At 45.8% G+C, this 57,671-nt stretch carries 49 protein-coding genes, 1 pseudogene and 2 riboswitches (2 of these 52 only partly in view); of the genes and pseudogenes, 38 read left to right on the top strand and 12 right to left on the bottom strand.

The window, feature by feature from the left end; genetic code table 11:
* Positions 1-1,651: the 3' portion of a DUF4129 domain-containing transglutaminase family protein gene (locus tag G4O42_RS03320; RefSeq protein ID WP_032872556.1), read on the top strand. The gene continues 557 nt to the left of window position 1, outside the view; the window shows 1,651 of its 2,208 coding nt (coding positions 558-2,208); the start codon falls outside the window, past its left edge; its stop codon occupies positions 1,649-1,651.
* A gap of 163 nt (positions 1,652-1,814) precedes the next feature.
* On the top strand, positions 1,815-3,356 hold the full coding sequence (guaA, locus tag G4O42_RS03325) for a glutamine-hydrolyzing GMP synthase (protein WP_007408887.1): 1,542 nt from the start codon (positions 1,815-1,817) through the stop codon (positions 3,354-3,356).
* A gap of 73 nt (positions 3,357-3,429) precedes the next feature.
* Here the strand turns inward: guaA and G4O42_RS03330 are convergent, their stop codons facing one another.
* A complete protein-coding gene (locus G4O42_RS03330) occupies positions 3,430-5,337 on the bottom strand; it encodes a hypothetical protein (RefSeq protein ID WP_223204432.1) in 1,908 nt (635 codons plus the stop codon).
* Between the two features lie 489 nt (positions 5,338-5,826).
* Here G4O42_RS03330 and G4O42_RS03335 point away from each other — a divergent pair, with 489 nt between their 5' ends.
* The 19 genes from G4O42_RS03335 (at position 5,827) to purD (ending at position 24,732) form a co-directional block, all read left to right on the top strand.
* A complete protein-coding gene (locus G4O42_RS03335; protein WP_032872554.1) occupies positions 5,827-6,360 on the top strand; it encodes a sigma-70 family RNA polymerase sigma factor in 534 nt (177 codons plus the stop codon).
* On the top strand, positions 6,342-7,781 hold the full coding sequence (locus G4O42_RS03340; protein WP_032872552.1) for a DUF4179 domain-containing protein: 1,440 nt from the start codon (positions 6,342-6,344) through the stop codon (positions 7,779-7,781). Before G4O42_RS03335 ends, G4O42_RS03340 begins: the two co-directional genes overlap by 19 nt.
* Before the next feature lie 123 nt (positions 7,782-7,904).
* A riboswitch (purine riboswitch) is annotated at positions 7,905-8,006 on the top strand.
* 131 nt (positions 8,007-8,137) lie between these two features.
* Positions 8,138-9,460 (top strand): NCS2 family permease, encoded by a 1,323-nt coding sequence (locus tag G4O42_RS03345; RefSeq protein WP_007408891.1) that lies wholly within the window; start codon positions 8,138-8,140, stop codon positions 9,458-9,460.
* 197 nt (positions 9,461-9,657) lie between these two features.
* The gene (locus G4O42_RS03350) at positions 9,658-10,440 is read left to right on the top strand and encodes a hypothetical protein (RefSeq protein ID WP_032872549.1); all 783 of its coding nucleotides are present in this window, start codon (positions 9,658-9,660) and stop codon (positions 10,438-10,440) included.
* A gap of 138 nt (positions 10,441-10,578) precedes the next feature.
* Positions 10,579-10,752, top strand: coding sequence for a Fur-regulated basic protein FbpA (locus G4O42_RS03355; protein WP_003155777.1), 174 nt, complete (start codon positions 10,579-10,581; stop codon positions 10,750-10,752).
* Positions 10,753-10,873: 121 nt separating this feature from the next.
* Positions 10,874-11,428, top strand: a complete 555-nt coding sequence (locus G4O42_RS03360) for a DUF2179 domain-containing protein (protein WP_007609840.1) — start codon at positions 10,874-10,876, stop codon at positions 11,426-11,428.
* Complete coding sequence (locus tag G4O42_RS03365) at positions 11,425-11,622, top strand: NETI motif-containing protein (RefSeq protein WP_007609843.1); 198 nt, start codon at positions 11,425-11,427, stop codon at positions 11,620-11,622. The genes G4O42_RS03360 and G4O42_RS03365 overlap by 4 nt, the downstream gene beginning before the upstream one ends.
* 78 nt (positions 11,623-11,700) lie before the next feature.
* Positions 11,701-11,802: riboswitch (purine riboswitch) on the top strand.
* A gap of 132 nt (positions 11,803-11,934) precedes the next feature.
* The gene (purE, locus tag G4O42_RS03370) at positions 11,935-12,423 is read left to right on the top strand and encodes a 5-(carboxyamino)imidazole ribonucleotide mutase (RefSeq protein WP_003155768.1); all 489 of its coding nucleotides are present in this window, start codon (positions 11,935-11,937) and stop codon (positions 12,421-12,423) included.
* Positions 12,377-13,558 (top strand): 5-(carboxyamino)imidazole ribonucleotide synthase, encoded by a 1,182-nt coding sequence (gene purK / locus G4O42_RS03375; RefSeq protein ID WP_042634928.1) that lies wholly within the window; start codon positions 12,377-12,379, stop codon positions 13,556-13,558. The genes purE and purK overlap by 47 nt, the downstream gene beginning before the upstream one ends.
* Positions 13,558-14,850: an adenylosuccinate lyase gene (purB, locus tag G4O42_RS03380; protein WP_032872546.1), complete on the top strand. Its 1,293-nt coding sequence runs from the start codon at positions 13,558-13,560 to the stop codon at positions 14,848-14,850. Before purK ends, purB begins: the two co-directional genes overlap by 1 nt.
* A gap of 75 nt (positions 14,851-14,925) precedes the next feature.
* Positions 14,926-15,645 carry a phosphoribosylaminoimidazolesuccinocarboxamide synthase gene (gene purC, locus G4O42_RS03385; protein ID WP_032872544.1) on the top strand — a complete coding sequence of 240 codons (720 nt, stop codon included), beginning with the start codon at positions 14,926-14,928 and terminating at the stop codon, positions 15,643-15,645.
* Complete coding sequence (gene purS, locus G4O42_RS03390; protein ID WP_003155758.1) at positions 15,645-15,899, top strand: phosphoribosylformylglycinamidine synthase subunit PurS; 255 nt, start codon at positions 15,645-15,647, stop codon at positions 15,897-15,899. The genes purC and purS overlap by 1 nt, the downstream gene beginning before the upstream one ends.
* Positions 15,896-16,579 (top strand): phosphoribosylformylglycinamidine synthase subunit PurQ, encoded by a 684-nt coding sequence (purQ, locus tag G4O42_RS03395; RefSeq protein ID WP_015388591.1) that lies wholly within the window; start codon positions 15,896-15,898, stop codon positions 16,577-16,579. The genes purS and purQ overlap by 4 nt, the downstream gene beginning before the upstream one ends.
* Positions 16,563-18,791: a phosphoribosylformylglycinamidine synthase subunit PurL gene (gene purL, locus G4O42_RS03400; protein ID WP_032872542.1), complete on the top strand. Its 2,229-nt coding sequence runs from the start codon at positions 16,563-16,565 to the stop codon at positions 18,789-18,791. The genes purQ and purL overlap by 17 nt, the downstream gene beginning before the upstream one ends.
* Positions 18,767-20,197, top strand: a complete 1,431-nt coding sequence (gene purF / locus G4O42_RS03405; RefSeq protein ID WP_032872540.1) for an amidophosphoribosyltransferase — start codon at positions 18,767-18,769, stop codon at positions 20,195-20,197. Before purL ends, purF begins: the two co-directional genes overlap by 25 nt.
* Before the next feature lie 91 nt (positions 20,198-20,288).
* The gene (gene purM, locus G4O42_RS03410; RefSeq protein ID WP_003155753.1) at positions 20,289-21,329 is read left to right on the top strand and encodes a phosphoribosylformylglycinamidine cyclo-ligase; all 1,041 of its coding nucleotides are present in this window, start codon (positions 20,289-20,291) and stop codon (positions 21,327-21,329) included.
* Positions 21,326-21,913 carry a phosphoribosylglycinamide formyltransferase gene (purN, locus tag G4O42_RS03415; RefSeq protein WP_003155752.1) on the top strand — a complete coding sequence of 196 codons (588 nt, stop codon included), beginning with the start codon at positions 21,326-21,328 and terminating at the stop codon, positions 21,911-21,913. Before purM ends, purN begins: the two co-directional genes overlap by 4 nt.
* Positions 21,910-23,448, top strand: a complete 1,539-nt coding sequence (purH, locus tag G4O42_RS03420; protein ID WP_032872538.1) for a bifunctional phosphoribosylaminoimidazolecarboxamide formyltransferase/IMP cyclohydrolase — start codon at positions 21,910-21,912, stop codon at positions 23,446-23,448. The genes purN and purH overlap by 4 nt, the downstream gene beginning before the upstream one ends.
* A gap of 15 nt (positions 23,449-23,463) precedes the next feature.
* Positions 23,464-24,732 (top strand): phosphoribosylamine--glycine ligase, encoded by a 1,269-nt coding sequence (purD, locus tag G4O42_RS03425; protein ID WP_032871756.1) that lies wholly within the window; start codon positions 23,464-23,466, stop codon positions 24,730-24,732.
* Positions 24,733-24,901: 169 nt separating this feature from the next.
* Here purD and G4O42_RS03430 read toward each other — a convergent pair whose 3' ends face one another.
* On the bottom strand, positions 24,902-25,132 hold the full coding sequence (locus G4O42_RS03430; RefSeq protein ID WP_032872536.1) for a YgaP family membrane protein: 231 nt from the start codon (positions 25,130-25,132) through the stop codon (positions 24,902-24,904).
* 121 nt (positions 25,133-25,253) lie between these two features.
* Here G4O42_RS03430 and G4O42_RS03435 point away from each other — a divergent pair, with 121 nt between their 5' ends.
* Genes G4O42_RS03435 through G4O42_RS03445 form a run of 3 tightly spaced genes read left to right on the top strand, consistent with a single transcriptional unit; the run spans position 25,254 to position 28,330 of the window.
* A complete protein-coding gene (locus tag G4O42_RS03435) occupies positions 25,254-26,996 on the top strand; it encodes an adenine deaminase (protein ID WP_032872533.1) in 1,743 nt (580 codons plus the stop codon).
* 24 nt (positions 26,997-27,020) lie between these two features.
* The gene (locus G4O42_RS03440; protein ID WP_032872531.1) at positions 27,021-28,016 is read left to right on the top strand and encodes a DUF3048 domain-containing protein; all 996 of its coding nucleotides are present in this window, start codon (positions 27,021-27,023) and stop codon (positions 28,014-28,016) included.
* A gap of 2 nt (positions 28,017-28,018) precedes the next feature.
* The gene (locus G4O42_RS03445; protein WP_003155745.1) at positions 28,019-28,330 is read left to right on the top strand and encodes a YerC/YecD family TrpR-related protein; all 312 of its coding nucleotides are present in this window, start codon (positions 28,019-28,021) and stop codon (positions 28,328-28,330) included.
* A gap of 35 nt (positions 28,331-28,365) precedes the next feature.
* Here the strand turns inward: G4O42_RS03445 and G4O42_RS03450 are convergent, their stop codons facing one another.
* Positions 28,366-29,940, bottom strand: a complete 1,575-nt coding sequence (locus G4O42_RS03450) for an FMN-binding glutamate synthase family protein (protein ID WP_032872529.1) — start codon at positions 29,938-29,940, stop codon at positions 28,366-28,368.
* Positions 29,941-30,135: 195 nt separating this feature from the next.
* Here G4O42_RS03450 and pcrB point away from each other — a divergent pair, with 195 nt between their 5' ends.
* The 5 genes from pcrB to G4O42_RS03475 all read left to right on the top strand — a co-directional run bounded on the left by pcrB (position 30,136) and on the right by G4O42_RS03475 (position 37,578).
* Entirely contained in the window at positions 30,136-30,825 is a 690-nt protein-coding gene (gene pcrB / locus G4O42_RS03455) for a heptaprenylglyceryl phosphate synthase (protein ID WP_003155740.1), read from the top strand.
* Between the two features lie 57 nt (positions 30,826-30,882).
* Positions 30,883-33,102, top strand: a complete 2,220-nt coding sequence (gene pcrA / locus G4O42_RS03460) for a DNA helicase PcrA (RefSeq protein ID WP_032872525.1) — start codon at positions 30,883-30,885, stop codon at positions 33,100-33,102.
* Positions 33,103-33,126: 24 nt separating this feature from the next.
* The gene (gene ligA / locus G4O42_RS03465; protein ID WP_032872523.1) at positions 33,127-35,133 is read left to right on the top strand and encodes an NAD-dependent DNA ligase LigA; all 2,007 of its coding nucleotides are present in this window, start codon (positions 33,127-33,129) and stop codon (positions 35,131-35,133) included.
* A 15-nt stretch (positions 35,134-35,148) separates the two neighbouring features.
* Positions 35,149-36,345, top strand: coding sequence for a CamS family sex pheromone protein (locus G4O42_RS03470; protein ID WP_007609871.1), 1,197 nt, complete (start codon positions 35,149-35,151; stop codon positions 36,343-36,345).
* Between the two features lie 237 nt (positions 36,346-36,582).
* Positions 36,583-37,578, top strand: coding sequence for a phosphotransferase enzyme family protein (locus G4O42_RS03475; protein WP_032872521.1), 996 nt, complete (start codon positions 36,583-36,585; stop codon positions 37,576-37,578).
* Positions 37,579-37,615: 37 nt separating this feature from the next.
* Here the strand turns inward: G4O42_RS03475 and G4O42_RS03480 are convergent, their stop codons facing one another.
* Positions 37,616-38,308: an MgtC/SapB family protein gene (locus G4O42_RS03480; protein WP_007609875.1), complete on the bottom strand. Its 693-nt coding sequence runs from the start codon at positions 38,306-38,308 to the stop codon at positions 37,616-37,618.
* Between the two features lie 120 nt (positions 38,309-38,428).
* Positions 38,429-39,907, bottom strand: a complete 1,479-nt coding sequence (gene putP, locus G4O42_RS03485) for a sodium/proline symporter PutP (RefSeq protein ID WP_032872519.1) — start codon at positions 39,905-39,907, stop codon at positions 38,429-38,431.
* A gap of 421 nt (positions 39,908-40,328) precedes the next feature.
* On the opposite strand from putP, the gene gatC reads away from it, so the two are divergent.
* Genes gatC through gatB form a run of 3 tightly spaced genes read left to right on the top strand, consistent with a single transcriptional unit; the run spans position 40,329 to position 43,535 of the window.
* The gene (gatC, locus tag G4O42_RS03490) at positions 40,329-40,619 is read left to right on the top strand and encodes an Asp-tRNA(Asn)/Glu-tRNA(Gln) amidotransferase subunit GatC (RefSeq protein WP_003155732.1); all 291 of its coding nucleotides are present in this window, start codon (positions 40,329-40,331) and stop codon (positions 40,617-40,619) included.
* Between the two features lie 14 nt (positions 40,620-40,633).
* Positions 40,634-42,091, top strand: a complete 1,458-nt coding sequence (gene gatA, locus G4O42_RS03495; RefSeq protein ID WP_007609878.1) for an Asp-tRNA(Asn)/Glu-tRNA(Gln) amidotransferase subunit GatA — start codon at positions 40,634-40,636, stop codon at positions 42,089-42,091.
* 13 nt (positions 42,092-42,104) lie between these two features.
* Positions 42,105-43,535, top strand: coding sequence for an Asp-tRNA(Asn)/Glu-tRNA(Gln) amidotransferase subunit GatB (gene gatB / locus G4O42_RS03500; RefSeq protein ID WP_003155730.1), 1,431 nt, complete (start codon positions 42,105-42,107; stop codon positions 43,533-43,535).
* A 64-nt stretch (positions 43,536-43,599) separates the two neighbouring features.
* Here gatB and G4O42_RS03505 read toward each other — a convergent pair whose 3' ends face one another.
* Positions 43,600-44,448, bottom strand: a complete 849-nt coding sequence (locus G4O42_RS03505) for a TetR/AcrR family transcriptional regulator (RefSeq protein WP_032872517.1) — start codon at positions 44,446-44,448, stop codon at positions 43,600-43,602.
* Positions 44,449-44,576: 128 nt separating this feature from the next.
* Here G4O42_RS03505 and G4O42_RS03510 point away from each other — a divergent pair, with 128 nt between their 5' ends.
* The 6 genes from G4O42_RS03510 to G4O42_RS03535 all read left to right on the top strand — a co-directional run bounded on the left by G4O42_RS03510 (position 44,577) and on the right by G4O42_RS03535 (position 54,703).
* Positions 44,577-47,720, top strand: a complete 3,144-nt coding sequence (locus G4O42_RS03510; protein ID WP_032872515.1) for an efflux RND transporter permease subunit — start codon at positions 44,577-44,579, stop codon at positions 47,718-47,720.
* 152 nt (positions 47,721-47,872) lie between these two features.
* A complete protein-coding gene (locus tag G4O42_RS03515) occupies positions 47,873-48,784 on the top strand; it encodes a diacylglycerol kinase (protein ID WP_032872513.1) in 912 nt (303 codons plus the stop codon).
* 147 nt (positions 48,785-48,931) lie between these two features.
* The gene (gene rlmD, locus G4O42_RS03520; protein ID WP_032872511.1) at positions 48,932-50,308 is read left to right on the top strand and encodes a 23S rRNA (uracil(1939)-C(5))-methyltransferase RlmD; all 1,377 of its coding nucleotides are present in this window, start codon (positions 48,932-48,934) and stop codon (positions 50,306-50,308) included.
* Positions 50,309-50,501: 193 nt separating this feature from the next.
* Complete coding sequence (locus G4O42_RS03525; protein ID WP_032872508.1) at positions 50,502-52,454, top strand: DUF2075 domain-containing protein; 1,953 nt, start codon at positions 50,502-50,504, stop codon at positions 52,452-52,454.
* A gap of 419 nt (positions 52,455-52,873) precedes the next feature.
* Positions 52,874-53,827 carry an ABC transporter ATP-binding protein gene (locus tag G4O42_RS03530; protein WP_003155721.1) on the top strand — a complete coding sequence of 318 codons (954 nt, stop codon included), beginning with the start codon at positions 52,874-52,876 and terminating at the stop codon, positions 53,825-53,827.
* Positions 53,828-54,703: an ABC transporter permease gene (locus G4O42_RS03535; protein ID WP_007609910.1), complete on the top strand. Its 876-nt coding sequence runs from the start codon at positions 53,828-53,830 to the stop codon at positions 54,701-54,703.
* Between the two features lie 67 nt (positions 54,704-54,770).
* Here the strand turns inward: G4O42_RS03535 and G4O42_RS03540 are convergent.
* The 6 genes and pseudogenes from G4O42_RS03540 to G4O42_RS03565 all read right to left on the bottom strand — a co-directional run.
* Positions 54,771-55,030, bottom strand: a pseudogene (locus G4O42_RS03540) (TIGR01741 family protein); the annotation flags it as partial.
* Positions 55,031-55,121: 91 nt separating this feature from the next.
* On the bottom strand, positions 55,122-55,592 hold the full coding sequence (locus tag G4O42_RS03545) for an antitoxin YezG family protein (protein ID WP_032872506.1): 471 nt from the start codon (positions 55,590-55,592) through the stop codon (positions 55,122-55,124).
* Positions 55,593-55,636: 44 nt separating this feature from the next.
* On the bottom strand, positions 55,637-56,107 hold the full coding sequence (locus G4O42_RS03550) for a TIGR01741 family protein (RefSeq protein ID WP_032872504.1): 471 nt from the start codon (positions 56,105-56,107) through the stop codon (positions 55,637-55,639).
* 33 nt (positions 56,108-56,140) lie between these two features.
* Entirely contained in the window at positions 56,141-56,602 is a 462-nt protein-coding gene (locus tag G4O42_RS03555; RefSeq protein ID WP_032872502.1) for an antitoxin YezG family protein, read from the bottom strand.
* A 26-nt stretch (positions 56,603-56,628) separates the two neighbouring features.
* Positions 56,629-57,117: an immunity protein YezG family protein gene (locus G4O42_RS03560; RefSeq protein ID WP_032872500.1), complete on the bottom strand. Its 489-nt coding sequence runs from the start codon at positions 57,115-57,117 to the stop codon at positions 56,629-56,631.
* A gap of 83 nt (positions 57,118-57,200) precedes the next feature.
* Positions 57,201-57,671, bottom strand: the 3' portion of a protein-coding gene (locus G4O42_RS03565) for an antitoxin YezG family protein (protein ID WP_032872498.1). Its footprint extends 6 nt past the window's final position; only the last 471 of its 477 coding nucleotides appear in the window; the start codon falls outside the window, past its right edge; it ends in the stop codon at positions 57,201-57,203.

Raw genomic sequence — 57,671 nt, forward strand, 5'->3', positions numbered from 1 at the left:
CATCCGGCTTACGGAACATATAGCGTTTAAAAAAAGATTGATACTCAAATGGTTTCTGCCGCTGATGCTGTTTATCTGCGCTTCCGTCGTGTTCGGTCTGGCTGCTCCGAAATCAGACCCGAACTGGCCGGACCCCGTGCCGTTTCTTAAAAAAATAACAAACCACAAAGAAGTGCCCGCCGCCGAAAGCAAAATCGGCTACGGCAATCATGATGAAACATTGGGCGGTCCTTTTCAGCAGGATGATACGCCGGTTTTTACATGGAAAGGAAAAGAACGGGCGTACTTCCGGGTGGAAACGAAGGATACATACACGGGGAAAGGCTGGGTGGAGACCGATCAGGGCATGTCTTATAAACTGAACGGCGGCAACGTGGAAGATATATGGTTTGACCGGAGTGTGCAGACGAGACGGTATACGGCACAGGTGTCCATTGATGAGAATTATCTCTATAATCACGTCATGTATCCGATCGGCGTCTCCAATATTAAACCGAAGCACTCGATTCAGCTTGAAATGAACGGAAACACCGAGCAAATTACGCCGGTCAGTGAACAAGTGGGCAACATCCGCAATATGGGAAGGTACACGGTGACCTTTCAGGCGCCCGTCTTTAAGCTGAATGATCTCAGAAAAGTGAAAGTGAAACGATACCGTGAGCAGAATCAATTCAATGACCGGTATTTACAGGTCCCCGACAGCCTTCCGAAAAGAGTGAGACAGCTTGCGGACAGACTGACGCGGGATCATCATAATATGTTCGATAAAGCGAAGGCGATCGAGGATTATCTCGGATCTTCCGCATTTTCGTATAATACACAGGATGTCGCGGTTCCGGAGCACAATCAGGATTATGTCGATCAATTTCTGTTTGAAACGAAAAGAGGATATTGTGATAACTTTTCATCGGCAATGGCGGTGCTGCTCCGCTCCGCGGGAATTCCCGCCCGTTGGGTGAAGGGCTATACATCCGGCGAATATAAAGGGGCAGGCGACCATAACGGCCACATTTATGAAGTCACAAACAACAACGCCCATTCGTGGGTAGAAGTGTATTTTCCCGATCAGGGCTGGGTGACGTTTGAGCCGACAAAAGGCTTCACCAATCCGACGGAGTTTACGTCAGAGCAAAATCATACCGCGGCAAAAGACAGCGGAGGCTCAGCGGGGAATTCGGATGCACCGTCTGACAAGCAGCGTCAGGAAACAAAGCCGGAAAAAGAAGAAACACCGAAAAAGCGGGATCACAGCGCGGTACCGCATCCTGTGATCCGCAACAAAACCGCGGCACACCTGTGGCCGTATGCAGCCATCGCCATCGTGATTTCAGCCGCGGCGGCACTCGTCTGGCTGTTCCGGGCGCGCTGGATTCCGCACGTTACAGCAGCCAGATTGAAGCGGCGCACGGATGAAGACGTCTTTTTCGACGCATATGCCGCGCTGCTCCGCCAGCTGAAACGAAAAGGTTTCAGCAGGGGAGACGGAGAAACACTGCGCGATTTTGCTGCGAGGATTGACGAGGCGCACCATACAAACGACATGTCCGAGCTGACGTTGCGCTATGAGCGGGCCTTATACCGCAGGGATAATGCCGCAAAGCTTTGGAATGAATCAGGACAGTTGTGGGAAAATATAATTAAAACAAGATAGTCTTGACCGCATATCGTCCTGTTGTTAGAATAAATGAATGTTAAATGGGAGCCCGGGAGCGTTAAAAAGCCGGGCTTCCGTACAAGTCTTGCGCGACAGAGGGCTGAACGTTTGTCCTCCGTTTTTTCTGTGTCAAAAACTTAGAGGAGATTAGGTGACAACCATGACGAAGTTAGTGAATGAAATGATTCTTGTTCTTGATTTCGGCAGTCAGTATAACCAGCTGATTACCCGCCGGATCCGTGAATTTGGCGTATATAGCGAGCTGCACCCCCATACGTTGACAGCTGAGGAAATCAAAGAAATGAATCCAAAAGGAATTATCCTTTCAGGCGGACCGAACAGTGTATATGATGAAGGATCTTTCCGCTGTGATGAAAAAATCTTTGAACTCGATATTCCTGTATTGGGCATCTGCTACGGCATGCAGCTGATGACTCATTACCTCGGAGGGAAAGTCGAGGCGGCAAGCCAGCGCGAATACGGAAAAGCGAACATTCAGATTCAAGGAACTCCTGACTTGTTCAAGGATCTTCCGGAAGAACAGGTTGTGTGGATGAGCCACGGCGATTTGGTTGTAGAAGTTCCTGAAGGCTTCACTGTTGACGCAACAAGCCATCACTGCCCGAATTCAGCGATGAGCAAAGCGGACAAGAATTGGTATGGCGTTCAGTTCCACCCGGAAGTGCGCCACTCTGAATACGGCAATGATCTTCTGAAAAACTTTGTATTCGGCGTTTGCGATTGTGAAGGCAAATGGTCAATGGAAAACTTTATCGAAATCGAAATGCAAAAAATCCGTGAAACAGTCGGAGACAAACAGGTTCTTTGCGCGCTAAGCGGCGGTGTTGATTCCTCTGTTGTGGCTGCTTTAATTCATAAAGCGATCGGCGACCAGCTGACTTGTATTTTCGTCGATCACGGCCTGCTCCGTAAAGGCGAAGCGGAAGGCGTCATGAAAACGTTCAGCGAAGGCTTTAATATGAATGTCATTAAAGTTGATGCGAAAGACAGATTCTTAAACAAGCTGAAAGGTGTTTCTGATCCTGAGCAAAAACGCAAAATCATCGGCAACGAATTCATTTACGTGTTTGATGATGAAGCGGACAAGCTGAAAGGCATCGATTACCTTGCGCAAGGAACGCTTTACACGGATATTATCGAGAGCGGTACTGCAACGGCGCAAACGATCAAATCGCATCACAATGTCGGCGGACTTCCTGAAGATATGCAGTTTGAACTGATAGAGCCGCTGAACACCCTTTTCAAAGACGAAGTGCGCGCGCTTGGCACGGAGCTCGGCCTTCCGGATGATATCGTATGGCGTCAGCCGTTCCCTGGCCCTGGCCTTGGCATCCGCGTACTCGGTGAAGTAACGGAAGAAAAACTTGAGATCGTTCGTGAATCAGACGCGATTCTGCGTGAAGAAGTGGCGAACCACGGCCTAGAGCGCGACATCTGGCAGTACTTCACGGTTCTTCCTGACATCCGCAGCGTCGGTGTCATGGGAGATGCGAGAACGTATGATTACACAATCGGTATCCGTGCCGTAACATCAATCGACGGCATGACATCTGACTGGGCGCGTATCCCTTGGGATGTGCTTGAAGTGATTTCGACACGGATCGTCAACGAAGTGAAACACATCAACCGCGTCGTGTATGACATTACGAGCAAGCCGCCTGCAACGATTGAGTGGGAATAGTCAAAAGAAGCTTAGAATCCTTGGTTTATAAGGGTTCTAAGCTCTTGTTTTTTCAAAAAATAAATTTATTCTTCTAAACCAATTTTATAAAAGTCTCACTTGAAAGCTTCTTTTCCAATAAAACACCTTCATATTGTTCTTTGATAAAATAGTTCTGAAGATCAAATTCATCTTCAAGATATACGTCTATAATTCTCTGGAATAATGACTCTGCATAACTCTCTGCAAAATTTACTAAGTAAGGTATAAGGTTTTTTGCTACATAACCATTATGAACAATTTGATTTCTAGACTTATATATATAATCAATTGTTAACTTAACTTCATCTTTTTTGTTTCGGAGCATCTGTAAAGCCTTTTTATTATTTTGATAAAAATCAAGAGTATCTTCAATACTATCTAAAAAGCTTTCTTTTGTGGTATAAGACAATAAATCCTTCATCCGTTTGTGAAATTTAACCAGTGAAACTACTGAGTCCTCAGACCGCGCTTGGTAAATGCCAACATCATGGGCAAATTCCTCCGGTATATTGATGGAATCATCATTTCTAAATGAGTGTTCAGTATACTTTACAGTTAATAAAAAGAGATTATGAATTGGTCTAAATTGTTCCCAAAGAAAATACATATTTGATATTGCTTCTTTAATAAAAGTAAATTTAGATTCATTATATGCCTTTGAAATGTTTGCTAAACTTTCAATGCAAATCCAATAATTCAACAGCTTATTGTTCTCGGTTTCCCAAATAGAATTAGACATCAATTCAATTACATTAATAATAGAATTTAATTCAATGAACATATTCCTTTTTTCAAGGGCATCAATTACCTTAGAATAATCTTTCATTTGTTTAAACTTTTCATTACTAAAATAAACTGGATTATCTTTGCTGAGTTTTCTTCTAAAAACTCTGTCATCTCTACCTAAGCTAAATGCAGTACCAAAACTAGATTCGCTATCAAGATTTTTTCCTATATACTGTCCATCCCAAAAAAACTCTTTAAACTTGCTAGCAAACTTCAAATTTGCTAACCTTAAAAAAATTAAATACTTTTCTTCTGCAATTTTTTTCGCCACATTATTAGAAATAGCCTGTACTTTAACTAGTACATTACATCTACTATCAAATTTATATGTATCTTCAACAACTTCTTCTTGTTTTTTTGTGTTAAACGTTTCGTCAAACAATTCGGCATCTGGAGTTTTTTTTTCTCGGACTGGATCATATACATAAAAACCAAATATTGTATCGTTTTCATCTTTAAGAGGAGGTGCAATCATTCCCCATACAGGAAATATAAAAAGATAGTCACTTTTCTTTGCTATTAAATTTTTTCTAAATATCTCTAATCTATCTTTTACACTTAAATTATCAATATATACTTTGGCTTGTTCAGGAGACAAGCCAGCAGGAGTATATTTGAAAAGAATAAAGATATCTTCTCCATTTACATTATATGTTTGGAATACGTCACTGAGTAAGTTTTCGATATCCTTCACACTTTTCCCTGAAGTTACTAAGTCTATAATGATATCCTTAGTTAAATTTTTAATTTTAGTTCTATCTTTTTTTAAGAATAATTTCTTTTCGATAATTTCTAATAATTCGTCAAATAATATTTGTGCAAAATTTGCTTTAGAAATTTTTTTAGAAAGTTCCTTAGCAATAACATAAACTGCCTGACTATCTTTCCTTTCCAATTTCCCTTTTAAAATGAGTAATTCATCTCTATATAATTTCATATGTCTTTCACTAATAAGATTTTCGATTAATTTTATATAAACTTTACGATTGTTGTCACTCTCAAATTTATTTAGTTCATATTCATTAATCACATCCAATAACACAAGACGAATATTAACTATATCAATTCCTATTGTCCCATTTTTCACTTGTGATATTAAAGATTTCCATTCTTCATACCAATACTCCAATGCTTTACTATATAGCGAATCTCTATTAAATTGATCTAATTGCAAAAAAACACCCCACTTTGTCTATAATTTAAAGGTAGATTTCTCTACTTTTAAATTATATCATCAAATTTTTTAAATTTCTTTTAACATTTATGATTAGAAATCAAGTTTCTATGAGACTTAGCATGATCTACGGGAAATCATTTTTAATCGGTCAGAGTCAATTTCAAATGGTTGAATGGAATGATGAGTATCTAAATTATCTTTAGCCTAAAAAAGTAGTCGTTAAGGTTTTTTTCGTTTTGATTACATATTTAAGATTTCCTACAAAGTCCACAAATAAAAAGTATCATTGTAAAAGAGTGCAAACAATTTACAAATAACAGAAATCAAGATATGCTTTAATCAAAGAACTCTTATACTGTTTAGAGAACATTGAGTGGGAATAAATGAAGATAAAAAACGTCTCTTTTTAAAAAAGAGGCGTTTTTTTTCATCTTTTTGAAACCGTTTTGCCCTGATTCATATCTAACAGCATAGGAGGTGGATAAGGTGAAGGAAGAACGATTGATCAAAAAGGCGAAAAAAGGTGATGCCGCAGCCTTTGAAAAACTGATCACAGCACACCAGGATACTTTATATAAAACAGCTTATCTCTATTTGCATCACAAGGAAGATACACTGGACGCTGTTCAGGAAACGGCTTACAAGGCTTTTCTTTATATCGCACAGCTGAAGGAGCCGAAATATTTTAAAACGTGGCTGATCCGGATTTTGCTTCATACGATTTTTGCGATGAGGAAAAAGCACGGAGACGTCATTCCGTTTGAGCCGCAACATGATACGCGCGCGGAGAATAAGAACATTGAAGAATACATAGATCTTCGGAATGCCCTGGAAACCCTTGACGAACATATACAGCTGACCATTCAGCTTTATTATTTTCAAGATTTCTCGATTGCTATGATCGCTGAACAGACCGGTATGGCGGAAGGCACTGTAAAAACGCATCTTCACAGGGCGAGAAAAGCATTGAAGCAGGAGCTGGAAAAGGAGGATAAACATATATGGAAAAGCATCAAATGAAGCAATTGTATCAGGACATTGACGTGCCGAAAGCTGAATTGAAAAACGTGATACATAGCGCCGCTGTCCGTGCCGGAAAAGAAGGCGCCGTCAGACGGAGATGGGGACGAAAAGTGATAAACGGACTCGCGGTTGCTGCCGCTTTGTTTATTCTGTATTTGTCCTCAGGCTTATTCATACCCTCCGTTAATACGGCTATGGGAAACATCCCTGTTGCCGGGCAGATTTACAGGGTATTTCAGGATAAGGCAGGTTCTGCGCTGTTTAAAAGCAATTTGGTGACAAAACTGAATGAGAAAGCAGAATCACGCGGAATCACGGTGACAGTGAAAAGTGTGTATTACGACAGCGGACAGCTCGTTTACAATTTTACCGTTGACAATTTGAAATCTGATGAGGAGGATATTCCTTTTGAAGTAGATTATAAAGACATCCGGAATATATTATCTTTGGATTATGACAGTCAGGGCATGAAAAAAATGAAAGACGGGCAGTACGGGGGGCAGCTTCGCTTTTTTGCGGACGGCCCAAAGATGAAAGACGGTGATAAGCTTCCGCTTGTCATTACACAGATCAAGGATATTCCCGGAAACTGGCGCTTTACACTCCCGATTAAAAAACAAAAGTCCGTTTCTCTTGAAGGGACGAAAGCTGTGAATGTAAACGGGTTATACCGCTTTTTCGATATCCGGGCGGAAAACGGAACGATGGGATCGGCTCTCCTGTATTCAGTCGACTTTCAAGATGCAGCTAAAAATGATGCCATCTCGATTGACGAAGCAACGGATGATGCTGGAAACCATTATGAAATGACGATGTCGAATATTGAACTTGGCAGCAGAAAGAACCTTCCCGGCGGCGGGAAAAGAATACGCGGCCAAACTCAATTCAGCAAACCGATAGACCCGAAAGCGAAAACACTTTTCATAACGGGTAATTTAAAATCAGAATCAGAGCCGGGAGAAATCGTCCCTCTGAAAACAAAACTGCCCGCCAGCTATAAAACGAAACATCATCATGTCGGCATTACCATCAAAAAGATCAAACAGCAAGGCAGACGGGTGATCGTCGATTATCAATTCACAGGAATTAATGACAGCAAAACGGATAAAGATCAGCTGATCAATGTCGGTGAGTCTATCGGTCTCGGCAATACGAAAAAAATGAAAACCTGGCCATCGCTTAATGAGTATGAAAAAGGCTATTATCTGAAAGGGAATAAGGCGAAAGTCACGAACCTTAAAACGGGTGAAATGGAATCCGTTTTTGAATTGGATGATTCAACCAATAAAGACTATTCATTGCGCGATTTTTCATTCGATTCATATGCTTTGTACGTCAATCAAACGGTTATGAACTTGCTGGCCGATGACAGCGGAATCACATTCTCGGTGCCGGTCTGGCCTGCAGACGGAAAATGATGTCAGGAAGGCGGCTTTTGCCGTCTTCCATTTTTGGTCAATTAACGAATAAACCAAATTTTTTTAACGGGATTGTTCGTTTTTTTTATTGAGTTTTCAAAATTGAATTGATACAATAGACTCAGAAATCAAATATGCAGATATCGTATAATGGCGGGGATATGGCCCGCAAGTTTCTACCAAGCTACCGTAAATGGCTTGACTACGGATCAATCTCAATCGTTTGATATAAATAATCCATTCTTATTTATTCAGACTGAACGTATGTAGTCAAGCGTCCCAAATGTATTTGGGGCGTTTTTTATTTGGCGGATATCGGGCAGAATAAATGGGAGAGAATGAAGGAGGCAATTGGCTTGAAGCAATTTTTTCAGTTTGATGAGCTGGGGACAAGCTATCGTAATGAAATCATCGGCGGTTTAACGACCTTTTTGTCAATGGCGTACATTCTGTTCGTCAATCCGCTGACATTGTCTTTAAACGGTGTGAAGGGATTTCCCGAAGCATTAAAAATTGATCAGGGCGCGGTGTTCACCGCTACAGCCTTGGCGTCTGCGGCCGGCTGTATTTTAATGGGGCTCATTGCAAAGTATCCGATCGCGATTGCGCCGGGTATGGGATTAAATGCGTTTTTTGCTTTCTCTGTCGTCCTCGGCATGGGGATTTCATGGCAGGCCGCGCTTTCCGGCGTCTTGATTTCCGGAATTATCTTCGTGGCGCTTTCGCTGACGGGATTGCGGGAAAAAATCATTAATGCGATTCCGCCTGAGCTGAAATTGGCGGTCGGCGCGGGTATCGGTTTGTTCATCACATTTGTCGGTTTGCAGGGTTCGGGCATTATTGAAGCGAACTCATCGACTTTGGTGTCTATCGGCAATATTCACAGCGGCCCTGTGCTGCTGACGGTTTTCGGTGTTATTGTGACGGTCATTCTGATGGTGCTTCGCGTAAACGGCGGCGTATTTATCGGAATGCTTCTGACGGCGGTTGCCGGCATGGTCTGCGGACTGATTCCGGTTCCGACGCACATTGTCGGCAGCGTGCCGAGTCTTGCGCCGACTTTCGGACAGGCGTGGATGCATCTTCCGGATATCTTCTCCGTCCAAATGCTGATTGTCATTTTAACGTTCCTGTTCGTCGGGTTTTTCGATACGGCCGGAACGCTGGTGGCTGTAGCGACACAGGCCGGGCTGATGAAGGAAAATAAACTTCCGCGTGCGGGAAGAGCGCTTCTGGCGGATTCGACATCAATCGTTATCGGAGCCGTACTCGGTACGTCTACAACGACTTCTTATGTTGAATCAAGCTCAGGCGTTGCGGCGGGGGCGCGCTCCGGCTTCGCGGCTGTTGTGACGGGCATTCTCTTTTTGCTGGCGATGTTTTTCTCGCCGCTTCTGTCAGTTGTCACCACGAATGTGACGGCTCCGGCTTTAATTATTGTCGGCGCGCTGATGGTGGCGCCGCTCGGTAAGATCGCCTGGGATAAATTCGAGGTGGCTGTGCCGGCATTCTTAACGATGATTATGATGCCGCTGACGTACAGCATTGCGACGGGGATTGCGATCGGTTTTATATTCTACCCGATTACAATGATCTGCAAAGGAAAAGGAAAAAGCGTTCATCCGATTATGTACGGGCTGTTCGTCATCTTTATCCTGTATTTCATCTTCTTGAAATAACGGAAAAACCGGCTGAGTTCAGCCGGTTTTTTGTTTTTGTCCTATTCCGTAAAACCAATACATACTATAAAACGTCATGTGGGTGTCCGGGTGAAGAAAACCGCTTGACTGTTTAAGGACGCTTCGGTACCTTATATAAGTGTTTTATTTTCTTGCTTAACAAATTCCGCCGTATTTTTTTGATAGGAGTTGCTGACATGACGGAAGAAAGAAAAGAAACGTTGGAAGAAGAAAAACAGCATCAGGGAACTGATGAAGAACCGCTCTCGAGAATGTCCAGAAAAGCGGGACGTTATCAAAAGCAAAAGAAGAAAGAAAAGGAACGGCGCCCGGCTCGGGCTTTTACGGAAAAACTCGCTTCTGTATGGGCCGCGGTCAAACGTTATTGCCGTTTCGCGCTGCGCATTTTGACATCACCGGTGAAGGTCGTTGGGGAAGACGGCTTTTCCCGCTTTAAATATGCTCTTATTTCAATGCTTGTGTTCAGTATCTTTTTCTCAATCGGAAATTGGTTTCAGCTGAGGGCAAGCCAGCAAAGGCCTCTCGGATACGGAGAGCGGCATCATACGTTTTTTGACGGCTTTACCGTCGTTCTCGTGTATACGCTCGTCTTTTTTGCCGCTGCGGCCGGGGCGGTCTGGCTTGTATCACGTTATATGATGAAACAGAAAATCACGATGCGGGATGCGGCCGCGGGGGTCGGATCGCTTTTGGTTCCGGCTGTCACCTGCTCTATCGTGTGGATGATTTTCGCGATATTGAATCTGCCGGTCATCACCGTGGTGTTTACGGCGCTGACCTTGTTTCTGGCCGCCTCGGCGATGGTGCAATTTGTGCAGATTCTTTACAAATCGGCTGAAAAGCCTGCGGCTGACGTGATGTACTGTATTTCCGCGGCGGTCATCATCATGCTCATTTTTACGGCTGTGACATGGCCGCTCATTTCAGAGTACTTTACTGCTTCGCTGATCCCTTTATAAGTCGAAATTTGTCTTTCACAATGTTTACAAATTTTTCTAATAAAGCGTGTTGTTTTGAAGACCCGGCCGAGATATGATGAGAGCAACAGCAATTCGAAAGCGGCACTACTCTTTATGATTCGGAAAGGGATGATGAAGATGGCCCCGTTGTTGCGAGAAGCCATTAATCGGAAAAAACAGCACCTGAGGACAAAACTGATCCGCTCAGGGTTTTATCAAGACCATGTTCAGGAACTGTCCGGATACACGCTGAGTGAGCTTGAAAAGGAATATGAAGCCGTCAAACGATTGAAAAAAGCCGAGCTTCACTGATAAGAGCTTGAAAGTCTGCCTTGCGGGGCGGGCTTTTTTTTCTTTTGAAAATGATCAAAAGAGGGTAAACTATCCTTAATTGAAAGATTGGCTTTTCAAATTATCAGAGGAGGGGGAATCAATGATGCAGACGATTTTATCCAACAGTATAGGTATGGTTCTCATTATTCTCATCATTAACATTATATATGTCTCTTTCTTTACGATCAGGATGATTCTGACATTAAAGGGACAGCGCTATTTCGCCGCAGGCATCAGTACGATTGAAATCCTTGTGTATGTGACCGGCCTGAGTCTCGTGCTCGGCAATCTGAATCAAATTCAAAACGTCATTGCCTATGCACTCGGCTACGGTCTCGGCGTCATAGTGGGAATGAAAATTGAAGAAAAACTGGCGCTCGGCTATATTACAGTCAACGTCATTACGAAGGAGCTCGATCTGGACCTGCCGAAACAGCTCCGGGAAAAAGGATACGGGGTTACAAGCTGGGTTGCGGGAGGACTTGAAGGAGACCGGACCGCCATGCAGATACTGACACCGCGCAAATATGAGCTTCAGCTTTATGATACGATTAAAACGCTTGATGAAAAAGCGTTTATGATCGCTTTTGAGCCGAAAACGATCCATGGCGGATTCTGGGTGAAAGCAGTGAAGAAGAGGAGAATTAAGGAATGACAAAGCCAAAAAAGAAACGGTTTGAAGTAACGGAAGACGAAACGATTGACACCATTCTCACTTTAATGAAGGAAGAGGGCTATATGCCCGTCCGGCGGATGGAAGAGCCGATCTTTACAGAAAAGAAAGAAAATGGATCAATTCAAGTCGTTCCTTGCGGGAAAAAAATCGTATTTGAAGGGAAATTGATCTAAACACGAACATTAAAAGAAAGAATTTTTATATCGTTCGATAATGTCGTTGACATTATCCAAGTCCGTTGTTAAGATAAACATGAAATCAAAACACGACCTCATATAATCTTGGGAATATGGCCCATAAGTTTCTACCCGGCTGCCGTAAACGGCCGGACTATGCAGGAAAGTGATAAACAGCTGACATGGATATCGCAGAAGCGAACGACTGACGATACGCGCGCCATGCCCGGTTTGTATTGCTTCCTCATAGTTGCAATATAAGCCGGGCTTTTTTTTCTGAAAAACAAAGCATGAGAAGGTGGGAACAGAATGCAGCCGCTAGCAGGAATCATCATGGGAAGCACCTCCGATTGGGAGACAATGAAACATGCATGCGACATACTTGACGAACTTCACATTCCTTATGAAAAACAGGTGGTATCCGCGCACCGGACGCCTGATTTGATGTTTGAATATGCAGAAAGCGCCAGAGACAGGGGCTTAAAAGTCATTATTGCCGGAGCCGGGGGAGCGGCGCATCTGCCGGGAATGACGGCGGCCAAAACGACGCTGCCGGTGATCGGCGTACCGGTTCAGACGAAATCGCTTAACGGGCTTGATTCTCTTCTGTCTATCGTACAGATGCCCGGCGGCGTGCCGGTCGCGACGACGGCGATCGGAAAAGCGGGCGCAGTGAACGCGGGTCTGTTAGCCGCGCAGATTTTGTCGGCATTTGACGGTGACATTGCGGATAAACTAGAGGCGAGAAGAAATGCGACAAAACAAACGGTGCTGGAAAGCAGTGATCAGCTTGTCTGATAAAAAAACGATTTATCCCGGCGCCGTCATCGGCATTATCGGAGGCGGACAGCTCGGAAAAATGATGGCTGTCGCCGCAAAACAGATGGGCTATAAAGTCGCAGTCGTCGATCCCGTGAAAGACTCGCCATGCGGACAGATCGCCGATATTGAGATTACCGCCCAGTATAATGACCGTGAAGCGATTCAAAAATTGGCCGGAGTCAGTGACATCATTACGTACGAATTTGAAAATATCGATTACGAGGCGCTCAACTGGCTCAAAGAACATGCATATCTTCCCCAGGGAAGCGAGCTGCTGCTCATCACCCAAAACAGGGAAACGGAAAAAAAGGCGATCCAGTCAGCAGGCTGTCAAGTCGCTCCTTATCGGATCGTAAACAGCGGACGGGAGCTTGAGGAAGCTGTTCAGGCACTGGGGCTCCCGGCTGTGCTGAAAACATGCCGCGGCGGATATGACGGCAAAGGCCAATTTGTCATTAAGGAAGAAGGACAGACAGACGAAGCGGCCGCGCTGCTAGAAAACGGCACGTGCATACTGGAAAGCTGGGTATCGTTCCGGATGGAGCTTTCCGTTATCGTGACGAGATCGGTGCACGGTGAGATTTCAACCTTTCCGGCTGCTGAAAATATCCACAAAAATAATATTCTGTTCCAAAGCATCGTGCCCGCGAGAGCGGAGGAAACGGTTCAAAAGCGGGCAGAGGCGCTTGCCGTCCAGCTCGCGGAGAAATTGGAGCTTGTCGGGCCGCTTGCGGTGGAAATGTTCGTCACGGAAGACGGAGACCTTTTGATCAATGAACTGGCGCCGCGTCCTCACAACTCCGGGCATTATACGCTCGACCTTTGTGAAACGAGCCAGTTCGAACAGCACATCAGAGCGGTCTGCGGACTTCCTCTCGGCAGAACCGATCTTCTCAAACCGGGAATGATGGTGAATCTGCTCGGTGATGAAGTGAAGCTTGCGGAGGAGCATACGGAGCTTTTAAAAGAAGCCAAACTGTACCTGTACGGAAAACATGAGATTAAAAAAGGCCGCAAAATGGGGCATATGACATTTTTGCGGAAGCCTGATGAAACATGGATTCAGGACATCACGAACATATGGATGAAAAGAGACGGAGGACGAGCATAATGATCGAACGTTATTCAAGACCTGAAATGTCCGCGATCTGGACGGACGAAAACAGATACCAGGCATGGCTGGAAGTCGAGATTTTAGCCTGTGAAGCCTGGGCTGAGCTTGGCGTCATTCCGAAAGAAGACGTCAAGGTCATGCGCGAAAACGCGTCTTTTGACATCAACCGCATTTTGGAAATCGAGCAGGATACGCGCCATGACGTCGTTGCATTTACCCGGGCGGTTTCAGAATCATTAGGCGAAGAAAGAAAATGGGTCCACTACGGCCTGACGTCAACAGATGTCGTGGATACCGCTCTTTCCTATCTATTAAAACAGGCGAATGAGATCTTGCTCAAGGACATTGAGAGATTTGTTGACATTATAAAAGAAAAAGCGAAAGAACATAAATACACGGTCATGATGGGCCGCACGCACGGCGTACACGCGGAACCGACGACTTTCGGCCTGAAACTCGCGCTTTGGCACGAAGAAATGAAACGCAACCTTGAACGTTTCAAGCAGGCAAAAGAAGGGATCGAAGTCGGGAAGCTTTCCGGCGCGGTCGGCACATATGCAAATATTGATCCGTTCGTAGAGCGGTATGTCTGCGAAAAACTCGGCCTGAAAGCGGCGCCGATTTCCACTCAGACATTACAGCGCGACCGTCATGCGGATTACATGGCGGCACTGGCTTTGATCGCGACGAGCATTGAAAAATTCGCAGTGGAAATCCGCGGTCTGCAAAAGAGTGAAACACGTGAAGTGGAAGAGTTTTTTGCAAAAGGACAAAAAGGCTCATCGGCTATGCCTCATAAACGGAATCCGATCGGGTCGGAAAATATGACGGGCATGGCGCGCGTGATCCGCGGGTACATGCTGACGGCATACGAAAATGTACCGTTATGGCATGAGCGTGATATTTCTCATTCATCAGCTGAGCGCATCATTCTTCCTGACGCGACAATCGCGCTGAATTACATGCTGAACCGATTCAGCAACATCGTCAAAAACTTAACGGTATTCCCGGAAAATATGAAACGCAACATGGACCGCACACTCGGTTTAATCTATTCTCAGCGCGTGCTGCTCGCTTTAATCGACACGGGTCTGCCTCGTGAAGAAGCATATGACACGGTTCAGCCGAAAGCGATGGAAGCTTGGGAAAAACAAGTGCCGTTCCGCCAGCTTGTCGAAGCGGAGGAAAAAATCACGTCCCGCCTCACACCGGAACAGATTGCCGATTGCTTTGACTACAATTATCATCTGAAAAACGTCGACTTGATCTTTGAGCGTTTAGGTTTATAGAAGAAGCCAGCCGGAGGCGGCTTCTTCAGCCGCCGCAGATTGAATATTCCCAACATTCGGGTTAGGAGGCCTTCCGTGAATATTGTGAACAATAATCTTCTTTATGAAGGAAAAGCGAAACGAATTTATCAAACTGAAGACGAACAGATTCTCCGCGTGGTCTACAAGGATTCCGCAACAGCCTTTAACGGTGAGAAAAAAGCGGAGATCAGCGGAAAGGGCCGTCTGAACAATGAAATTTCAAGCCTGATTTTCAAACATCTGCACGCCAAAGGAATTGACAACCACTTTGTGGAGCGTGTTTCAGAATCAGAGCAGCTCATCAAAAAAGTGAGCATCATTCCGCTTGAAGTCGTGGTCAGAAACATTGCCGCCGGAAGCATGTCGAAACGTCTCGGCATCCCGGAAGGAACAGAGCTTCCGCAGCCGATTATCGAATTTTACTACAAGGATGACGCACTGGGTGATCCGCTCATCACAGAAGATCATATCCGGCTCTTGAAAGCTGCGGCTCCTGAGCAGGTCAAAACGATCAAATCGATTACAAACCAGGTGAATCAAGAACTTCAGCATATTTTTGAAGACTGCGGCGTCAGATTAATAGATTTTAAGCTGGAATTCGGCTTAGACGCAGAGGGACGGGTGCTTTTAGCGGATGAAATTTCTCCTGACACGTGCCGTCTGTGGGACAAAGACACAAACGAAAAGCTCGATAAAGATTTGTTCAGACGGAACCTGGGAAGCTTAACCGACGCATATGAAGAGATTTTCAAAAGACTGGGAGGCATTTCATAATGTATAAAGTGAAAGTTTATGTCAGCTTAAAAGAAAGTGTGCTCGATCCTCAAGGAAGCGCAGTGCAGCATGCATTGCACAGCATGACCTACAATGAAGTGCAGGATGTGCGCATCGGAAAATACATGGAGCTGACGATCGAAAAATCTGACCGCGATCTTGACGCGCTCGTGAAAGAAATGTGTGAAAAGCTCCTTGCCAATACAGTCATTGAAGACTACCGATATGAAGTTGAGGAGGTTGTCGCACAGTGAAATTTGCGGTGATTGTGTTACCCGGCTCCAACTGTGATATTGATATGTTTCACGCCGTAAAGGACGAACTCGGCGAAGAAGTCGAGTATGTCTGGCACGAGGAAACAAGCCTTGACGGATTTGACGGCGTGCTCATCCCCGGCGGGTTTTCATACGGCGACTACTTGAGATGCGGCGCCATTGCCAGATTCGCAAACATCATGCCGGCCGTGAAAAAAGCGGCTGCCGAAGGAAAACCGGTTCTCGGCGTCTGCAACGGATTCCAGATTCTGCAGGAGCTCGGACTTCTGCCCGGCGCCATGAGACGCAACAAAGATTTAAAGTTCATCTGCCGCCCGGTTGAATTAATCGTACAGAACGGCGATACGTTATTCACATCTTCCTATGAAAAAGGACAATCGATTACGATTCCGGTTGCCCACGGCGAAGGCAATTTCTACTGTGATGACGAAACGCTTGAAAGATTAAAAGAAAACAATCAAATCGCCTTCACATACGGCGGCGATATTAACGGAAGCGTCAGCGGCATTGCCGGCGTCGTGAATGAGAAAGGCAACGTATTAGGCATGATGCCTCACCCTGAGCGCGCAGTCGATGAACTGCTCGGCAGCGCAGACGGTCTTACATTGTTCCGGTCTATCGTGAAAAATTGGAGGGAAACTCATGTCGCTACTGCTTGAACCAAGTAAAGAACAAATAAAAGAAGAGAAACTCTATCAGCAAATGGGTGTCAGTGATGACGAGTTCGCACTCATTGAATCTATTATCGGAAGATTGCCGAACTACACGGAAATCGGGATTTTTTCCGTGATGTGGTCAGAGCACTGCAGCTATAAAAACTCAAAACCGGTTTTACGCAAATTCCCGACTAGCGGCGAACGCGTGCTGCAGGGTCCCGGAGAAGGCGCGGGAATCGTTGACATCGGTGACAATCAGGCGGTCGTGTTCAAAATTGAATCGCATAACCATCCGTCAGCGCTTGAGCCATACCAGGGTGCTGCGACCGGAGTGGGCGGTATCATCCGTGACGTTTTCTCAATGGGCGCCCGTCCGATAGCTGTATTAAACTCTCTTCGATTTGGTGAGCTCACTTCACCTCGTGTGAAGTACTTGTTTGAAGAAGTAGTGGCGGGAATCGCGGGATACGGAAACTGTATCGGCATCCCGACGGTCGGCGGAGAAGTGCAGTTTGACGCTAGCTATGAAGGCAATCCGCTTGTCAATGCAATGTGCGTCGGCTTGATTGATCATAAAGATATTAAAAAAGGCCAGGCGAAAGGTGTCGGCAACACGGTCATGTACGTCGGCGCTAAAACGGGCCGCGACGGCATACACGGCGCTACTTTCGCATCAGAAGAAATGTCAGATTCATCTGAAGAAAAACGTTCTGCGGTGCAGGTCGGCGATCCTTTCATGGAAAAACTTCTCCTGGAAGCATGCCTTGAAGTCATCCAATGCGACGCCTTAGTCGGCATTCAGGATATGGGGGCGGCCGGTCTGACAAGTTCGAGTGCTGAAATGGCAAGCAAAGCCGGCTCCGGCATTGAAATGAACCTTGATCTCATTCCGCAGCGGGAAACGGGTATGACCGCTTACGAAATGATGCTTTCCGAGTCTCAGGAACGCATGCTTCTCGTCATTGAACGCGGACGTGAACAGGAAATTGTCGATATTTTTGATAAATATGATCTTGAAGCGGTTTCCGTAGGTCATGTTACGGATGATAAAATGCTCCGCCTCCGCCATAACGGAGAGGTTGTTTGCGAACTTCCGGTCGATGCACTGGCGGAAGAGGCGCCTGTATACCACAAACCGTCAGCGGAACCCGCGTACTACCGCGAGTTTCAGGAAACGGAAGTTGCCGCGCCTGAAGTGAAAGATGCGACAGAGACGCTTTTTGACCTGCTGCAGCAGCCGACAATCGCCAGCAAAGAGTGGGTGTATGATCAATATGACTACATGGTGCGCACAAATACGGTGGTCGCTCCCGGCTCTGACGCGGGAGTGCTCAGAATCCGCGGCACGAAAAAAGCGCTGGCGATGACGACGGATTGCAACGCCCGTTATTTATATCTTGATCCAGAAGAAGGCGGAAAAATCGCCGTTGCCGAAGCGGCGCGCAACATCGTATGCTCCGGCGCCGAACCGCTTGCGGTCACGGATAATCTGAATTTCGGAAACCCGGAAAAACCTGAAATTTTCTGGCAGATCGAAAAAGCGGCCGACGGCATCAGCGAGGCGTGCAATGTTCTCAGCACACCCGTCATCGGCGGTAACGTATCACTTTATAATGAATCGAACGGAACGGCCATCTACCCGACGCCTGTTATCGGCATGGTCGGCTTAATTGAAGATACCGCTCATATTACGACACAGCATTTCAAACAAGCGGGGGATCTTGTATACGTGATCGGCGAAACAAAACCTGAGTTTGCCGGAAGCGAACTGCAAAAAATGACAGAAGGCCGCATTTACGGCAAAGCGCCGCAAATCGATCTTGATATAGAGCTGTCACGCCAAAAAGCATTGCTTGACGCGATTAAAAAAGGCTTCGTTCAATCCGCGCATGACGTATCAGAAGGCGGCTTAGGCGTAGCGATCGCAGAAAGCGTCATGACGACGGAAAACCTTGGCGCCAACGTGACTGTTGCAGGGGAAGCGGCGTTATTATTCTCTGAATCTCAATCCCGCTTCGTCGTTTCGGTCAAAAAAGAACACCAAGCGGCCTTTGAAGCAGCTGCGGCTGATGCGGTTCATATCGGTGAGGTAACGGCTGACGGACTTCTGGCGATTCAAAATCAGGACGGACAACAATTGGTTCACGCGCAAACGAAAGAACTTGAGCGCGCGTGGAAAGGAGCTATTCCATGCTTGCTGAAATCAAAGGCCTGAATGAAGAATGCGGTGTGTTTGGCATCTGGGGACATGAAGAAGCCCCGCAGATCACGTATTACGGCCTGCACAGCCTCCAGCACAGAGGACAGGAAGGCGCCGGCATCGTGGCGACTGACGGTGAAAAACTGACTGCGCATAAAGGACAGGGGCTTATTACCGAGGTTTTTCAAAACGGCGAACTGAGCAAAGTGAAGGGAAAAGGCGCGATCGGGCACGTCCGTTATGCGACGGCAGGCGGAGGCGGATATGAAAATGTCCAGCCGCTCCTGTTCCGTTCGCAAAACAACGGCAGCCTCGCGCTTGCCCATAACGGCAACTTGGTCAACGCCACACAGTTGAAGCAGCAGCTTGAAAACCAAGGGAGCATCTTTCAGACTTCCTCCGATACGGAAGTGCTGGCTCATCTGATTAAACGCAGCGGACACTTTTCGCTGAAGGATCAGATCAAAAATTCGCTGTCTATGCTGAAAGGCGCTTATGCCTTTTTAATCATGACTGAAACAGAAATGATCGTAGCGCTTGACCCGAACGGACTCAGACCGCTGTCAATCGGCATCATGGGCGATGCTTATGTGGTCGCTTCAGAAACGTGCGCATTTGACGTCGTCGGCGCAACGTACCTTCGCGAGGTAGAGCCGGGCGAAATGCTGATCATCAACGATGAAGGCATGAAATCAGAGCGCTTTTCCATGAATATCAACCGTTCCATCTGCAGCATGGAGTACATTTATTTCTCAAGACCTGACAGCAATATCGACGGCATTAACGTGCACAGCGCCCGGAAAAACCTCGGGAAAATGCTTGCCCGGGAGTCCGCGGTTGAAGCGGATGTCGTCACAGGCGTGCCTGATTCCAGTATTTCTGCGGCCATCGGCTATGCCGAAGCAACGGGCATTCCGTACGAACTCGGTCTCATTAAAAACCGTTATGTCGGCAGAACGTTTATTCAGCCGTCCCAGGCTCTGCGCGAGCAAGGCGTCAGAATGAAGCTGTCCGCCGTCCGCGGTGTTGTTGAAGGAAAACGGGTCGTCATGGTTGATGATTCCATCGTGCGCGGGACGACAAGCCGCCGGATTGTCACAATGCTCAGAGAAGCGGGAGCGACAGAGGTGCACGTCAAGATCAGTTCACCGCCGATCGCTCATCCGTGCTTCTACGGCATCGACACATCAACCCATGAGGAGCTGATCGCTTCTTCTCATTCGGTGGAAGAAATCCGCCAGATCATCGGTGCTGACACGCTTTCTTTCTTAAGTGTAGACGGATTGTTAAAAGGAGTCGGCCGAAAATTTGAAGACACCAACTGCGGACAATGCCTCGCTTGTTTTACGGGCAAATATCCGACGGAAATTTATCAGGATACAGTGCTTCCTCACGTAAAAGAAGCGGTGCTGACAAAATAAAATGTGAAAATGACATAAAGGCAGCGGGAATTCAGGCTGCCTTTCTCTTTCTGCCTTTTAAGGAGAAACGAATTGACAAGGAGTGATAGGGATGTCTGATGCTTATAAAAATGCCGGAGTTGACATCGAAGCCGGATACGAAGCCGTCAAACGAATGAAAAAACACGTGGAGCGCACGAAAAGGCTCGGCGTTATGGGAAGCCTGGGCGGTTTTGGCGGAATGTTTGATCTGTCAGAGCTTCCGTATCAAAAGCCTGTTTTAATTTCCGGAACAGACGGTGTCGGCACCAAGCTGAAACTCGCATTTTCAATGGATAAGCATGACACGATCGGCGTCGATGCGGTCGCGATGTGTGTAAACGATGTGCTTGCCCAGGGAGCGGAGCCGCTGTTTTTCCTTGATTATTTGGCGGTCGGCAAGGCCGATCCTGTGAAAATTGAGCAGATCGTTCAGGGTGTGGCGGACGGATGCGAGCAGTCAGGATCAGCGCTTATCGGCGGTGAGACGGCGGAAATGCCGGGGCTGTATACGTCTGATGAATACGATATTGCGGGCTTTTCAGTCGGCGTCGCGGAAAAAGACGAAATCGTCACCGGTGAACATATCGAAGAGGGGCATCTCTTAATCGGACTTACTTCAAGCGGCCTTCACAGCAACGGATTCTCCCTTGTGAGAAAAGTGCTTCTTGATGACGGCGGACTTGATTTGGATACTGTCTATGAACCGTTTGCGCGTCCTCTCGGAGAAGAATTGCTGGAACCGACGAGAATATATGTGAAGCCGGTGCTCAAGGCGGTGAAAAGCGGTAAGGTGGACGGCATGGCGCATGTGACAGGCGGAGGATTCATCGAGAACATCCCGCGGATGCTGCCGGACGGATTGAGCGCGGAAATTGATCACGGATCATGGCCGATCCCGCCGATTTTTCCGTTTCTGCAGGAGCACGGCAAGCTGAAAGAAGAAGAAATGTTCAATGTTTTTAATATGGGCATCGGTTTTGTCCTTGCCGTTAAAGAAGAAAACCTGACAGACGTCATCGGCACGCTTGAAGCTCAGGGCGAGAAGGCTTATCTGATCGGCCGGGTCAAGCGGGGCGAAGGCATTTCTTTCGGCGGTGCGGCTCTTTCATGAAAAAGTTTGCGGTATTTGCTTCAGGAAACGGATCGAACTTCGAGGCCATTGCCAAACGCATGAGAGAAGAGAAGTGGGATGCGGAGCTCTCGCTTCTCGTGACGGATAAGCCTCAGGCAAAGGCGGCGGAAAGGGCGGAGGCTTTACATATCCCGTCATTCGCCTTTGAACCGTCATCTTTTGAAAACAAAGCGGCCTTTGAACGGGCCATTATTGAACAGCTGCGCCTGCACGGGGCGGAATTAATCGTTCTCGCCGGCTATATGAGACTGATTGGAGATACGCTGCTTGAAGCATACGGGGGCCGCATTATTAATATACATCCCTCGCTTCTTCCGGCATTCCCTGGGATTGACGCTGTCGGACAGGCGTATCGGGCCGGTGTGAAAGTGGCCGGCATTACCGTTCATTACGTCGACGAAGGCATGGACACCGGACCGATTATCGCGCAAAAAGCATTCGAAATACAGGAAAACGATACGCTTGAAGACATAGAGCATACAATACACGAGCTTGAGCACAAATGGTATCCGAGCGTTGTGAAGCGGCTGCTGGGACTAAATAACAGAGGTGAAAAGGCATGACAATCAAACGCGCACTAATCAGTGTTTCTGATAAAACAAATCTCGTACCCTTCGTAAGGGAACTGACAGAGCTCGGCGTCGAAGTCATTTCGACCGGAGGAACAAAAAAACTTCTTCAGGAAAACGGTGTGGATGTCATCGGCATTTCAGAAGTGACCGGATTTCCTGAAATTATGGACGGACGGTTAAAAACGCTCCATCCTAATATTCACGGCGGACTGCTTGCCGTAAGAGACAATGAAGAGCATATGGCGCAGATCAATGAGCACGGCATTGCCCCCATTGACCTTGTGGTCGTCAACCTTTACCCGTTTAAAGAAACGATTTCAAAAGAAGACGTAACATACGATGAAGCGATAGAAAACATTGATATCGGCGGTCCCGGCATGCTGCGCGCCGCCTCGAAAAACCATCAGGATGTGACGGTCATCACAGATCCGGCCGATTACAGTTCCGTGCTCAATGAGATTAAAGAACACGGCGGCGTTTCTCTTAAAAGAAAACGCGAGCTTGCGGCCAAAGTATTCCGCCATACCGCGGCATACGACGCATTAATCGCTGATTACTTAACACGCGAGGCCGATGAGAAAGACCCTGAGCAATTCACCGTTACATTTGAGAAAAAACAATCGCTCCGCTACGGTGAAAACCCTCACCAAGAGGCGGTTTTCTACCAAAGCGCACTTCCCGTCTCCGGTTCCATCGCGGCGGCAAAACAGCTTCACGGCAAAGAGCTTTCTTACAACAATATTAAGGACGCAGATGCGGCCGTTCAAATCGTCCGGGAATTTACAGAACCCGCAGCTGTTGCCGTTAAACATATGAACCCGTGCGGAGTCGGTACGGGAGCTTCAATTGAGGAAGCATTCAATAAAGCGTATGAAGCTGATAAAACCTCCATTTTCGGCGGCATCATCGCGCTGAACCGTGAAGTTGATCAGGCAACGGCTGAAGCCCTTCACGGCATCTTTTTAGAAATCATTATCGCCCCTTCTTTCAGTGAAGAAGCGCTGAACGTACTGACGGCGAAGAAAAACCTTCGTCTGCTCACTCTTGACGTGACCGCATCAGGGAAGAAAGAAAAACAGCTGACATCCGTACAGGGCGGTCTTTTGATTCAAGATTTAGACGTCCATGGATTTGATGACGCCGACATCAGCATCCCGACAAAAAGAGAGCCGAGCGAGCAGGAATGGGAAGATTTGAAGCTGGCCTGGAAAGTCGTCAAACATGTGAAATCCAACGCGATCGTTCTTGCAAAAGACCATATGACGGTCGGTGTGGGAGCGGGGCAGATGAATCGCGTCGGTTCAGCTAAAATCGCCATTGAGCAGGCCGGAGAAAAAGCAAAAGGCAGCGCGCTCGGATCAGACGCGTTTTTCCCGATGCCGGATACAGTCGAAGAAGCCGCAAAAGCCGGTGTCACGGCGATTATCCAGCCAGGCGGATCGGTCCGCGATGAAGATTCGATTAAAAAAGCGGATGAATACGGGATCGCCATGGTATTCACCGGCATCAGACATTTCAAACATTAAGAGGGGGAACGAAGCGTGAATGTATTGATTATCGGAAAAGGCGGCAGAGAGCATACATTGGCTTGGAAAGCGGCGCAAAGCCCGCTTGTTGACACGGTGTACGCCGCGCCCGGAAATGACGGTATGGCAGACTGCGCGACGCTGGTCAACATTGAAGAAAGCGATCATGCCGCACTCATTGCGTTTGCGAAAGAACATCATGTCGGGCTGACGATTATCGGCCCCGAAGTTCCTCTGATTGAAGGGATAGCCGACGAGTTTGAAAAAGCCGGACTGCTTGTTTTCGGACCGTCTGAAAAAGCGGCAATCATTGAAGGGAGCAAACAGTTTGCCAAGGATTTAATGAAAAAATACGGCATTCCGACGGCGGAGTATGAGACGTTTACTTCATTTGAAGAGGCGAAAGCATATGTGCAGCAAAAAGGTGCGCCGATTGTCATTAAAGCGGACGGACTTGCCGCCGGAAAAGGTGTCACGGTCGCGATGACGGAAGAAGAGGCGATTGAATGCCTGCACGATTTTCTTGAGGATGAGAAATTCGGCGAGGCGAGCGCATCCGTTGTCATTGAAGAGTTCCTCGCCGGCGAAGAATTTTCCTTAATGGCGTTTGTAAAAGGGGAGACCGTCTATCCGATGGTAATCGCTCAAGATCATAAACGCGCCTTCGATGGAGACAAAGGGCCGAATACGGGCGGAATGGGCGCCTACTCACCGGTGCCGCACATTTCCGATGATATCGTCAGAAGCGCAGTCGAAACGATTGTGAAGCCGGCGGCAAAAGCAATGGTCAAAGAGGGACGTTCCTTCACGGGCGTGCTGTACGCGGGGCTGATTCTAACGGAAAACGGATCAAAAGTCATTGAATTCAACGCGCGCTTCGGAGATCCGGAAACACAGGTTGTCGTGCCGAGAATGGAATCTGACCTCATCCAGGTGCTTTTGGATCTGCTGCATGAGAAGGATGTTGACCTAAGGTGGAAGGATACGGCCGCCGTCAGCGTTGTGCTGGCTTCCGAGGGCTATCCGGAAGGCTATGCAAAAGGGACGCCGATCGGCAGTTTGACGTCCGCTGAAGACGGGATCGCCGTTTTTCATGCCGGAACGAAAAAAGACGGCGGACAATTTGTTACAAACGGCGGCCGGGTCGCCAATGTCACGGCATTTGCGGAGACATTTGAAGCGGCGAGAGATAAAGTGTACAGCGCCGTTTCAGGGCTGACAAAACCCGGACTGTTTTACAGAAGCGACATCGGCGCCCGTGCGCTGAAAGCATCGCAGCGATAAAGAGGAAAACCCCGTGTCATATAAGATGCGGGTTTTCTTCTGAAAAGACGACTAAGACTGTCGGTTTGCCGTGTGACACTCAGTCATCGATGAAGTCTTCCGGCGTATAGACGGATTCTTCTCAGACTCGCGGGACAGGAGAAATTAAATAACAAGCCGAAACGGCTTGTTATTTTTCTTGCTGATGGCTGTCATCCTGATTCATTCCGGTTTGGAACATATATGTCACCGGACAGAAGCGGAGGATGCCGGACGCCGCTTTCATCGCGCCCATTATCATACAGAAGAGATGCATCTTGCACCAAGGTTTTCTCGTGTATTTCGCTGACGCAGCAGACAAAATGGTGAGGCCGCAAGTGATGCGCATAACGGCATTTAATAAACTGATATTCGGTTTCATCATTTCAGCTCCCTTAGAAAAAGTTTTTCATTCATCTTCAATAATTTGTAACGTTTTAGCCGTGCGATAATTGTGCGGATGTGATACGATGGGTCTAATATAAGCGAAGGAGAGTATGTGAATGTCCGAACGTACCTTTAACTGGAAAAATAAAGACATCAGATCACAGGCGGATGTTGTAGACTCAAAGCTGCTTCCAACGCTACTTTTACGGGATGCTCTCGTATTAAATCCTTTTTTAAAACAATGGCTGAAAAAGAATGTCTGGATTTATGGAGACCGAATTGTATATGTTGGTCATGAGCTTCCTGATGCAGCAGAGCACATTCATACCATAAATTGTGAAGGAAAATACATTGTGCCAGGTTACATTGAACCGCATACACATCCTTTTCAAATATATAATCCCCAAACGCTCGCCGAATATGTGTCTCAATTCGGAACAACGACGTTTGTTAATGATAACTTGTTTTTTCTTTTGCACAGCGGTAAAAAGAAAGCGCTTACTATATTAGAGGAACTGAAAAAACAGCCGGTGCAATATTTCTGGTGGTCCAGATATGATCTGCAGACTGAAGTGCTGAATGAGGATCAGCTTCTTTCTTTTGATGTCCGCAAGCAATGGATGGAGCACCCGGATGTCATTCAAGGCGGAGAATTGACCGGATGGCCGCGCCTCATGGACGGCGATGACTTGATGCTTCATTGCATGCAGGCGACAAAGAAACTGCGCAAGCGGATAGAAGGGCATTTTCCCGGAGCCTCTGAAAAAACACTGACGAAGATGAAACTGTTCGGAGCGGATTCCGACCACGAGGCGATGAATGGCGGCGAGGTGATGAGACGGCTTGAATTGGGCTACTATGTTTCGCTCAGACATTCATCCATCCGCCCTGATTTAAGAACGATTTTGCAGGATCTCCATCAAAAAGGCTTCCGGCATTATGATCATTTCTTCTACACGACGGATGGAGCGACGCCGCATTTTTATAAAGGCGGCATGACGAATGAATTAATCAAAATCGCTTTGGAGGAAGGAGTTCCGGCGATCGATGCCTACAATATGGCGTCCTTTAATATCGCGAAGTATTATCAGATGGACGACTTTCTCGGTGTGATCGGTCCGGGCCGGCTTGCTTCATTGAACATTCTCGATGACCCGATGAATCCGGACCCGGTCACGGTAATCTCCAAAGGCATCCTGCTGAGGGAAGACGGCCGAAATATGAATGCGTTTACAGAAACGGATTGGAAAAAGGGCGGTCTTGTCCCTCTCGAGCTTTCATATGATATGACGATGGATGATTTACAGTTTTCAATGCCGATGGGTGTGACCATGCGCAACGCGGTCATTATGGAGCCGTATATGATTGCGATTGATAATTCTGTTGACCAGCTTTCTTTTGATCATGATGAATGCTATCTCACGCTTCTCGATAAGCATGGAAAATGGCGGGTCAATACAATGCTGAAAGGTTTTGCCGATCGGGTGCAGGGCTTTGTCAGTTCCTACACGACAACCGGAGATATTATCGCTGTCGGAAAAAATAAGGAAGATATCCTGCTCGCTTTCTCACGGATGAAAGAAATCGGGGGCGGAATCGTGCTTGCCGAAAACGGGAAGATTCTTCATGAGATTCCCCTCGCCTTAAACGGTTCTGCATCTGCGGAGAAGTATGAAGAAGTGCTTGAGAAAGAGCAAAAACTGAGGACGCTGCTGGAGGAGCGGGGCTACCGATTCTGCGATCCGATCTATACGCTGCTCTTTTTGCAGAGCACACACCTGCCTTATATCCGCATTACGCCGAGAGGAATATTCGACGTGATGAAAAAAACTGTACTCTTTCCATCGATAATGCGTTAAAATATAAAAGCAGGGAGCCGACATATGAAAAGATGGAAAACCGTTTGTATGCTTTGTTTTGCGTTTTTGCTGCTTGCCGCCTGCCGGCAGAACAATGCCGATCAGGTGCAGCCGAAAGAAGCGGAAGCTCCTTTAACGGGGCTGAAAACTGAGCAGAAGCTTGCAGAACGCCGTCCGATTGCAGTCGCAGTGAACAATCATCCGAAGGCGAGGCCCCAATCCGGGCTGTCAAAGGCGGATGTTGTCATCGAAGCGCTCGCGGAGGGCCAGATTACGCGGTTTCTCGCGATTTTTCAAAGTGAGATGCCGGAAACGGTCGGGCCTGTGCGGAGCGCGAGAGAATATTTTGTCACGCTCAGCAGCGGGTTTAACAGCATATTTGTCCATCATGGCTGGAGTCCCGGCGCAAAAAAGCAGCTGGAGTCCGGAGCTTACGATTATATAAACGGTTTGGATTTTGACGGAAGCCTGTTTTGGAGAGCTGATTTCAGCAAGCCGCCCCACAATTCCTACACGTCCTATGACAATATCAGGAAGGCGGCGGAACAAAAAGGATACAAGCTGAACGGAAAAACAGAACCGCTCCCATTTCAGACATCAGATGCAAAACCCGGAAACGAAACCTACAATATTCGGATAGATTATGGAACACAAAACGTTACAAATCTTGTCGAATACGATTATGATAAAAAAGCTGATGCTTATACAAGAAGCTCTGATGGTGTGAAAGCGACAGACCGGGAGACCGGAAAGCCTTTAGCCATGCACAATATTTTTATTGTTGAAGCCGGCCATCGCATGACAGACAAAGATGGAAGGCGGGCCATCGATATTCAGACAGGGGGGAAGGGCCTCCTGCTTCAGCACGGCGATGTTATGGAGTCAGACTGGGAATATAAAGACGGCCGTATTCTGCCCGTAAAAGGCGGTGAGATTCTTCCGTTTGTGCCAGGAAAGACATGGATTAATATCGTGCCTGATCTCGATGCAGCTTCCATTAGTAAAGGAGAAGGTGTTTGACGATGCAAATCGATAAATTACGCGGAAAAGAACTGGACCAGTTATTTTTATCTATTTTATCGCTGAAAGATCTGGAGGAATGCTATCGTTTCTTTGATGATCTTTGTACGATTAATGAAATCCAATCGCTGGCGCAGCGTTTGGAAGTGGCAAGAATGCTCCGCGAAGGAAATACGTATCACAAAATTGAAAGCGAAACGGGTGCTTCCACAGCGACGATTTCCCGGGTGAAGAGATGCTTAAATTACGGTAACGACGCCTATGAAATGGCGCTTGACCGCGTAAACAAAGGAGAATCCTCCTCAGCTACGTAAAAAACCGCTCTGCCGATGACGGCAGGCGGTTTTTTTTATACGTGCTGATTCAAAAGGCCGGGAAGTTCCCTCAGGCTTCCGTCTTCCTCCCGGTATACGATGTGTTCAGCTGAGAAATGAATCGGCGAGCTGATGCCCGCCGCCGCGGCGAGGTGAAACAGCCCTTCACGCAACGAGAGCACGTAGTTGCAGACGCGGTGCTGTTTATCCTCGATACTGAGCGCGCGCTGAAGTTTTGGGTCGGTTGTCGCCACTCCGACAGGACAATGATTGGTGTGGCATACTTGAGCGCGGATACAGCCGACTGAAAACATCATTCCCCGGGCAATATTGACAAAATCCGCGCCTAACGCGAGGGCAACGGCAATCTTATCCGGAGTGAGCAGCTTTCCGGATGCGAAAATTTTCAGCTTATCTCTTATCCCGTATGTCTTCAAAAGGCCGTCAACAAGGGGGAGGCCGGTCAGAATCGGCAGGCCGACGGAATCCGCCAGCTCATGGAAAGAAGCTCCCGTTCCCCCTTCACTGCCGTCAATCGTAATAAAGTCGGGAAGTTTGCCTGATGAACTCATACAGGAAATAAGGTCTTCAAGGTCTTTGCGGCTTCCCGGGACAATTTTGATGCCGACCGGTTTTTCACCGACAGTCCTTAATTTCTCAATGAAATCAAGCATGTCCGGAACATTTGAGAACTCGTTGAAGCGGTTTGGGCTGTCAATGGATTGTCCGGGCTGCACATTTCTGATGGCGGCAATTTCTTCGGTCACCTTTGAACCGTCAATATGCCCGCCTCTTGCTTTCGCCCCTTGCGCAAGCTTTAATTCAAAGGCTTTAATCTGCTCGAGGCGGCTTTTTTTCTTAAATTCTTCCCATGAAAATTCTCCATCTTCAGTGCGCACGCCGAACAGCCCGGGGCCGATTTGGCAGATAATATCCGCGCCGCCTTTCAGGTGATACTCAGACAGGCCGCCTTCGCCTGTATTCATCCATGTGCCGCCGGCCTGGTGCAGCCCTTTTGACAGGGCGGTGATTGCCCGGTCGCCAAGTGAGCCGTAGCTCATCGCTGATTGTCCGATTAACCCTTTCACATAAAACGGCTTCTTGCATGTATCGCGGCCGATCACTTGCACATCGTCCGGATGCAGGTAATAAGGGTCCGCTTTTGCTTTTTCGCGGTGTTCGCTGCGTTTCAGCAGGTTGTCTTTGTCAATCTTGTATACCATCGTGTCGATCTTCGGCGTCTGATCTGTGCGCAGCTCCTCCCTTTGTTTCGGGAAAAGGGCGTTACGGATATAATAGCCCGGCTGATCGAAATCCCGTTCTGAGCCGAAGCCCATCATTCTGCTTTTATACTTTCCCGACATGACCGTCTGTTCATATTCTCTCCGGGAAAACGGCTGTTCTTCGTTATCATTGCTGAATAAATACTGCCGCAGCTCAGGTCCGATTTTTTCAAATATATAGCGCAGTTTTCCCGCTACGGGATAATTGCGCAGCACTGAATGTTCTTCCTGCTTTTCGTCTCTTATGTATATCCAGAGAAACAATACGGCGGGAACTAAAATAATAAAAATCAATATACAAATCAGTACGATAATGGCTTGTTCCATTCAGATCAGACTCCTTGTCTTTTTTCTCTTTGACATTCCACATATTGTCTGTTTTCAAACATAGCCATGTCCCGTCCGGCGGAGCGCAATCTTTTTTTGTGAATCAGGTGAATGACGTCTTTTTCCGTTTTTCCGGGCCAAACGAATTTGTTATAATGTTTAAATGGCAAGAAACGAATGGAGGAACGAAAACGCATGTACGATGTTAACGAGTGGAAGCATGTTTTTAAACTCGATCCGAATAAAGATTTACCGGATGAACAGCTGGAACGGCTTTGTGAATCAGGGACTGACGCCATTGTGATCGGAGGAAGCGACAATATCACCGAGGACAATGTGCTCAGACTGATGTCAAAGGTGCGGCGGTTTTTAGTGCCGTGCGTACTTGAGGTGTCGACGATTGATTCCATTGTGCCCGGGTTTGATCTTTATTTCATTCCGAGTGTGCTCAACAGCAAAAAGGCGGACTGGATTGTCGGCATGCATCATCAGGCGATGAAAGAATACGGAGAGCTCATGTCAATGGAGGAAATCGTGACGGAGGGCTACTGCATCGTCAACCCTGATTGTAAGGCGGCCGCTTTGACGGAGGCGGATACACATATAGAAACAGAAGATATTCTCGCCTATGCGCGGGTCGCGGAACATTTGCTTCATCTCCCGATTTTTTATCTGGAATACAGCGGGATGCTGGCGGACATAGAAACGGTGGAGAAAACGAAAGCTGTGCTGGACAAGTCCGTCCTGTTTTACGGAGGCGGCATTAAAGACGCGGAAACGGCGGAACGGTTCGGCCGTCATGCCGATGTTATCGTTGTCGGAAATGCCGTATATGAAGATTTTGATCAGGCGCTTAAAACGGTGGCGGCTGTAAAGACAAAGTAGCCAAGCGGACGAAATTGATTTATGATAGAACATATGTTTGATAGGCGGTGAACGGATATGAATTACATTAGCAATCAATTATTAAGCGGATTAAATCCCGTTCAGCAGGAAGCGGTCAAGACGACGGACGGTCCGCTGCTTCTGATGGCGGGCGCGGGAAGCGGAAAAACACGTGTGCTGACGCACAGAATCGCATACTTAATGGCGGAAAAACACGTGGCGCCATGGAACATTCTGGCGATTACATTTACAAATAAAGCAGCCAGAGAAATGAAGGAGCGGGTGGAGAGCATTCTCGGACCCGGCGCGGATGAAATCTGGATTTCCACCTTCCACAGCATGTGCGTGCGGATTCTGCGCAGGGATATTGACAGAATCGGCATCAACCGAAATTTCTCCATTCTTGATACGGCTGATCAGCTTTCCGTTATTAAAGGGATTCTGAAAGAGCGGAATATCGATCCAAAAAAGTTTGATCCGAGAAGTATTTTAGGCTCCATCAGCAGCGCAAAAAACGAGCTGATCGAACCTGAGGAATTCGCAAAAACGGCCGGCGGCTACTATGATCAGGTCACGAGTGACGTGTATACCGATTATCAGAAAAAACTGCTGAAAAACCAATCGCTCGATTTTGATGATTTAATCATGACGACAATTAAGCTTTTCGAGCGTGTGCCGGAAGTGCTTGAGTTTTATCAGCGCAAATTCCAGTACATTCACGTAGACGAGTATCAGGATACGAACAGGGCGCAATACCTGCTTGTGAAGCAGCTTGCTGCCCGTCTTGAAAATATCTGCGTCGTCGGTGACTCCGACCAGTCCATTTACAGATGGCGCGGGGCGGATATCGCGAATATCCTTTCCTTTGAAAAAGATTATCCGAGCGCAAACGTGATTCTGCTCGAGCAAAATTACCGCTCAACAAAGCGTATTCTGCAGGCGGCTAACGAAGTGATCAAAAACAACTCAAACCGCAAGCCGAAAAACCTGTGGACGGAAAATGACGAAGGCATCAAGCTTTCTTATTACAGCGGCGACAATGAATTCGGCGAAGGCCAATTCGTCGCGGGCAAAATTTATGAGCTGCACAGCTCGGGCCGGCGGAAGCTTTCCGATATCGCGATTTTATACCGGACAAACGCCCAGTCGCGCGTCATTGAAGAAACCCTTTTAAAATCCGGACTGAACTACAATATCGTCGGCGGAACCAAGTTCTACGACAGGAAAGAAATTAAAGACATTCTCGCATACCTGCGCCTTGTGTCAAACCCGGACGACGACATCAGTTTTACGCGGATCGTCAATGTGCCGAAGCGGGGCGTCGGCGCAACTTCGCTAGAAAAAATCGCTTCATATGCGGCGATGAACGGAATGTCAATGTTCCAGGCGGTCAAACAGGTTGATTTCATCGGCGTCAGCGCGAAAGCGGCAAACGCGCTTGACGGCTTTGGCGCGATGATTGAAAATCTGACGAATATGCAGGATTACCTGTCCATTACGGAACTCACGGAAGAAATTCTCGAAAAAACGGAATACAGAGAAATGCTGAAGGCCGAAAAATCAATCGAAGCCCAAAGCCGCCTTGAAAATATCGACGAGTTTCTTTCCGTGACGAAAAACTTCGAACAAAAAAGCGAAGACAAGTCTCTCGTCGCGTTTCTGACTGATTTGGCGCTGATTGCGGATATTGACCAGCTCGACCAGAAGGAAGAGGAATCAGGCGGAAAGGATGCCGTCACTTTAATGACACTGCACGCCGCTAAGGGGCTTGAATTTCCTGTCGTGTTCTTAATGGGCATGGAAGAAGGCGTGTTCCCGCACAGCCGCTCCCTGATGGAAGAAGCCGAGATGGAAGAAGAACGCAGGCTCGCATATGTAGGCATTACGAGGGCGGAAGAAGAACTGTATTTAACGAATGCCAAAATGCGCACCTTATTCGGCCGCACCAATATGAATCCGGAATCCCGCTTTATCAGGGAAATACCTGGCGATTTATTGGAGAACCTAAATGAGAAGAAAACACCTCGCATGCAGCCGGGAAGAAAAGTGCAGCCGAAACGCGGGCCCGTATCCCGTCCCGTTTCATATGCGAACAAAACAGGCGGCGACTCGCTCAGCTGGGCGGTCGGCGATAAAGCGGGCCATAAAAAATGGGGCACCGGAACGGTTGTCAGCGTAAAAGGAGAAGGCGAAAGCACCGAGCTTGATATCGCATTCCCGAGCCCAGTCGGCGTGAAGCGTCTGCTTGCCGCTTTTGCGCCGATTGAAAAGCAGTAACCTGAAGAGGAAAGGAAGAACATGATGGACAAAGAAACAGCGAAACACCGGGCAGAAGAATTGCGCCGCACCATCGATCAGTACAGTTATGAATATTACACCTTAGATGAACCGAGCGTGCCGGATTCCGAGTACGACAGACTGATGCAGGAGCTGATTGCCATAGAGGAAGAGCACCCGGAGCTCAGAACGCCTGATTCGCCCACACAGCGGGTCGGGGGAGCGGTGCTTGAATCGTTTCAAAAGGTGCAGCACGGCACGCCGATGCTCAGTCTCGGCAACGCATTTAACGATGATGATCTCCGCGATTTTGACCGCCGCGTCCGTCAGGCTGTCGGTGACGGCGTCGCTTATAATGTGGAGCTGAAAATAGACGGTCTTGCTGTTTCTCTCCGTTATGAAGACGGCTATTTTGTCAGAGGCGCGACAAGAGGAGACGGAACGACGGGCGAAGATATCACGGAAAACTTAAAAACGATCCGCAACATTCCGCTGAAAATGAAACGGAATCTTTCCATAGAAGTGCGCGGAGAGGCGTACATGCCGAAACAGTCATTTGAAGCCCTCAATGAAGAAAGGCTGAAACATGAAGAGGAGCCGTTCGCCAATCCCCGGAACGCGGCTGCGGGCTCACTCAGACAGCTTGATCCGAAAATTGCAGCGAAACGAAATCTTGACATCTTCGTCTACAGTATAGCGGAGCTTGACGAGATGGGTGTGGAAACACAGAGTCAGGGCCTGGATTTTCTGGATGAGCTCGGTTTTAAAACAAACCAGGAACGGAAAAAATGCGCCACGATAGATGAAGTCATTGAAATGATCGAAGAGCTGCAGGCGAAGCGGGCCGATCTCCCGTATGAAATTGACGGAATCGTCATCAAAGTCGATTCGCTCGACCAGCAGGAAGAGCTCGGGTATACGGCAAAGAGCCCGCGCTGGGCGATTGCTTATAAATTTCCGGCGGAAGAGGTCGTGACAAAACTTCTCGATATCGAACTGAATGTCGGAAGAACGGGCGTGATTACGCCGACCGCCGTTCTGGAACCGGTAAAAGTCGCGGGGACGACGGTCTCAAGAGCCTCCCTTCATAACGAAGATTTAATTAAAGAGAAGGATATCCGCATTCTCGATAAAGTGGTCGTCAAAAAAGCGGGCGACATCATCCCTGAGGTCGTCAATGTCTTAATCGAACAGCGGACCGGGGAAGAAAAAGAATTCAATATGCCGACCAGCTGCCCTGAGTGCGAAAGCGAACTTGTCCGCATTGAAGGGGAAGTCGCGCTGCGCTGCATCAATCCGGAATGTCCGGCGCAGATCAGAGAAGGCCTGATTCACTTTGTCTCACGCAACGCGATGAATATTGACGGACTCGGAGAACGTGTCATCACACAGCTTTTCCGTGAACATCTCGTCCGTAATGTCGCTGATTTGTATAAGCTGACAAAAGAACAGGTTATCCGGCTTGAGCGGATGGGGGAAAAATCAACTGACAATCTGATCAGCTCCATCCAAAAGTCAAAAGAGAATTCGCTGGAACGCCTGCTGTTCGGTCTCGGCATCCGTTTTATCGGCTCAAAAGCGGCCAAAACACTCGCCATGCATTTTGAAAGCCTGGAAAATCTGAAACAAGCCACGGAAGAAGAGCTGCTTGCGGTAGATGAAATCGGCGAAAAGATGGCCGATGCCGTTGTCACCTATTTCCGCAAAGAAGAAATGCTTGAGCTTTTGAATGAACTTGAGGAACTCGGTGTGAACACACTCTACAAAGGCCCGAAAAAAGTAAAAGCGGCGGACAGCGACTCTTATTTTGCCGGCAAAACCATCGTGTTAACCGGAAAGCTTGAAGAGCTGTCCAGAAATGAAGCCAAGGCGCAGATTGAAGCGCTCGGCGGAAAGCTGACGGGATCTGTCAGCAAAAAAACAGACTTGCTGATTGCCGGAGAAGCGGCCGGAAGCAAGCTGACAAAAGCGCAGGAATTAAACATTGAAGTATGGAATGAAGCACAGCTATTGGGAGAGCTAAAGAAATAAGAGGAGTGTTTTCTATTGAAAAAGATGTTGGCATTGGCGGCGACGGCAACGGCGGCAGTACTCATGTTGTCGGCCTGTTCGCCGAGTTTCGGGGGGAACAAAGAGGAAGAGATCACGCAGAAAACGGCAAAGTCTTCTGAAAAAGCGATCATACCGAAATATAATATCTCTGATTCCTACTATAAAATGGTGCTTCCGTTTAAGGCCGGAAAAGCGCGCGGCCTGACCGCGGACCGGCTGAACACGAGGCTGGACATCGATGAATTCGAGACGGGTCTGATGCGGCTCGCTCAAGACACGTTCCCGACGGATGACTATTTGTATCAGGAAGGCCAGTATTTAGATGAGGACACGGTACTCAGCTGGCTTGACCGCAAAAAAGAGGGCAGTGATCTGAAAAAGGCGAAAAAGGCAGACGCCAATTTTCAGAATCTCGGCTTAAACCCCGTGCTGCCAAGCTCGGGATCGGCAAAAGAGAAAAATGAAAACAGCCCGATTTACTTAGCGTCCATGCTTGAGCAGGATTACTTAGTAAGAAAAGATAAAAATTCCATCCAGCTTGGAGGTGTCATGATCGGTCTCGCTCTCAACTCTGTATACTATTACCGCGAAAACACAGGTGATCCGCAGCAGGAAGTGGAGCTCAGCGACAAAACGATCCGCAGCCACGGTGAAGAAATCGCCCAGGAAGTCGTTAACCGCCTTCGGAAAATGGATAACCTGAAAAATGTGCCGATCACCGTCGCCCTTTATAAACAAGCGCCGAAAACATCAATCGTACCGGGGAATTACATTGCGAAAACAGAAGTCAAGGCCGGCTCATCCACCATTTCAAACTGGGATGATGTCAAAGAAAAGTACGTCTTCTATCCGGCGGATACAGACACGGCAAAGAAATACCCTGATGATTCCGAAGTGTTTAAACGCTTCAAAAACGCCATCGACAGCTACTTCCCGAATTACACCGGAGTCGTCGGAACGGCAATGTACGAAAACGATGAAATGAGAAAAATGAAGATTGAAATCCCGATGCAATTTTACGGGAAAAGCGAAGTTATCGCCTTTACCCAATACTTAACAGGTGAGCTGATGGATTATTATTCAAAAGGCTCAGTTGATGTCGAAATTAACATTACCTCGTCTGACGGCCAGGAAGCGCTGATCGTCCGCAATGCGGGTGACAAAGAACCGACCGTCCATATTTACGATTAACCAAGATGCCCTTGTTCATTTCTGTATGAGCAAGGGTTTTTTTATTGTGAATATCGTTGGAGAGAGGGATGAGGTATGTTAAGATATTTGTATAATTAGGAATTAACAGGAAAACACATATTATTTCTAAGCGGATGTTACTAATCTGCTGTGAAAAAAGAAGGGCAGGAATGTTGATGAATGACATTTGCTGAGTACACACACCGCCTACAAACGTTATGAAAAGGGTGAATCAGCATGCATAAAGATATTAAAGCGATTTTTGAGGAAGATAAGGTACTGGCTGAGGCCGGTGAAATATACGGCTTTACCAAGTTTCAATTTATTGCGGACGCAGAGAACTACGTATACGAAATTGTGAAAGATAACGAACCGTATATCTTAAAAATTACGCATACGATCAGAAGAACACCGGAATATATTCTCGGAGAAATGGAATGGCTTCATCATCTGGCAAAGGGAGGGCTTTCAGCAGCAAAACCGATTCCTTCATTAAATGGCAGAGATGTCGAAGAAGTGCCGGATGGAAAAGGCGGAGCGTTTTTAGTAAGAGTCTATGAAAAAGCGCCCGGACGCAAAGTGGAGGAATCAGACTGGAACGGAACTCTGTTTTATGAGCTTGGAAAGTACACGGGGAACATGCACCGGCTGACAAAAAGCTACCGTCTGAGCGATCCGGCATATAAAAGGCAGGAATGGGATGAAGAGGAGCAGCTGAAGCTGAGAAAATACGTGCCCGCAGATCAGCATCTCGTATTTGAGCGGGCGGATGCTCTAATGGAAAAACTGCGCCGTTTGCCGAAGAATCCTGAAAACTACGGCCTTGTGCACGCCGATCTGCACCACGGTAATTTCAACTGGGACAATGGGAAAATCACGGCATTTGATTTTGATGATATCGGCTACAATTGGTTTGTGAATGATATCAGTATTCTGCTGTACAACATGTTGTGGTATCCGGTCATCCCGTATGAAGACAAGGCCGCGTTTACGGGTGAGTTCATGACACACTTTATGAAAGGCTACAGGGAAGAAAATGACCTTGACCCCGCCTGGCTTGAACACATCCCGGATTTTCTCCGGCTGCGCCATATGCTGATCTACGGATTATTGCATCAGGCGTTTGACCTCAATTCACTCGGGGACGAGGAACGTGAGATGCTGAAAGCCTTCAGGCGCGATATCGAAAACGAAACGCCGATTACGGAGTATAACTTTTCTGCATTCGTATAAATAGAAAAACGCCGGCTGAATCCAGCCCGGCGTTTTTTTATAACGTATCACACTTCACTCCGACGACACCTTGAATTTCTTTAATATCATAATAGACATCAGTGGTGTAGCGGTTTTTGTGAACACTGACTTTCACTTCCATAATCGGAAATTCTTTTTCGCGCAGATCATCAATCCGGACGGAGTGAATGCGGAGCCGTTTGCTTTTCATTTCTTTTAGAATCTCGGTCATTTTGTCTTTATCGGAAAGAGACATTCTCACGCGGATATCCTTCTCCTTCAAGCGGTTGGGACCGATTTTTCTGATCAGCCACGGAAGAAATTCGACACTGATCAGGATAAACAAGAGGCTTGCGAACGCCTCTTTATAAAAGCCGGCGCCTGTAGCCAGACCGAGCCCGGCTGCGCCCCAGATGATGGCCGATGTCGTCAGGCCGGATATGACGTCATTGCTTTTACGCAGGATCACGCCCGCGCCGATAAAACCGACGCCGGAAATGATTTGGGCGGGGAGGCGGAGCGGATCCATCATGATACGGTAATATTTTGGGAAATGATATGCCGCATTAATGCTGACGATCGTCAGCATACAGGAGCTGACGGCGATGACGATACAGGTTTTCAGTCCGAGCGGTTTGTTTTTCAGCTCGCGTTCAAGACCGATGATCATGCCGATCAGCGTGGCAATGCCCAGCTTTAATAAAATGTCTGGTTCGATAGGCCAGCTCAATTTGCACAGCACCTCCGCAATTTTTCTTATAATAAATTGATATGATTTTCTCACAGTATTTATAGCAGGACAAGTGCGGAAGAAAAAAGCCGTCAGGGATAAAATCTGACGGCTTTTTGTCTATTTCTTGTTTTTCAAAAGAGTTTCCATCCGGCTGAACAGCTGATAAGAAGCATCGGCCGGTTTTTTGGTCAGCAGGCTGACGGCAATACCGGCAATCAGACTGAGGAAGAACCCCGGAATGATTTCGTATACGCCGGTTGAAGCGGCAAGCCCTGTGGTGATCCAGATTAAAACGGCCGCGGCCCCGGTAATCATCGCCGCAAGCGCTCCCCATTCATTCATCCGTTTCCAGTACAGACTGAGCAAGAGCGCCGGTCCGATAGCCGAACCGAAGCCTGCCCACGCATATCCGACCAGGTCAAGAATGGTGCTGTTCGGATTCATGGAAAGCAGGATGGCGATAACGGCTACGATCAATACCGACAGGCGTCCGGTCATGACCAATTCTTTATCGCTCGCTTCCCGTCTGAAAAAGGCGCGGTATAAATCTTCCGTAATGGCGCTTGCCGTTACGAGAAGCTGTGAGGAAATGGAACTCATGATCGCCGCTAAAATCGCGGACAGCAAGAAGCCCGTAATCAGCGGATGGAACAAGATTTTAGAAAAAATAATGAAAATCGTTTCCGGATCTTTTACGGAGACTCCGAAGTGATGAGAATACGCAACTCCGATAATCCCGGTCAGCAATGAACCGATAACTGAAATAACCATCCAGCTCATCCCGATTCTGCGGGCGGGTTTTAAATCTTTCACTTCTTTAATCGCCATAAATCGTACGATGATATGAGGCTGGCCGTAATAGCCGAGTCCCCATGCCAAATAAGAAATAATGCTAATGACGCTCGCGCCTTTAAAGATATCCAATAGTTTCGGGTTAACGGCGTTGATCGAATCAATCGTCGTTGAAACGCTCCCGAGCTGGGTAAAAGCAACGATCGGCACAAGCACTAATGCCGCAAACATGATCGCTCCCTGCACAAAGTCAGTCAGACTGACAGCGAGGAAACCGCCAAACAGCGTGTAAAGCACAACAACACCGGCCGTTAAAAACAAACCGAATTTGTAGTCGGCGCCGAATGCCGATTCAAATAACCTGCCTCCGGATACCATCCCGGACGATGTGTACAGTGTGAAAAAGATCATAATAATCACGGCGGAAACAATTTTCAGCAATGATGACGAGTGGCGGAACCGTTTATCGAAAAAATCGGGAATCGTAATCGCATCATCCGCAACTTCCGTGTAAGCGCGCAGCCTCGGAGCAAGCAGCAGATAATTTGAATACGCGCCGATCGTCAAACCGAGCGCCAGCCATAAGGTCGATAACCCCGTTGCGAACATTGCGCCGGGAACTCCCATCAGCATCCATGCGCTCATATCGGCCGCACCTGCGGACAGCGCCGTTACGAACGGGCCGAGTCCTCTTCCGCCCAGCATGTAATCATTAATATTCGTTGTCTTCCTGAATGCGTACCAGCCGATTAACAGCATGGCAGCAAAGTAAATGCCAAGAGATATAATTAGTTCAATACTCACGTTTTTGGTCCCTCTCTTCTTTCATGTAAATGTTGCATCACCTCTGTAGATTAGTAGTGCCGGAATATGCGCCGGCGATCCAGCCTTTAGTCATCATTCCATGCGGATCGCATGATTTAGTGCTGGCTATGGTTACTAAACCTAACAAAGTATCCCCGATCAATCAACTCTCGAAACCTGGCCCGCTCAAGGAAAAAATCCCCGCCAACATAGAACAGCTTAGAGATGAAAGCGCTACCAATAGATTATAAAAGTAAAAATTTTCTGACATATAATTCGTTTCTCTTTCTCCCCGATTTAGGATAAAATAGAGAGGGTTTCATCATGCCTCAGAAGGCGGCGTTTTGTTGCTTTAGAGGGCTCGTTTTTGATATGATCAGTATTATATGACGAAACGGAGAATTATGCGGAGGTGGATCTTATGTCACGAATTTCTATAGAAGAAGTAAAGCATGTCGCTCATTTGGCGAGACTCGCCATTACGGATGAAGAAGCTGAAATGTTCACAGAACAGCTTGACAGCATTATCTCGTTTGCCGAGGAGCTTAATGAAGTGGACACGGATAACGTGGAACCGACAACACACGTGCTGAAAATGAAAAACGTAATGAGAGAAGATGAAGCGGGTAAAGGCCTTCCGGTCGAGGATGTCATGAAAAATGCTCCCGATCATAAAGACGGCTATGTCCGTGTGCCATCTATTCTGGATTAAAGGAGGGAGACAGTATGTCATTATTTGATCACAAAATCACAGAACTGAAACAAATGATACATAAAAAAGAAATCAAGATTTCCGATCTTGTTGATGAATCTTACAAACGGATCGCATCCGTGGATGATAAGGTGCAGGCGTTTTTGCAGCTTGATGAAGAAAGAGCCCGCGCTTACGCGAAAGAACTTGACGAAGCGGTTGACGGACGGTCTGAACACGGTCTTCTCTTCGGAATGCCGATCGGCGTCAAAGACAACATCGTGACCAAAGGGCTTCGCACAACATGCTCAAGCAAAATCCTCGAAAACTTCGATCCGATTTACGATGCGACGGTCGTGGAGCGCCTTCAAGCTGCTGAAGCCGTCACGATCGGAAAGCTGAATATGGATGAGTTCGCGATGGGTTCTTCTACTGAAAACTCCGCGTACAAAGCGACGAAAAACCCTTGGAATCTCGATACGGTTCCCGGCGGATCAAGCGGCGGTTCCGCAGCTGCGGTTGCCGCGGGCGAAGTGCCGTTTTCACTCGGATCTGATACGGGCGGCTCCATCCGCCAGCCGGCTTCTTTCTGCGGCGTCGTCGGATTAAAGCCTACATACGGACGCGTGTCACGTTACGGTTTGGTCGCTTTTGCGTCTTCATTAGACCAGATCGGACCGATCACAAGAAACGTAGAAGATAACGCATTCCTGCTTCAGGCGATTTCAGGCCCGGACAAAATGGACTCTACGAGCGCCAATGTCGAAGTGCCGGACTTTCTTTCTTCATTAACTGGCGATATTAAAGGCTTAAAAATCGCCGTACCGAAAGAATATCTCGGAGAAGGCGTCGGCAAAGAAGCGAAAGAATCGGTTTTAGCCGCTTTAAAAGTGCTTGAAGACCTCGGAGCGACATGGGAAGAAGTATCTCTGCCGCACAGCAAATACGCGCTTGCGACGTATTATCTGCTGTCTTCTTCCGAAGCGTCTGCAAACCTTGCGCGCTTTGACGGCATCCGCTACGGCTACCGCTCAGACAATGCGGACAACCTGATCGACCTTTATAAACAGACACGCTCTGAAGGATTCGGCAATGAAGTGAAGCGCCGCATCATGCTCGGCACCTTCGCACTCAGCTCCGGCTACTATGACGCGTATTACAAAAAAGCGCAAAAAGTGCGCACGCTTATTAAGAAAGATTTTGAAGACGTATTTGAGAAATACGATGTCATCGTCGGACCGACAACGCCGACACCGGCATTCAAAATCGGCGAAAAAACCAGCGATCCGCTCACAATGTACGCCAACGATATTTTAACGATTCCTGTCAACCTCGCGGGTGTGCCGGGAATCAGCGTGCCGTGCGGATTTGCGGACGGACTGCCGCTCGGACTGCAAATCATCGGAAAACACTTCGATGAAGGCACTGTATACCGCGTCGCTCATGCTTTTGAGCAGGCAACAGATCATCATAAAGCGAAACCTGAACTGTAAGGGGTGAAATGAAGTGAACTTTGAAACGGTAATCGGACTTGAAGTCCATGTGGAATTAAAAACAAAATCTAAAATTTTCTCAAGCTCACCGACGCCATTCGGCGCGGAAGCGAATACCCAAACGAGCGTCATCGACCTCGGCTATCCCGGCGTGCTGCCCGTTTTGAACAAAGAAGCGGTCGAATTCGCGATGAAAGCCGCAATGGCTTTGAACTGCGAAATCGCAACGGATACGAAGTTTGACCGGAAAAACTATTTCTACCCGGACAACCCGAAGGCATATCAAATTTCTCAATTTGACAAGCCGATCGGCGAAAACGGCTGGATCGAAATCGAAGTCGGCGGAAAAACGAAAAAAATCGGCATTACCCGTCTTCACCTTGAAGAAGATGCGGGAAAACTGACGCATACGGGCGACGGCTATTCCCTCGTTGACTTCAACCGCCAGGGCACGCCGCTTGTCGAGATTGTATCTGAGCCGGATATCCGCACACCGGAGGAAGCTTACGCATATCTCGAAAAGCTGAAATCAATTATCCAATACACAGGCGTTTCCGACTGTAAAATGGAAGAAGGTTCACTGCGCTGTGACGCCAACATTTCCCTCCGTCCGATCGGCCAGGAGAAATTCGGCACAAAAACGGAGCTGAAAAACCTGAACTCCTTCGCGTTTGTGCAAAAAGGACTTGAGCATGAAGAAAAACGCCAAGAGCAGGTGCTTCTGTCAGGCGGAGTCATTCAGCAGGAGACGCGCCGCTATGATGAAGCGACGAAAAAAACCATTTTGATGCGTGTCAAAGAAGGTTCTGACGACTATCGTTATTTCCCTGAGCCTGACCTTGTCGAGCTCTACATTGATGACGAATGGAAAGAACGCGTAAGAGCAACCATTCCTGAGCTTCCGGACGAGCGCCGCAAGCGTTATATCGAAGAGCTCGGTCTGCCTGCTTATGACGCAATGGTTCTGACGCTGACGAAAGAAATGGCTGATTTCTTCGAAGAAACGGTCAATAAAGGCGCAGAAGCCAAGCAGGCATCAAACTGGCTGATGGGTGAAGTCTCAGCTTACCTGAACGCCGAACAAAAAGAGCTTGAGGATGTCGCCCTGACTCCTGAAGGCCTTGCCGGCATGATTAAGCTGATTGAAAAAGGAACCATCTCGTCTAAAATCGCGAAGAAAGTCTTTAAAGAATTAATTGAAAAAGGCGGCGACGCAGAAAAAATCGTCAAAGAAAAAGGCCTCGTGCAGATTTCTGACGAAAGCGTGCTTCTGAAGCTGGTAACAGATGCGCTTGACAGCAACCCGCAGTCAATTGAAGACTTCAAAAACGGAAAAGACCGCGCGATCGGCTTCCTTGTCGGGCAGATTATGAAAGCCTCAAAAGGACAGGCCAACCCGCCGATGGTCAACAAGATCTTACTTGAAGAAATCAAAAAACGATAAAAAAAAGCAGCCGCCTCTAAGGGCGCTGCTGACACGGAGACCGGTAAGCGCCGGTCTCTTTTTTTTATAAGCTGAAATAGGTTTCAATGGAAGCCCGCAGCGTTTCAATCTGTTCAGTTCCGCTGCCTGCCAAGTTGGACAGCATTCCTTTAATAATCGGTTTTCGCGGCTCTTCCTTTGCGCATTCCTCTTCAATGACTTCAAGCGATACGAGGACGTCCTCAGGCAGCCCCTGCTGTGCTTTTATCTTTTGAATATCCGCAAGCAGTCTTTCTCTGTCCGCCGCGGGCTGAGTGAAGATATCCTCAGGCAGCAGCGGATCGGGGTTGTCTTTTATCAGTCCCGTAATCAGGTCATCGATTCTGGCAATCAGAAAGGCCGCCACGTTTTCCGTCCGGAATGCCGTATGTTCATTAAAAATCAAGAAATGAATATAGGAGCTCACAATTCCTTGCGCCATAACGGACGCATCCGCTAAAAACGGTGTGACGGCATCTCCGTAAACGGAGAGCAACGCATCCCGATACAGCATGTTAAATTGAATATTGGCCTCATGAAAATACTGTTTGACCTTTTGATTTTCAGGAATGACCTTTTCGCTCAGCAAGAGAATGATAAAGTCCTTGTGCTCCATAAATTCCTGGAATTGATAAGCGATTTGTTTTCGGAATACGTCCTTAGGCGGTTTATGCTGGTGTTCTGTTTTGATTTTCTTTATTTCTTCCATAGACATGCCGATGTAATACTCACATGCTGACAGCAAAAGGTCTTCTTTTGATTTGAAATGGAGATAGAAGGCTCCTTTTGAAATTCCGCATTCACCGGCGATTTCCTGAATGGTTGTTGAAGAAAACCCTTTTTTGGCAAATAAATGGATGCCTGTTTTTATGATTTTCTCTTTTTTTTCGTTCATGACGTGCTTCCCCTTAATCCTGAAAAATTTAGAAAAATTTACTGCCTTATTAGTTGACGATGTTGAGTTATACCGTTTAGTATTATATAGAATGACCAGTCAGTCAATAAAAATTAACGGAGGACATGATGAACCACATTATTAACTTTGTACTGAAGAACAAATTCGCAGTTTGGCTGATGACGATTATCGTTACTGTAGCAGGGCTGTATGCCGGTATGAATATGAAGCAGGAATCCATACCGGACGTCAACATGCCTTACCTTTCAGTAAATACGACTTATCCCGGAGCTGCTCCGAGTCAAGTTGCGGATGACGTGACAAAACCGATCGAGCAGGCGGTCCAGAATTTAGAAGGAGTGAGCGTCGTAACGTCCACATCCTCTGAAAACGTCTCATCGGTTATGATTGAATATGATTACAGCAAGGATATGGACAAGGCGAAAACCGAAGTCGCTGAAGCGCTGGACAGTGTCAGCCTTCCTGACGACGCGAAAAAACCTGACATTTCCCGTTACAGCCTCAACTCTTTCCCGATTTTGACGCTCAGTGTGACAAGCGGCAAAAGCTCGCTTGAAGACCTGACCAAAAATGTGGAAAACACTCTCGTTCCTAAGCTTGAAGGCATTCAGGGCGTTGCGTCCGTACAAGTTTCCGGACAGCAGGAAGAGCAGGTGGAATTCTCTTTCAAAGACAAAAAAATGAAAGAGTACGGACTTGATGAAGATACCGTCAAGAAAGTGATCCAAGGCTCTGACGTCAATACGCCGCTTGGATTGTACACATTCGGCAACAAAGAAAAATCAGTTGTTGTTAACGGAAATATTACGTCAATTAAAGATCTGAAAGATATGAGAATTCCAGTCACATCTTCTTCTGCCGCTCAAGGTCAAGCGGGCGGAGCCGGTGCGGCATCTGCGGCGGACGCTCAGGCTATGCAGCAGGCACAGCAAAGCGCGGCAGCAGGAGTGCCGACAGTCAAGCTTTCTGACATTGCCGACATTAAAGATGTGAAAAAAGCTGAATCCATTTCCCGCACGAACGGAAAGGACAGCATCGGAATTAATATCGTAAAAGCCAATGACGCCAACACGGTAGAAGTGGCCGATGCGATTAAAGATGAACTGAATCAATACAAAAAAGACCATAAAGGGTTCAAGTACAGCTCGACTCTTGATATGGCAGAGCCGATTACAGAGTCGGTGGATACGATGTTAAGCAAAGCGATTTTCGGCGCGATTTTTGCGGTCGTGATCATTCTCTTATTCTTAAGAGATATTAAATCAACGATGATTTCTATCATTTCCATCCCGCTGTCACTGCTGATTGCGCTTCTTGTGCTGAATCAGCTTGATGTCACATTGAACATAATGACGCTCGGTGCGATGACGGTCGCCATCGGACGGGTAGTCGACGACTCGATTGTCGTGATCGAAAACATTTACCGCCGCATGAGGCTGAAAGATGAACCTTTACGCGGGAAGCAATTGGTGCGTGAAGCGACGAAAGAAATGTTTAAACCGATCATGTCATCAACGATCGTAACCATTGCCGTATTCCTGCCGCTTGCCATGGTCGGCGGACAGATCGGCGAACTGTTTATGCCGTTTGCATTAACAATCGTCTTCGCGCTTGCCGCATCGCTGTTGATTTCGATCACACTGGTGCCGATGCTTGCGCACAGCTTATTCAAAAAATCGCTCACAGGCGCGCCTGTTAAAGCGAAAGAGCATAAGCCGGGCAGATTGGCCAATTTCTATAAAAAAGTGCTGAATTGGTCATTAAGACATAAATGGATTACATCTATCATCGCGGTTCTGATGCTTGTCGGCAGTTTGTTCCTCGTACCTCTGATCGGAGCGAGCTACCTGCCTGCGCAAGCGGACAAAACGATGCAGCTCACATATACGCCTGAACCGGGCGAAACGAAAAGCGAAGCTGAAAAAGCTGCGCAAAAAGCGGAAGACATGCTGCTTAAACGCAAACATGTCGATACCGTTCAGTATTCTTTAGGTTCGCAAAGTCCGCTCGGCGGAAGCTCAAACGGCGCATTGTTCTACGTGAAATACGAGGATGACACGCCTGATTTTGACAAAGAAAAAGACAATGTCTTAAAAGAAATCAAAAAAACATCCAGCCGCGGCGAATGGAAATCACAAAATTTCAGCTCGTCAGGCAACAACAACGAATTAACGTACTATGTGTACGGAGATTCAGAGTCTGATATTAAAGGCACGGTCAAAGACATCGAAGGCATCATGAAAAAGCAGAAGGATCTGAAAGACATCAACTCAGGCCTTTCCAGCACATATGATGAGTACACGTTCACCGCTGACCAGGAGAAACTCAGCAAGCAGGGCCTGACGGCTTCGCAAATCTCCCAAGCCCTGATGTCCCAAACGTCACAGTCTCCTTTGACAACGGTGAAAAAGGACGGCAAAGAGCTTGACGTCAACATCAAAACAGAAAAAGACCAGTATAAGAGTGTAAAAGAATTAGAGGATAAAACCATCACATCGCCTGCAGGCCAAGAAGTTAAAATCGGCGATGTGGCGAAAGTGAAAAACGGCACGACATCCGATACCATTTCCAAACGCGACGGCAAAGTGTACGCTGACGTAACGGCAACCGTCACTTCTGACAACGTCACGAAGGTGTCATCAGCAGTTCAAAAGAAAGTTGACAAACTGGATAAGCCGGACAATGTATCCATTGATACCGGCGGTGTATCAGCGGATATTGCTGATTCCTTTACGAAACTTGGGTTAGCGATGCTTGCCGCAATCGCCATCGTATACCTCGTTCTTGTGATCACGTTCGGCGGAGCATTAGCGCCGTTTGCGATTCTGTTCTCGCTTCCGTTTACAGTCATCGGCGCATTAGCCGGCCTGTATGTATCCGGAGAGACGATCAGTCTGAATGCCATGATCGGTATGCTGATGCTGATCGGAATCGTCGTCACAAACGCGATTGTCTTAATTGACCGCGTCATCCATAAAGAAGCGGAAGGCTTATCGACGAGAGAAGCGCTCCTAGAGGCGGGTTCTACGAGATTGCGTCCGATTCTGATGACGGCGATCGCGACAATCGGCGCCCTGCTTCCATTGGCATTGGGCTTCGAAGGCGGCAGCCAGGTCATTTCTAAAGGACTCGGTGTCACCGTTATCGGCGGTTTAATCAGTTCGACTCTGCTTACCCTTCTGATTGTGCCGATCGTATATGAAGTATTAGCGAAATTCCGTAAGAAAAAACCTGGAATGGAAGAAGAGTAAGACAGCGGGCCTTGGCTCCTTAAACGGAGCTAAGGCCTTTTTTCTTCTGGCAATTCCTGTACATATTGTTGCGATTTTCTCAAGTCATAGTATAATTAAAGGTTGTTAGTGTTAATAATGGATCGGATACTCTTAAGTAGGATGATGAGATAATGAAACGTGCACGCATAATATACAATCCGACTTCAGGACGGGAGCTTTTTAAGAAAAATCTTGCCCAGGTCCTGCAAAAATTTGAACAAGCCGGTTATGAAACCTCCACCCATGCCACCACATGCGCGGGGGATGCCACCCACGCCGCAACAGAAGCCGCTTTGCGGGAGTTTGACCTGATTATCGCTGCCGGCGGAGACGGAACGATTAATGAAGTCGTCAACGGCCTTGCGCCGTTAGACAAACGCCCGACACTCGGCATCATTCCGGTCGGCACGACAAATGACTTCGCCAGAGCGCTGGGCATTCCGAGAGAGAATATACTGAATGCCGCTGATACCGTCATTAACGGCATAGCCCGCCCGATCGACATCGGCCAGGTGAACGGTCAGTACTTTATCAACATCGCCGGCGGAGGCCGTCTGACGGAGCTGACGTATGATGTGCCGAGTAAACTGAAAACGATGCTTGGCCAGCTTGCTTATTATTTAAAGGGAATGGAAATGCTGCCTTCACTTCGACCGACAGAAGTCGAGATTGAATATGACGGCAAGCTGTTTCAAGGCGAAATTATGCTGTTTTTAGTGACGCTGACCAACTCGGTCGGCGGATTCGAGAAGCTGGCCCCTGATTCCAGCCTGAATGACGGCATGTTTGATTTGATTATTTTGAAAAAAGCCAATCTCGCGGAGTTTATCAGAGTCGCGAGCATGGCGCTCAGAGGCGATCATATTAACGATCAGCACATTATTTACACAAAAGCGAACCGTGTGAAAGTCAATGTATCAGAAAAGATGCAGCTGAACCTGGACGGCGAATACGGCGGCATGCTGCCGGGTGAATTCGTGAATCTGTACCGGCATATTCACGTCATCATGCCGAAAGAGAAAGCGGAACAGCTGGATGATTAATACGCGGACAAAATCCTAAAACAGTATTCGTTTTAGGATTTTGTCATCTTTTCAGCGTGATCGGAAACCTTTGAAGGCTGACATTGAATTTGAAGGTTTGCCAGCACGCTGAAACAAGGCTATTGGTAAAACTAGAGGTGATTATAGATGAAAATGAAACCCCCGATAGAAAAAAATGAATACTATGATGTGACATTTGAGGATTTGACGCACGAAGGAGCGGGCGTCGCAAAGGTTCAGGGCTTCCCGATCTTCGTGCCGAACGCCCTGCCTGAGGAAAAAGCGCAAATCAAAGTGACACGCGTCAAAAAAGGCTTCGCTTTCGGCCGCTTGATTGAACTGAAAGAAGAAAGCCCGCACAGAACGGATGCCCCGTGTCCGATCTACAAGCAATGCGGCGGCTGCCAGCTTCAGCACATGACCTATGAAGGCCAGCTCTTGTTTAAACAGAAACAAGTCAAAGACGTCTTAGAACGGATCGGCAAGCTGGATCTGTCCAATGTCACCGTGCACCCGACGCTCGGCATGGAAGACCCGTGGAACTACAGAAACAAAGCACAGGTGCCTGTCGGTGAAAGAGAAGGCGGACTCGTCGCCGGATTCTATCAGCAAAGAAGCCATGACATCATCGACATGAGCGCCTGTCTGATCCAGCAATCCAAAAACGACGAAGCCGTCCAAGCTGTCAAAGACATTTGCGCAGCATACGGCGTTAAAGCCTACAACGAAGAACGCCACAAAGGCTGGCTCCGCCATATCATGGTCAGATACGGCGTCGTCACGGGCGAAATGATGATCGTCTTCATCACAAGAACAAGCGATTTCCCGCACAAAGCGAAGATCATCGAAGACATTACGGCGCAATTCCCGCACGTCAAATCCATCGTGCAAAACATCAACCCAAACAAAACAAACGTGATCTTTGGGAACGAAACAAACGTCATCTGGGGCGAAGAATACATCTACGACCTCATCGGAGACGTCAAATTCGCCATCTCCGCCAGATCGTTCTATCAGGTCAACCCGGAACAGACAAAAGTGCTCTACGACAAAGCGCTTGAGTACGCGGAGCTGCAAGGGGAAGAAACCGTCATCGACGCCTACTGCGGCATCGGAACGATTTCTCTCTTCTTAGCGAAGCAGGCGAAGAAAGTATACGGCGTCGAAATCGTGCCGGAAGCCATCGAGGATGCAAAACGCAACGCTGAGCTGAACGGCATCACAAACGCGGAATTCGCAGTCGGAGAAGCGGAAACAGTCATTCCGAAATGGTATGAAGAAGGCATCACGGCCGACACCCTCGTTGTCGACCCGCCAAGAAAAGGCTGCGACGAAGCCCTCCTGCGGACGATTGTGGAGATGAAACCGAAGCGGGTGGTGTATGTGTCGTGTAACCCAGGCACGCTTGCGAGAGACTTGCGGGTGCTTGAGGATGGCGGGTATGAGACGCTCGAAGTGCAGCCGGTGGATATGTTCCCGCATACGAATCATGTGGAGTGTGTGGCAAAGCTCGTATTGAAATAAAGCAGTGTTCTCTTTTTGAGAACGCTGCTTTTTATATTAATATGTGAAGAATCCTTTTTAATTATTAATTACAAAGGTTATATTAAAACAGATTAATTTGAAGAAAAATGGTATTCTCAATATAGCTCAATTTAGTTATTTTGAGCGGCGAATTTATAGAGATAACGCAAAAAGTTAATGAAAAGGTGAAACAATGATAGTTTATGAAGCTACAAAAGAAGAGTTTTTAAGTGATGTGTTTGACGATAAGTTGGTGATGAATATCTGTAAAAACTATAATGATAAGATTGGCAAAATCAATGAGAGAGAGGTTAGATCTTGGGATAACTCTATGCAGTATATGTATAGGGTATTAAGTGATAGAGAAATTCCTAAGGACGCAGGAATTGCTATTGAGTTCAAAATACCCCATACTTCAAAGCGTATTGATTTTCTTATATCTGGATCAGATAAGGATGATCGTTCATCTATTGTGATTGTGGAACTTAAACAATGGGAGAAAGTAGAGAAAATTGATAGTAAAGAGGCCATCGTTAAAACGTTTATAAATAAAGGAATTCGCGAAACAACCCATCCATCTTATCAAGCCTGGTCATACGCTTCGTTAATAAAGGATTACAATGAAAATGCGCAAAAAGAAGATATCAAGCTATATCCTTGTACATACTTACATAACTACTTGAATCAGGGTACAGACGATCCATTAACTGATTCAATATATGAATATTATATAAAAGAAGCTCCTGTTTTTATCAAAGGTGATTCAGGTAAGCTTCGTGATTTCATTAAAAAGTATATTAAATATGGAGACAACAAAGAAATCCTATATACAATAGATAAAGGAAGAATACGGCCTTCAAAGTCTCTTCAAGATTCGTTAAACAGTATGCTTCAAGGTAATCGAGAGTTTATGATGATTGATAATCAAAAAGTCGTGTATGAGACGGCTTTACATTTGGCGAATGAGGCATTACGTACAAACACTAAACAAGTTTTAGTTGTAGAAGGCGGGCCAGGTACAGGAAAATCTGTTCTTGCTGTAAATTTATTAGTAGAAGCAACAAACCGAAGTCTCGTTGCACAATATGTAACAAAAAATGCTGCTCCCAGAAATATATATGCTACTAAGTTAAAACAAAACTTTCGGAAAGGGCACATTGATAATTTATTTAAAGGATCGGGCAGTTATGTCAATGCTCCATCAGGTGAATTTGACGTTTTAATTGTTGATGAGGCGCATCGATTAAATGAGAAATCCGGTTTATTTAATAACCTTGGGGAAAATCAAATTAAGGAAATAATAAATGCTTCCAAACTTTCTGTTTTTTTCATAGATGAACATCAAAGAGTAACGTTAAAAGATATTGGTAGCACTGATACAATCCTTAAATTCTCAAAAGAATTAGATGCTCAGGTTACAAATATGAAACTGGATTCACAGTTTCGTTGCAATGGTTCAGATGGTTATATAAGCTGGTTAGATGATGTTCTTCAAATTCGGGAAACTGCGAATTCTAATTATATTGGAATGAACTACGATTTTCGTATATATAGAAATCCAAATGAATTGCGTAAACAGATAGAAGATCTGAATAGAGTTAATAATAAAGCTCGAATAGTTGCTGGTTACTGTTGGGATTGGGTGAAGGAAGGAAAAGCTAAAACAGAATTTCATGATATCGAGATTCCTGAATATCAATTCGGAATGAGTTGGAATTTAAATAACTCAGACACGTGGGCAATTGACGAAGATTCTATTAATGAAATAGGTTGTATACACACATGCCAAGGTTTGGAATTTGATTATGTAGGTGTAATTATAGGAAATGATCTAGTGTGCAGGGATGGAGTAGTATTGACTGATCATTCAAAGCGGGCGAAAACAGATACCTCCTTACGTGGTTTGAAGAAAATGCTAAAGCAAAATTCAGAAGAAGCTGAGAAGCTTGCAGACGAAATTATTCGCAACACATACAGAACTTTGATGACCCGGGGACAAAAAGGCTGTTTTATTTATTGTATAGACAAACAATTAGAAAATTACTTTTTTAAAAGGCTGAAACATATGCAAATGAATTACAAAGAGAATGAGTTCTTTAAGTCTTCATCAGTTGCTGAAGAAAAAGCCACATATAAGCACAAATGAAACCTTTTTTAATTATTTATTAAAACGGAATTGGGAAAAACATCACGCTATGATCTTGCACATTTAAAAAGCAGGGAGGCAAGATTTTGTGATAACTGTTAAAGGCTTTTTAACGAAATGCGACTAAATTTCTACCGTTTTTGCAGGAAAAGAAAAATCTATTTGTGTAGGAGATCCTTACAAAGCTCCTTAATAAAGTGGCGATTGTTAATGACTTGGGGAATGAAAGCATAATATTAACGTAAAACGATAAAAGGCTTCTTTTAAGAAGCCTTTTTATGTGCGTATATCTTCATAATAAAGATAATTATTTATAAAAAGATAATAAAGTTGGATAAAAATGAGGAAAATCCTGGCGGGAATGACGATATAAAGTTAGTGAACAACGGTATAGTATCTTACTTTTCGAGGTGAACAGAATGGGAGAAGAACAAGACATTATTACAGTAACGGATCTGCGCAAAAAATATGGATCATTTGAAGCAGTGAAAGGGGTATCCTTTTCTGTCAAACGCGGCGAGCTGTTTGCATTTCTGGGAACGAACGGTGCAGGGAAATCGACCACTATCGATATTCTCTGTACGCTGATTAAAAAGACATCCGGAAAAGTGGTAATAGACGGTTATACACTTGGTGAGGGGAAAGAGAATAATCATATCCGCAAAAAGATCGGAGTCGTTTTCCAAGAGAGCATTTTGGATGAACGATTGACCGTTTATGAAAATATCATGAACCGCGGACAATATTATCATTTAAGCAAGGCACAAGTGCAAGAGAACTATCAGTTTGTAACAGACTATTTAAAATTGGATGATATTAAGGAGAAAAAATACAGCGATTTGTCAGGCGGACAAAGAAGAAGAGCGGATATTGCACGTGCCATCATCCATAAACCGACTATATTATTTTTAGATGAGCCTACTACAGGTCTTGATCCGCAAACGAGAGTTTTTGTTTGGAATGCGATTAAAAGGCTGCAGGAAGAAACAAACATGACGATCTTTTTAACGACCCATTACATGGAGGAGGCCGCTGTGGCTGATAACGTTGTGGTCATCAAAGAAGGACGTCTGATCGCAGAGGGTACACCGAGTCAGCTGAAAGATCAATATGCGTTTGACAGTCTGCATATGATGTTTAAGCAAGGCGTTGATCCGACTGCATGGTTTGAAAATAAACAACTGGATTTTACGGTTAAAAACTCTATTTATTCCCTTCGTGTAGAGTCCACTCTCCAAGCGTTTGACATTTTGAAAGGTCTTGAAGGAAAAATTGAATCTTTCGAGGTGATTAAAGGGAATATGGATGATGTGTTTATCCATATTATCGAAGAACAAGGAAGCAGTTTGCCAGTAAAGGGGAGCATTGCATAAATGAAGTCTTTATCCAGTTTAATCAGCAGAAATATAAAAATATACTTCCGTGATCGAACGCTTTTGCTTCTTTCTTTGCTGTCAGTATTTATCGTCATTCTGTTATATGCCGTGTTCTTACAGCAGACACAGCTGGACGCCATTAAGGCCTTGGTCGGTTCGACAGATGATTCCAAAGCAATGGTGAACGAATGGATGGTGGCGGGATTGCTGTCCATTACAGCTGTGACAACGACTTTAGGCGCTTTCGGAATTATGGTGAAAGATAAAGAAAGCAAGAGAACGTATGACTTTTTAACAGCTCCTTTATCAAGGGCGACCATCCAATTGAGCTATGTCATTCATTCATTTGTCATCGGCTTGATCTTTTCTTTCATCGCCTTTTTAGGCTGTGAAATTTTTCTCGTTTCAACAGGCAGCAAGCTTTTAAGCGGAACAGATATACTTGAAGTATTGGGGATCATTATTCTTTCAGTTGCACTGTCAAGTTCCATAAATTTATTTTTAACGCTGTTTATTCACACACAAAATGCATTTTCGACGTTAAGTACGATTGTCGGAACAGCCATCGGTTTTTTATGCGGAGTATATGTGCCGATCGGCGGCGTACCGGTGTTTGTGCAGAAGATTATTATGTACTTCCCTATCAGCCACACCGCCGTTCTGTTCAGAAAAGCGTTTATGACAGACTCAGTTGATAAAGTATTTAAACATGCCTCTGCGGACCAAATACAGGAATATGAAAAGCATTACGGGATCGTCTACAAGTTAAACGGCCATTTTATCAGTACGGCAGCAAGCTTGTGGATCATTGTTATTACAGCCATCATATTTACCGTCATATCTATTTTCATATTTAAAAAACAAAATAAATGACCTCTTCAGACGATACATAACGATGTAACAGGCAGCATCCGTTTACTGGATGCTGCCTGTTTTGTTTATCATTATTCTTTTTGTGCTCAATTCTTAATTCCTCAAAGAGTTCTCGGATTTCTCTTAAAAAAGTGTTGAAGATATCTTTATTTACACTGTATCGGGCTGGTATATCTTGCGAATGAATCAGTTGACGTTTGGTGTCTTGAAGTGATAGAGAACCATGGTAGAGTCATCTAATATTTCTGCATAAAGATACATTTTTGCCCATTCACAAGGTATGATGTCATTTAATTTCTTACTAATAAGCTGGTACAAATCTTGCATTTTTTTAGTTTCCAACCTTTTTGCCTTCAATTGTCGAGAAATCCTAGTTATAAAAAATAGCCCAGAAAAGAAGGGCTGGGCCATTATTGATTTATAGACCGAAGTAGTTTATTACAAATTCTTTGTCGTCCTCATCTTCAGGCAAAATCCCCAAGTTTTGATATTCCCATACCACTTGCCGTTGTGTTCCGTTTAAGTCTGAGGCGATGACATCGGTGTAATCGTAGTCAATTGAGAATTTGCCGCTTCGTTCGAGATGTAAAGTGAGGTTTGTCCATAAGTCTTCATTGTTTGTTTTAAATTCATCCCGTAACTCTTCAAAGTAATCATGCAATTCATATAGAAGTTCGTCATATATATCTTCATCAACATTAAAATGTTCAGGAATATCGTGTGAATATATATATTCCTGATTTTGTGGAGTAGTAAAGAAGAAGTAAACTTCTGAAGAATCATCTAAAATTTCGGCATAAAGAGCAACCTTTTCCCACTCAGAGGGGATAATTTCATTTATTTGCTCAGCGATTTTTTGATATAGTTCGCCCATTTTTTCAGTTTCCACAATATCAGAATCCTTTTTAATTTTTTTAGCCGTTTGAAAGCTTATTATATGTTTAGATACTCTTCTATGAATTTTCTATCTTCCTCATCAGCTGGCAGTATGCCGAGATTTTGATATTTCCAAACATCGCGTCTTTGAAGGTCATCGAGTTCAGAGGATAAAACATCATCATAATTATAATTAATTGAAAACTTTCCGGTGTTTTCTAATTTTAAAGTGAGATTTGTCCAAATATCTTGATTGCCTAGTTTAAATTCTTCTTTTAGTTCTTCAAATAGCTCTTGAAGTTCAATCAGCAGTTGATCGTAAATCTCTTCGCTCACATCAAAATGTTCAGGTATATAATGAGAAAATAAATAACCACTGTTACTTGGTGTTGTAAAATAAAAGTATATATCCGCTGAGTCATCAAGTATTTCAGCATATAAAACGATCTTTTCCCATTGAGATGGAATCATTTCATTTAGATGTTCAGCAATCTTTTGATATAGTTGTTCCATTTTTTCAGTTTCCATTGATGATCCTCTGCCTTTGAATTGTTGATGGCATTATTTAATATTTAGATAATCCTTAACAAATTCTTTATCCTCTTCATCTTCGGGGAAAATACCCAAGTTATTGAACTCCCAAATCATTTGTCTTTCGTATTCGTCCAAATCAGATTCAATAACATCTTCATAATCATAATCAATTGAGAACGTTCCATCGCTTTCAAGATTCAGTGTCAAATTTGTCCATGCTTCAGGATTATTTTCTTTAAACTCATTGTGTAACTGTTTAAATAACTCTTGAAGATCTATTAATAGTTCGGTATAAATTTTTTTACTAACTTGAAATTGTTCTGGAATGTCATGAGAGTATATATATTCATCGTTTTCTGGTGTTTGAAAGAAAAAATACACTTCTCTGGAGCCGTCTAATATTTCTGCATAAAGAACAACTTTGCTCCATTCGGAAGGAATTATTTTTCCTATGGCATCAGTTATTTTTAGATAAGCTTTTTCTAACATCATTATCCCAACTTTATTCAACTTTATTAAATTGGATTTTCAGGATATTTATCTAAATATTTTTTTATTAATTTTTGTAATGATAGATCCCTAGGTTCTTCCCTTAAATATTTGAATTTCCAGATGATAAGCTGATCACTGAAACTATAATCTGTCTTAAACCAATCTGTATAATCAAAGTTGACAGTTAATTTTCCTGATATTTCCAAGATAAGAGTGAAAGAATAAAATAATTCTTGATCATGATCTTTGAAAACATCTCTCATTTTTTCGCTTAGTTTAAATAATTCCATCTCATACTGATCGAATTCATTTTCGTCAATATCAAATTCAAACGGAATTTCAAGACTGTACTTAAAATGATTAGGTTCATGTTGAGAATTGTAAAAAAAGTAAGTGCCTCCGCCTGTCTCTGAAATCTGAGCATAGAACAAAAATTTCTCCCATGGTTCTGGTATCATTTCGTTAACGGTTTCAGCTATGTTTCTATATATTGCATTTAATTCATTTTCCAATAAGGATTAGCCTCCAGCATTATAATTGGTAATTTGTAAGGATCATTTGTATCAAAAAATCCCCCCAATAAAGGAGAGGGTTTTTAATTTTGAGAATTTAGATACTGTTCTAAAAAGGATTTTAAAGGTTTACTCTTAGGATAAATTCCTACATTTTTATAAGTCCAGATTGTTTGTCTTTGAGAGATGGTATATGGAGATTGAATAACGTCTTCATAATTATAATCTATCGAGAATTCTCCGCTTATCGCCAGATTAAGTGTTAAATTAGTCCATATATCTTGATTGTTTTCTTTAAATTCATCTCGTAATTCCTCGAATAAGTCATGCAAGTCAAATAACAGCCCCTCATAAATCTCCTCACTGACATGGAAATGCTCAGGAATGTTATGAGAATAGATAAAATCTTCACTATGTGGAGTATTGAAATAAAAGAAAACCTCAGATGAATCGTCGAGAATTTCAGCATAAAGAATAACTTTTTTCCATTCAGAAGGAATGATTTCGTTAATGCCTTCTGCTATCTGTTGATATAGATCACCCATTTTTTTTGT

The sequence above is a fragment of the Bacillus sp. LUNF1 genome, from assembly GCF_011008975.1.
Classification (GTDB): Bacteria; Bacillota; Bacilli; order Bacillales; family Bacillaceae; genus Bacillus; species Bacillus velezensis.

What these genes read in the sequence shown, in the direction of transcription:
- guaA (WP_007408887.1), top strand. Translation starts at nt 1,815, where the DNA reads ATGACGAAGTTAGTGAATGAAATGATTCTTGTTCTTGATTTCGGCAGT.
- G4O42_RS03340 (WP_032872552.1), top strand. Translation starts at nt 6,342, where the DNA reads ATGGAAAAGCATCAAATGAAGCAATTGTATCAGGACATTGACGTGCCG.
- G4O42_RS03350 (WP_032872549.1), top strand. Translation starts at nt 9,658, where the DNA reads ATGACGGAAGAAAGAAAAGAAACGTTGGAAGAAGAAAAACAGCATCAG.
- G4O42_RS03355 (WP_003155777.1), top strand. Translation starts at nt 10,579, where the DNA reads ATGGCCCCGTTGTTGCGAGAAGCCATTAATCGGAAAAAACAGCACCTG.
- G4O42_RS03360 (WP_007609840.1), top strand. Translation starts at nt 10,874, where the DNA reads ATGATGCAGACGATTTTATCCAACAGTATAGGTATGGTTCTCATTATT.
- G4O42_RS03365 (WP_007609843.1), top strand. Translation starts at nt 11,425, where the DNA reads ATGACAAAGCCAAAAAAGAAACGGTTTGAAGTAACGGAAGACGAAACG.
- purE (WP_003155768.1), top strand. Translation starts at nt 11,935, where the DNA reads ATGCAGCCGCTAGCAGGAATCATCATGGGAAGCACCTCCGATTGGGAG.
- purK (WP_042634928.1), top strand. Translation starts at nt 12,377, where the DNA reads ATGCGACAAAACAAACGGTGCTGGAAAGCAGTGATCAGCTTGTCTGAT.
- purB (WP_032872546.1), top strand. Translation starts at nt 13,558, where the DNA reads ATGATCGAACGTTATTCAAGACCTGAAATGTCCGCGATCTGGACGGAC.
- purS (WP_003155758.1), top strand. Translation starts at nt 15,645, where the DNA reads ATGTATAAAGTGAAAGTTTATGTCAGCTTAAAAGAAAGTGTGCTCGAT.
- purL (WP_032872542.1), top strand. Translation starts at nt 16,563, where the DNA reads ATGTCGCTACTGCTTGAACCAAGTAAAGAACAAATAAAAGAAGAGAAA.
- purF (WP_032872540.1), top strand. Translation starts at nt 18,767, where the DNA reads ATGCTTGCTGAAATCAAAGGCCTGAATGAAGAATGCGGTGTGTTTGGC.
- purM (WP_003155753.1), top strand. Translation starts at nt 20,289, where the DNA reads ATGTCTGATGCTTATAAAAATGCCGGAGTTGACATCGAAGCCGGATAC.
- purN (WP_003155752.1), top strand. Translation starts at nt 21,326, where the DNA reads ATGAAAAAGTTTGCGGTATTTGCTTCAGGAAACGGATCGAACTTCGAG.
- purH (WP_032872538.1), top strand. Translation starts at nt 21,910, where the DNA reads ATGACAATCAAACGCGCACTAATCAGTGTTTCTGATAAAACAAATCTC.
- G4O42_RS03430 (WP_032872536.1), bottom strand. Translation starts at nt 25,132, where the DNA reads ATGAAACCGAATATCAGTTTATTAAATGCCGTTATGCGCATCACTTGC.
- G4O42_RS03435 (WP_032872533.1), top strand. Translation starts at nt 25,254, where the DNA reads ATGTCCGAACGTACCTTTAACTGGAAAAATAAAGACATCAGATCACAG.
- G4O42_RS03440 (WP_032872531.1), top strand. Translation starts at nt 27,021, where the DNA reads ATGAAAAGATGGAAAACCGTTTGTATGCTTTGTTTTGCGTTTTTGCTG.
- G4O42_RS03445 (WP_003155745.1), top strand. Translation starts at nt 28,019, where the DNA reads ATGCAAATCGATAAATTACGCGGAAAAGAACTGGACCAGTTATTTTTA.
- G4O42_RS03450 (WP_032872529.1), bottom strand. Translation starts at nt 29,940, where the DNA reads ATGGAACAAGCCATTATCGTACTGATTTGTATATTGATTTTTATTATT.
- pcrB (WP_003155740.1), top strand. Translation starts at nt 30,136, where the DNA reads ATGTACGATGTTAACGAGTGGAAGCATGTTTTTAAACTCGATCCGAAT.
- pcrA (WP_032872525.1), top strand. Translation starts at nt 30,883, where the DNA reads ATGAATTACATTAGCAATCAATTATTAAGCGGATTAAATCCCGTTCAG.
- ligA (WP_032872523.1), top strand. Translation starts at nt 33,127, where the DNA reads ATGGACAAAGAAACAGCGAAACACCGGGCAGAAGAATTGCGCCGCACC.
- G4O42_RS03475 (WP_032872521.1), top strand. Translation starts at nt 36,583, where the DNA reads ATGCATAAAGATATTAAAGCGATTTTTGAGGAAGATAAGGTACTGGCT.
- gatC (WP_003155732.1), top strand. Translation starts at nt 40,329, where the DNA reads ATGTCACGAATTTCTATAGAAGAAGTAAAGCATGTCGCTCATTTGGCG.
- gatA (WP_007609878.1), top strand. Translation starts at nt 40,634, where the DNA reads ATGTCATTATTTGATCACAAAATCACAGAACTGAAACAAATGATACAT.
- G4O42_RS03505 (WP_032872517.1), bottom strand. Translation starts at nt 44,448, where the DNA reads ATGAACGAAAAAAAAGAGAAAATCATAAAAACAGGCATCCATTTATTT.
- G4O42_RS03510 (WP_032872515.1), top strand. Translation starts at nt 44,577, where the DNA reads ATGAACCACATTATTAACTTTGTACTGAAGAACAAATTCGCAGTTTGG.
- G4O42_RS03515 (WP_032872513.1), top strand. Translation starts at nt 47,873, where the DNA reads ATGAAACGTGCACGCATAATATACAATCCGACTTCAGGACGGGAGCTT.
- rlmD (WP_032872511.1), top strand. Translation starts at nt 48,932, where the DNA reads ATGAAAATGAAACCCCCGATAGAAAAAAATGAATACTATGATGTGACA.
- G4O42_RS03525 (WP_032872508.1), top strand. Translation starts at nt 50,502, where the DNA reads ATGATAGTTTATGAAGCTACAAAAGAAGAGTTTTTAAGTGATGTGTTT.
- G4O42_RS03530 (WP_003155721.1), top strand. Translation starts at nt 52,874, where the DNA reads ATGGGAGAAGAACAAGACATTATTACAGTAACGGATCTGCGCAAAAAA.
- G4O42_RS03535 (WP_007609910.1), top strand. Translation starts at nt 53,828, where the DNA reads ATGAAGTCTTTATCCAGTTTAATCAGCAGAAATATAAAAATATACTTC.
- G4O42_RS03550 (WP_032872504.1), bottom strand. Translation starts at nt 56,107, where the DNA reads ATGGAAACTGAAAAAATGGAACAACTATATCAAAAGATTGCTGAACAT.
- G4O42_RS03555 (WP_032872502.1), bottom strand. Translation starts at nt 56,602, where the DNA reads ATGTTAGAAAAAGCTTATCTAAAAATAACTGATGCCATAGGAAAAATA.